The 57,671-nt window shown below is 37.3% G+C and carries 55 protein-coding genes, 1 pseudogene and 2 riboswitches (2 of these 58 running past the window's edge); of the genes and pseudogenes, 38 read left to right on the forward strand and 18 right to left on the reverse strand.

Annotated elements, in window-relative coordinates; translation table 11 throughout:
• The 4 genes from C1A05_RS10130 to C1A05_RS10145 all read left to right on the forward strand — a co-directional run.
• Positions 1–620: the 3' portion of a MerR family transcriptional regulator gene (locus tag C1A05_RS10130; protein WP_102028105.1), read on the forward strand. It extends 160 nt beyond the left edge of the window; only the last 620 of its 780 coding nucleotides appear in the window; its start codon lies off the left edge, out of view; the stop codon is at positions 618–620.
• Positions 621–750: 130 nt separating this feature from the next.
• Positions 751–1,986: a dicarboxylate/amino acid:cation symporter gene (locus C1A05_RS10135; protein WP_102028106.1), complete on the forward strand. Its 1,236-nt coding sequence runs from the start codon at positions 751–753 to the stop codon at positions 1,984–1,986.
• Between the two features lie 393 nt (positions 1,987–2,379).
• Complete coding sequence (locus C1A05_RS10140; RefSeq protein WP_102028107.1) at positions 2,380–2,628, forward strand: hypothetical protein; 249 nt, start codon at positions 2,380–2,382, stop codon at positions 2,626–2,628.
• Between the two features lie 215 nt (positions 2,629–2,843).
• A complete protein-coding gene (locus C1A05_RS10145) occupies positions 2,844–3,128 on the forward strand; it encodes a DUF1292 domain-containing protein (RefSeq protein ID WP_102028108.1) in 285 nt (94 codons plus the stop codon).
• A gap of 331 nt (positions 3,129–3,459) precedes the next feature.
• Here the strand turns inward: C1A05_RS10145 and C1A05_RS10150 are convergent, their stop codons facing one another.
• The 3 genes from C1A05_RS10150 to C1A05_RS10160 are packed head-to-tail and all read right to left on the reverse strand — an operon-like array spanning position 3,460 to position 6,371.
• Entirely contained in the window at positions 3,460–4,428 is a 969-nt protein-coding gene (locus C1A05_RS10150) for a FecCD family ABC transporter permease (RefSeq protein ID WP_102028182.1), read from the reverse strand.
• 10 nt (positions 4,429–4,438) lie between these two features.
• The gene (locus C1A05_RS10155) at positions 4,439–5,440 is read right to left on the reverse strand and encodes a FecCD family ABC transporter permease (RefSeq protein WP_102028109.1); all 1,002 of its coding nucleotides are present in this window, start codon (positions 5,438–5,440) and stop codon (positions 4,439–4,441) included.
• A 19-nt stretch (positions 5,441–5,459) separates the two neighbouring features.
• Positions 5,460–6,371 (reverse strand): iron-hydroxamate ABC transporter substrate-binding protein, encoded by a 912-nt coding sequence (locus tag C1A05_RS10160; protein ID WP_102028110.1) that lies wholly within the window; start codon positions 6,369–6,371, stop codon positions 5,460–5,462.
• Positions 6,372–6,539: 168 nt separating this feature from the next.
• On the opposite strand from C1A05_RS10160, the gene C1A05_RS10165 reads away from it, so the two are divergent.
• The 6 genes from C1A05_RS10165 to C1A05_RS10190 all read left to right on the forward strand — a co-directional run bounded on the left by C1A05_RS10165 (position 6,540) and on the right by C1A05_RS10190 (position 14,369).
• The gene (locus tag C1A05_RS10165) at positions 6,540–7,586 is read left to right on the forward strand and encodes an NAD(P)/FAD-dependent oxidoreductase (RefSeq protein WP_200816486.1); all 1,047 of its coding nucleotides are present in this window, start codon (positions 6,540–6,542) and stop codon (positions 7,584–7,586) included.
• A 320-nt stretch (positions 7,587–7,906) separates the two neighbouring features.
• The gene (locus tag C1A05_RS10170; protein ID WP_102028112.1) at positions 7,907–9,316 is read left to right on the forward strand and encodes a WG repeat-containing protein; all 1,410 of its coding nucleotides are present in this window, start codon (positions 7,907–7,909) and stop codon (positions 9,314–9,316) included.
• 566 nt (positions 9,317–9,882) lie between these two features.
• On the forward strand, positions 9,883–11,997 hold the full coding sequence (locus tag C1A05_RS10175) for a glycoside hydrolase family 3 protein (protein WP_102028113.1): 2,115 nt from the start codon (positions 9,883–9,885) through the stop codon (positions 11,995–11,997).
• Between the two features lie 39 nt (positions 11,998–12,036).
• Positions 12,037–13,296, forward strand: coding sequence for an exo-beta-N-acetylmuramidase NamZ family protein (locus C1A05_RS10180; protein WP_102028114.1), 1,260 nt, complete (start codon positions 12,037–12,039; stop codon positions 13,294–13,296).
• A 134-nt stretch (positions 13,297–13,430) separates the two neighbouring features.
• Positions 13,431–13,721, forward strand: a complete 291-nt coding sequence (locus C1A05_RS10185) for a HesB/YadR/YfhF family protein (RefSeq protein WP_102028115.1) — start codon at positions 13,431–13,433, stop codon at positions 13,719–13,721.
• 117 nt (positions 13,722–13,838) lie between these two features.
• Entirely contained in the window at positions 13,839–14,369 is a 531-nt protein-coding gene (locus tag C1A05_RS10190; RefSeq protein ID WP_102028116.1) for an HD domain-containing protein, read from the forward strand.
• 85 nt (positions 14,370–14,454) lie between these two features.
• Here C1A05_RS10190 and guaC read toward each other — a convergent pair whose 3' ends face one another.
• The gene (gene guaC / locus C1A05_RS10195) at positions 14,455–15,438 is read right to left on the reverse strand and encodes a GMP reductase (RefSeq protein ID WP_102028117.1); all 984 of its coding nucleotides are present in this window, start codon (positions 15,436–15,438) and stop codon (positions 14,455–14,457) included.
• A 390-nt stretch (positions 15,439–15,828) separates the two neighbouring features.
• On the opposite strand from guaC, the gene C1A05_RS10200 reads away from it, so the two are divergent.
• On the forward strand, positions 15,829–16,629 hold the full coding sequence (locus tag C1A05_RS10200) for a DUF6612 family protein (protein WP_102028118.1): 801 nt from the start codon (positions 15,829–15,831) through the stop codon (positions 16,627–16,629).
• A gap of 174 nt (positions 16,630–16,803) precedes the next feature.
• Complete coding sequence (locus tag C1A05_RS10205; protein ID WP_159462051.1) at positions 16,804–17,067, forward strand: atypical membrane-integrating protein (Mistic protein); 264 nt, start codon at positions 16,804–16,806, stop codon at positions 17,065–17,067.
• A 161-nt stretch (positions 17,068–17,228) separates the two neighbouring features.
• Here C1A05_RS10205 and essA read toward each other — a convergent pair whose 3' ends face one another.
• The 6 genes from essA to C1A05_RS10235 form a co-directional block, all read right to left on the reverse strand.
• The gene (gene essA, locus C1A05_RS10210; protein ID WP_102028120.1) at positions 17,229–17,702 is read right to left on the reverse strand and encodes a type VII secretion protein EssA; all 474 of its coding nucleotides are present in this window, start codon (positions 17,700–17,702) and stop codon (positions 17,229–17,231) included.
• Positions 17,689–20,745, reverse strand: a complete 3,057-nt coding sequence (esaA, locus tag C1A05_RS10215) for a type VII secretion protein EsaA (protein ID WP_102028121.1) — start codon at positions 20,743–20,745, stop codon at positions 17,689–17,691. The genes essA and esaA overlap by 14 nt, the downstream gene beginning before the upstream one ends.
• Positions 20,742–25,190 (reverse strand): type VII secretion protein EssC, encoded by a 4,449-nt coding sequence (gene essC / locus C1A05_RS10220; RefSeq protein WP_234998469.1) that lies wholly within the window; start codon positions 25,188–25,190, stop codon positions 20,742–20,744. The genes esaA and essC overlap by 4 nt, the downstream gene beginning before the upstream one ends.
• Positions 25,191–25,203: 13 nt before the next feature.
• Complete coding sequence (gene essB / locus C1A05_RS10225) at positions 25,204–26,592, reverse strand: type VII secretion protein EssB (protein ID WP_102028122.1); 1,389 nt, start codon at positions 26,590–26,592, stop codon at positions 25,204–25,206.
• Between the two features lie 19 nt (positions 26,593–26,611).
• Positions 26,612–26,851 (reverse strand): EsaB/YukD family protein, encoded by a 240-nt coding sequence (locus C1A05_RS10230; RefSeq protein WP_102028123.1) that lies wholly within the window; start codon positions 26,849–26,851, stop codon positions 26,612–26,614.
• A gap of 195 nt (positions 26,852–27,046) precedes the next feature.
• Positions 27,047–27,340, reverse strand: a complete 294-nt coding sequence (locus C1A05_RS10235) for a WXG100 family type VII secretion target (RefSeq protein ID WP_102028124.1) — start codon at positions 27,338–27,340, stop codon at positions 27,047–27,049.
• A gap of 371 nt (positions 27,341–27,711) precedes the next feature.
• Between C1A05_RS10235 and C1A05_RS10240 the strand changes: the two genes are divergently transcribed.
• From C1A05_RS10240 to C1A05_RS10265, 6 genes are read left to right on the forward strand one after another with little or no spacing between them, the layout of a single operon-like run.
• Positions 27,712–28,095: a YwqH-like family protein gene (locus C1A05_RS10240; RefSeq protein ID WP_102028125.1), complete on the forward strand. Its 384-nt coding sequence runs from the start codon at positions 27,712–27,714 to the stop codon at positions 28,093–28,095.
• Positions 28,096–28,119: 24 nt separating this feature from the next.
• Positions 28,120–28,425: a DUF5344 family protein gene (locus C1A05_RS10245; protein WP_102028126.1), complete on the forward strand. Its 306-nt coding sequence runs from the start codon at positions 28,120–28,122 to the stop codon at positions 28,423–28,425.
• Positions 28,426–28,473: 48 nt separating this feature from the next.
• Positions 28,474–30,090 carry an LXG domain-containing protein gene (locus C1A05_RS10250; protein ID WP_102028127.1) on the forward strand — a complete coding sequence of 539 codons (1,617 nt, stop codon included), beginning with the start codon at positions 28,474–28,476 and terminating at the stop codon, positions 30,088–30,090.
• Positions 30,091–30,104: 14 nt separating this feature from the next.
• A complete protein-coding gene (locus C1A05_RS10255; RefSeq protein ID WP_145997310.1) occupies positions 30,105–30,743 on the forward strand; it encodes a hypothetical protein in 639 nt (212 codons plus the stop codon).
• A 44-nt stretch (positions 30,744–30,787) separates the two neighbouring features.
• On the forward strand, positions 30,788–31,579 hold the full coding sequence (locus C1A05_RS10260; protein ID WP_102028129.1) for a hypothetical protein: 792 nt from the start codon (positions 30,788–30,790) through the stop codon (positions 31,577–31,579).
• 55 nt (positions 31,580–31,634) lie between these two features.
• A complete protein-coding gene (locus C1A05_RS10265) occupies positions 31,635–32,009 on the forward strand; it encodes a hypothetical protein (protein WP_102028130.1) in 375 nt (124 codons plus the stop codon).
• Between the two features lie 1,118 nt (positions 32,010–33,127).
• Here C1A05_RS10265 and C1A05_RS10270 read toward each other — a convergent pair.
• The gene (locus C1A05_RS10270; protein ID WP_102028131.1) at positions 33,128–33,322 is read right to left on the reverse strand and encodes a hypothetical protein; all 195 of its coding nucleotides are present in this window, start codon (positions 33,320–33,322) and stop codon (positions 33,128–33,130) included.
• A gap of 113 nt (positions 33,323–33,435) precedes the next feature.
• On the reverse strand, positions 33,436–33,882 hold the full coding sequence (locus C1A05_RS10275) for an RrF2 family transcriptional regulator (protein WP_102028132.1): 447 nt from the start codon (positions 33,880–33,882) through the stop codon (positions 33,436–33,438).
• Between the two features lie 153 nt (positions 33,883–34,035).
• On the opposite strand from C1A05_RS10275, the gene hmpA reads away from it, so the two are divergent.
• From hmpA to C1A05_RS10310, 7 genes are all read left to right on the forward strand, one after another.
• Positions 34,036–35,268 carry an NO-inducible flavohemoprotein gene (hmpA, locus tag C1A05_RS10280; RefSeq protein WP_102028133.1) on the forward strand — a complete coding sequence of 411 codons (1,233 nt, stop codon included), beginning with the start codon at positions 34,036–34,038 and terminating at the stop codon, positions 35,266–35,268.
• 164 nt (positions 35,269–35,432) lie between these two features.
• A complete protein-coding gene (locus C1A05_RS10285; RefSeq protein WP_102028134.1) occupies positions 35,433–36,392 on the forward strand; it encodes an MBL fold metallo-hydrolase in 960 nt (319 codons plus the stop codon).
• 205 nt (positions 36,393–36,597) lie between these two features.
• Positions 36,598–37,395, forward strand: coding sequence for a DUF2935 domain-containing protein (locus C1A05_RS10290; protein ID WP_102028135.1), 798 nt, complete (start codon positions 36,598–36,600; stop codon positions 37,393–37,395).
• A gap of 392 nt (positions 37,396–37,787) precedes the next feature.
• The gene (locus tag C1A05_RS10295; RefSeq protein ID WP_102028136.1) at positions 37,788–39,494 is read left to right on the forward strand and encodes a methyl-accepting chemotaxis protein; all 1,707 of its coding nucleotides are present in this window, start codon (positions 37,788–37,790) and stop codon (positions 39,492–39,494) included.
• 105 nt (positions 39,495–39,599) lie between these two features.
• Positions 39,600–39,686, forward strand: a riboswitch (cyclic di-GMP riboswitch).
• Positions 39,687–39,796: 110 nt separating this feature from the next.
• The gene (locus C1A05_RS10300; protein WP_102028137.1) at positions 39,797–40,258 is read left to right on the forward strand and encodes a chemotaxis protein CheX; all 462 of its coding nucleotides are present in this window, start codon (positions 39,797–39,799) and stop codon (positions 40,256–40,258) included.
• Between the two features lie 21 nt (positions 40,259–40,279).
• Positions 40,280–40,738: a chemotaxis protein CheW gene (locus C1A05_RS10305; protein ID WP_102028138.1), complete on the forward strand. Its 459-nt coding sequence runs from the start codon at positions 40,280–40,282 to the stop codon at positions 40,736–40,738.
• A gap of 73 nt (positions 40,739–40,811) precedes the next feature.
• On the forward strand, positions 40,812–42,500 hold the full coding sequence (locus C1A05_RS10310; RefSeq protein WP_102028139.1) for a methyl-accepting chemotaxis protein: 1,689 nt from the start codon (positions 40,812–40,814) through the stop codon (positions 42,498–42,500).
• A 40-nt stretch (positions 42,501–42,540) separates the two neighbouring features.
• On the opposite strand, the gene C1A05_RS10315 is transcribed toward C1A05_RS10310, so the two are convergent.
• The 3 genes from C1A05_RS10315 to C1A05_RS10325 all read right to left on the reverse strand — a co-directional run bounded on the left by C1A05_RS10315 (position 42,541) and on the right by C1A05_RS10325 (position 45,019).
• On the reverse strand, positions 42,541–44,013 hold the full coding sequence (locus C1A05_RS10315) for a sodium:solute symporter family protein (protein ID WP_102028140.1): 1,473 nt from the start codon (positions 44,011–44,013) through the stop codon (positions 42,541–42,543).
• A gap of 1 nt (position 44,014) precedes the next feature.
• Positions 44,015–44,197 (reverse strand): hypothetical protein, encoded by a 183-nt coding sequence (locus tag C1A05_RS10320; RefSeq protein WP_102028183.1) that lies wholly within the window; start codon positions 44,195–44,197, stop codon positions 44,015–44,017.
• A gap of 132 nt (positions 44,198–44,329) precedes the next feature.
• Positions 44,330–45,019: a diphthine--ammonia ligase gene (locus tag C1A05_RS10325; protein WP_159462052.1), complete on the reverse strand. Its 690-nt coding sequence runs from the start codon at positions 45,017–45,019 to the stop codon at positions 44,330–44,332.
• 130 nt (positions 45,020–45,149) lie between these two features.
• Between C1A05_RS10325 and C1A05_RS10330 the strand changes: the two genes are divergently transcribed.
• From C1A05_RS10330 to thiE, 11 genes are all read left to right on the forward strand, one after another.
• Positions 45,150–45,575 carry an OsmC family protein gene (locus C1A05_RS10330; protein WP_102028142.1) on the forward strand — a complete coding sequence of 142 codons (426 nt, stop codon included), beginning with the start codon at positions 45,150–45,152 and terminating at the stop codon, positions 45,573–45,575.
• 60 nt (positions 45,576–45,635) lie between these two features.
• Positions 45,636–46,355: a 5-formyltetrahydrofolate cyclo-ligase gene (locus C1A05_RS10335; RefSeq protein WP_102028143.1), complete on the forward strand. Its 720-nt coding sequence runs from the start codon at positions 45,636–45,638 to the stop codon at positions 46,353–46,355.
• Between the two features lie 99 nt (positions 46,356–46,454).
• Complete coding sequence (locus tag C1A05_RS18040; protein ID WP_159462053.1) at positions 46,455–46,601, forward strand: hypothetical protein; 147 nt, start codon at positions 46,455–46,457, stop codon at positions 46,599–46,601.
• 8 nt (positions 46,602–46,609) lie between these two features.
• Positions 46,610–46,774, forward strand: coding sequence for a hypothetical protein (locus tag C1A05_RS10340; protein WP_102028144.1), 165 nt, complete (start codon positions 46,610–46,612; stop codon positions 46,772–46,774).
• A gap of 230 nt (positions 46,775–47,004) precedes the next feature.
• Entirely contained in the window at positions 47,005–47,310 is a 306-nt protein-coding gene (locus C1A05_RS10345) for a DUF4212 domain-containing protein (RefSeq protein WP_102028145.1), read from the forward strand.
• The gene (locus C1A05_RS10350) at positions 47,307–48,992 is read left to right on the forward strand and encodes a sodium:solute symporter family protein (protein WP_102028146.1); all 1,686 of its coding nucleotides are present in this window, start codon (positions 47,307–47,309) and stop codon (positions 48,990–48,992) included. The genes C1A05_RS10345 and C1A05_RS10350 overlap by 4 nt, the downstream gene beginning before the upstream one ends.
• Before the next feature lie 104 nt (positions 48,993–49,096).
• Positions 49,097–49,525 carry a hypothetical protein gene (locus tag C1A05_RS10355; RefSeq protein ID WP_102028147.1) on the forward strand — a complete coding sequence of 143 codons (429 nt, stop codon included), beginning with the start codon at positions 49,097–49,099 and terminating at the stop codon, positions 49,523–49,525.
• 27 nt (positions 49,526–49,552) lie between these two features.
• Entirely contained in the window at positions 49,553–51,145 is a 1,593-nt protein-coding gene (locus C1A05_RS10360; RefSeq protein WP_102028148.1) for a long-chain-fatty-acid--CoA ligase, read from the forward strand.
• Between the two features lie 277 nt (positions 51,146–51,422).
• Positions 51,423–51,534: riboswitch (TPP riboswitch) on the forward strand.
• A 123-nt stretch (positions 51,535–51,657) separates the two neighbouring features.
• The gene (gene thiM, locus C1A05_RS10365; protein WP_102028149.1) at positions 51,658–52,464 is read left to right on the forward strand and encodes a hydroxyethylthiazole kinase; all 807 of its coding nucleotides are present in this window, start codon (positions 51,658–51,660) and stop codon (positions 52,462–52,464) included.
• A gap of 4 nt (positions 52,465–52,468) precedes the next feature.
• Positions 52,469–53,281 (forward strand): bifunctional hydroxymethylpyrimidine kinase/phosphomethylpyrimidine kinase, encoded by an 813-nt coding sequence (gene thiD, locus C1A05_RS10370; protein WP_102028150.1) that lies wholly within the window; start codon positions 52,469–52,471, stop codon positions 53,279–53,281.
• Positions 53,278–53,919, forward strand: coding sequence for a thiamine phosphate synthase (gene thiE / locus C1A05_RS10375; RefSeq protein WP_102028151.1), 642 nt, complete (start codon positions 53,278–53,280; stop codon positions 53,917–53,919). Before thiD ends, thiE begins: the two co-directional genes overlap by 4 nt.
• 41 nt (positions 53,920–53,960) lie before the next feature.
• Here the strand turns inward: thiE and C1A05_RS10380 are convergent.
• From C1A05_RS10380 to C1A05_RS10390, 3 genes and pseudogenes are all read right to left on the reverse strand, one after another.
• Positions 53,961–54,332, reverse strand: a pseudogene (locus tag C1A05_RS10380) (HAD hydrolase-like protein); the annotation flags it as partial.
• Between the two features lie 52 nt (positions 54,333–54,384).
• Complete coding sequence (locus C1A05_RS10385; protein ID WP_306373257.1) at positions 54,385–54,792, reverse strand: GyrI-like domain-containing protein; 408 nt, start codon at positions 54,790–54,792, stop codon at positions 54,385–54,387.
• Positions 54,793–54,907: 115 nt separating this feature from the next.
• Positions 54,908–55,618 (reverse strand): NAD-dependent protein deacylase, encoded by a 711-nt coding sequence (locus C1A05_RS10390; protein WP_102028153.1) that lies wholly within the window; start codon positions 55,616–55,618, stop codon positions 54,908–54,910.
• Positions 55,619–55,747: 129 nt separating this feature from the next.
• Between C1A05_RS10390 and C1A05_RS10395 the strand changes: the two genes are divergently transcribed.
• Positions 55,748–56,125: a RidA family protein gene (locus C1A05_RS10395; RefSeq protein ID WP_102028184.1), complete on the forward strand. Its 378-nt coding sequence runs from the start codon at positions 55,748–55,750 to the stop codon at positions 56,123–56,125.
• A gap of 1,217 nt (positions 56,126–57,342) precedes the next feature.
• Positions 57,343–57,671, forward strand: the beginning of a protein-coding gene (locus tag C1A05_RS10405) for a VOC family protein (RefSeq protein WP_102028155.1). It continues 442 nt past the right edge of the window; 329 of the gene's 771 nt are visible here — the first part of the coding sequence; its start codon is at positions 57,343–57,345; the stop codon falls past the right edge of the window.

Here is a 57,671-nt window from a genome sequence, read left to right on the forward strand (position 1 = left end):
AAAAAATAATAACGCTTAAATTTTTAGGCTATCAACTCGACAAAATGAAAAGTCTACTATTGGAATCGAATTTCACTGTGGATTTAAATGAAACGTTGAATCTACATATGAAAATGCTAGAAGAAGAAAAGGTAAAAATCGAAGAATCCATTACTGCAATAAAACGAGTTACAAGAATACTAGAACAAGAAGGGGAGGTGGATAGTAATGTATTGATTAGTGTCATTAATGGTTTACAGACACAAGATATACAACAAGAATGGATGGAAAAGCACAATCTGACAAAGGTAGCAGATGAATTAGCTACTAAATCAGAGGAAGATATAATTGCTCTCGATCAATCTTTTATTCAAATGTCGAAGCAATTAAAGAAACTATATGGTCGTCCTGTCGATGATCCGGAAGTACAACAATTAGTTGCAACATATCTTGAGGAGTCATTTGCATTTTTAGGGGAAGATCTAATGCAAGAGCTAGGAAATATGGATATAGAAGAGATGGATATACAAGAATTAGAGGAAATGGCACCTTCTCCTTTTACAGAAGAAGAGGAAAAATGGCTAAATGAAGCGATGGAATATTATATGAAGCAAGTAGAAATGGATGCTGAAAATACGTAATGCTCATTTTGGGATAATATCTCTTCCTTTTGGAAAATAATGAAAAATTTCTTTGAAAACTAGCAGGAATGAACCTATATTTAACCGAATATTTATAATTATCAGTTTATTTTACAAAAGGAGGGATACAATGTCTTTAACGAAAAAAATACTTCTTGGTATGGGATTAGGTATTCTTGTAGGTTTGTTCTTTAATCTTGCATTGCCTGATTTCTTTGATGAGGTAAATTCTTACTTATTTGTTCCTTTAGGTACAATCTTTTTAAATTTAATTAAAATGCTTGTTGTACCAATTGTTCTTGTTTCACTTATTTTAGGAACTGCAGGGATTAGCGATCCTAAAAAATTAGGGCGCATGGGATTGAAAACGATATCATTTTTTCTTGCTACAACTGCATTTGCTATTATTATTGCCATGGGTACCTCGTTAATTGTCCAACCAGGGTCAGGTAATTACTCATTAGCTGGAGCTGAATATGAAGGTACTGAAGCCCCGCCTGTTATGGACACACTTCTAAATATTATTCCTACAAATGCTATTGATTCGATGGTGCAAGGAAATATGCTTCAAATCATTTTCTTTTCCATTCTAATTGGGTTCGCACTCGCACGACTAGGCAGTAAAGTTCAGGGGTTAACACGACTTGTAGAACAGGCAAATGAAGTATTAATGTTCCTTGTGAATTTTATTATGAAAATTGCTCCATATGGGGCGTTTGGATTGATTGCAACAGCTGTTGGGAGTCAAGGGTATGATGCGTTTTCAGCAATGCTAAAATATATGCTCGTTGTGCTATTTGTTTTATTACTCCAAGTTATAGTAGTGTATGGCTCTGCTTTAACAACGTTAGGGAAAATGAGTCCGATTAAATTTTTAAAAGGATTCTCCCCAGCCATGATTGTTGCCTTTAGTACATCTAGTAGTAGTGCAACATTACCTGTGTCTATGAGAGCTGCGCAAGATAATTTAGGTGTTTCTAAACCTGTTAGTGGCTTTGTCCAGCCTTTAGGGGCAACGATAAACATGGATGGAACAGCTATTATGCAAGGGGTTGCGACAGTCTTTATTGCACAGGTAGCAGGAGTGGACTTAACGATAGGTCAAATGTTAACCGTACTTCTCACCGCAACGCTTGCTAGTATTGGAACTGCTGGTGTTCCAGGTGTCGGATTGATTATGTTATCCATGGTATTAACATCAGTTGGCTTACCTGTTGAAGCAATTGCGTTAATACTTGGTGTGGACCGCTTGTTGGATATGTGTAGAACAGCAACCAATATTACCGGAGATGCTGTTTGTGCGGTAATTGTTGATCGTACAGAAGGGGTATCTGAAGAAGCGGAAGCCCAGCAAGAAAGTGCATAAAATAACACGAAAGAGCGTAAACAATTTTGTTTTACGCTCTTTTTTTCTGTGCCTACCAATACCACCAATGATGCCAAGGTCTCCGGTGATGATAGTATCCATGATGAAACCATGGTCTATGATATCGAGGTCTTCTACGTGGGTACCCATACCAAGGTCCAAATCCCATAAAATCCCTCCTTTCCAATTGCTATATATTACTAAGTGATCTACAATGTTGAGCTTGTCTAAAGCTTGAATAATCAGATTGCCTACTATTTTGGATTCAATAGATAAAGTTTACTAGATAAAAAAATTTCCTAAAATTAGGTACCTACCTATCCACATTTTCATTAAGGGCATACGTTTATTAATGTAGGAAGAAATCCAATTAGTATGGAGGGGAAACATAACATGAATAAAGAGAATGTAACATTTCATTTACCGGATACAGTGGACGAAAGGATTATAAGAAGACCGTTTGGATATGGTAGACCATTTGGATTTGGAAGACCTTTCTATGGTGGATATGGTTTTGGTGCACCGTTTGTTGGTGGTGTATTAGGTGGTCTATTAGGAAGTGCATTATACCCGCCATATGGGTATGGATACCCATATCCATATTATGGAGGATATGGATACCCATTTTTCCCATATTATTAAAAAAGAATAAAGTCAATAAATGTTTAGGAAACCGCATAGAATCTCGTTACTCTAACCTGATTCAGCGGTTTTGTTTTTGTGTACCTTTCTATCTTTATATTTAGGAAGTATTTATAAAAAAATTTCCTGAACTATTGGATATTTGTGGATTCTCATGGTATGATTTCAGTTCCAAATGGAAAGATAAAAATGAGGTTACATAAGGAGGTCTTGCTATGGATGAAATAAAAGTTGGGGAAATCTTCACCATAAGTGATGAAGCAGAGGAAGAACAACAAGTCGAAGTATTAGCGAAAGTTACATTACAAGGAACAGATTATATTGCGGTTAGCTTTTTAGAAGATTTGGAAGAGGAAAATCAAGATGAAATTGACATCTTTTTCTTAAAGGTAGATGAAGATGGCGATCTTTCTGCTATTGAATCAGATGAAGAATTTGATAAGGTATCAGAAGCATTTGACGCCATATTAGAAGAAGACGAAGAAGATAACGAGGCATAATAAAAGAACCAGCTATTCATCTTTCTAAGGATGAATAGCTGGTTTTCTATGTTCTAAAGGGGAGGTAGTATTAGATATTCTTTATTGGTTAAGGTTAGTAAACGTATCTTTATGTTATTTTTGTGTACAGTTCCGATTAACATGTTCATTTTTTACTAGGACTTTTTAACTCGTTTCCTTTTGACTGAGGGGTTTTCAATCAAATTGTAACGAATACGTAGATTCTATAAATAAGCTTATGTTCACCGTCCTTTCCTCTATCTTTTCTCCGTACAACCTTATCTTAACGTTGGAATGTGTCAGGCATATGTCAGCTCATTATTTTTTCGAATTACTTTTTAATTAATAAATAGATAAAGTATGGTGCACCGATAAAAGCAGCTACTATTCCAGCTGGTATCGTACTAGATTCCAACAGTATTCTTCCGATTGTGTCTGCTAGTATTAATAAAGTAGCGCCAACAAGTAGTGCTAGTGGTAAAAAGTGTTTATGGATTGGACCAACTAACCCTTTCGCGATGTGGGGTGCCATTAATCCAATAAAGCTAATACCGCCAGTAATGGAAACGGCAGCAGCAGCTAGTGCAACAGCGATAAAAATAAATAGTAGCCTGTCTCGATTAATTTGAACTCCTAGCCCACGAGCAACAGGTTCACTCATTGCAATAATATCTAATGTATTTGTTTTAAAGTAAAGCATTGGTAAAGATAGAATAAGCCATGGGAGGATCGCGTATACAAACGGCCAATCTGTACCCCAAATATTTCCAGCAAGCCATTGAGAGATAAACTCTACTTCATGGCGCTCCGCAGAGGATACTAAAATCATCATAAGACCGGATAAAGCAGAAGCGAATCCGACGCCGATTAATACAAGCTTCACTGGTACAATCCCTTTTCCTTTTTGATAAGAAAAAAAATAAATGCACACGGCTGTTAGCATAGCACTAATAAAGGCGATCAAAGGTAATACGTAGGCATAATGCTGGATTTCTGTTTTTACAAATAAGTAAAAAACCGTAATACCAACACCAGCACCTGCATTTATTCCGATAATCCCTGGGTCAGCTAGGTCGTTTCGTGTAATTGTTTGTAAAAGAGACCCTGCAATAGCTAGAGCCATTCCAGAGAACGCTAGGACAAGAACACGTGGTAAGCGAACAGTAAATAGGACAAATTCTTCTTTAAAGGTGCCTTGCCCAAGCAAAGTTGGTACAATGCGTCCGATAGATACGGATGAGTTACCAACAGATATACTAAACGTCAATACAACGAGAAAGAGTAGAATGGAGATGATCATCCATTTATGTTTACTCAAATTGTCGTCCTCCTTTTCGAACTAAAATTAAGAAGAACGGCAATCCAATTAACGATATTAATGCAACCACTGGAGTCTCAAATGGTGCATAAATAGTCCGACCAATGAGGTCTGCGCAAACCATGAACAATCCGCCAATTACGATACTCATCGGTAATATAAAACGATAGTCTGAACCTACTAACGCTCGCACCATATGCGGAATCATTAAACCTAAAAATGCTAGATTTCCAACTAGCGCTACACTAGAGCCAGCTAGGATGACGACGAGAACCATTAATATGATTTTTAACAAACTCGTTTTTTGACCGAGTCCAACTGCAACATCCTCATTTAAGCTTAAAACGGTTAATTTTCCACTTAAAAAAAGACTAGTGGTTAATCCAATTAGGATAAAGGGTACAACAAATAAGGAGGACCAAGTTGTACCAATCAATCCTCCAGATGTCCACATGGATACATCCTTAGAAATGTGAAATAAGATACCAATTCCATCAGCTAGTGCTTGTAAAAAGGCGGTTACAGCAGCTCCTGCTAATACAAGCTTAAGTGGAGATAGACCACCTTGCGTCGCCGTACTTATGAGAAACACAATAGCCATTCCTATCCCTGCTCCAATGAAACAGGCAATAATTAATTGCAGATAGCTGGAAGAAGGTAGCAGAGCTAACGTAATGGCAAGGGCAGCATTAGCCCCTGCTGTTATTCCTAACAACCCCGGGTCTGCTAGTGGATTTCGGGTTATCCCTTGCATAATGGCACCAGCTACTGCTAGAGCACTTCCAACAAAAAAAGCTGCAAGGACACGGGGAAAACGTATTTCTCGAAGCTCCGAGTAATACGTCCCACCATTCTTCGCCCAGATTGCGTTCCACACATCTTGTACGGAAGTGGAAGCAGCTCCAAAACGAATCGCAAAGGACATACTTAGCAATAGAAACACAACAGCGGTAATTAATTTTATTGGAAAAGGTATGGAACGGATAAAATTCATGTGAAACGCATCCTATCTATTACTTGTTCCCCAAAAATTTTTCTTTAAAGAATTCTAGTTGGTACTCTAGGGATGATGCATCATTAAAGTAGAAGGCTTTTGCATTAGCCTCAAATACCGTTCCATTTTGAACAGCTTCAATCTCGTTATACCAATCAGCCTCTAGGAAAGAAGTGTCTTGATCCTCCGTTAAACTTAAAATAACGTAATCACCAACATAGTCTCCTAACACTTCCTGAGATATAGCAAAGTATCCTGGTTCTAGTGCAACGTCAGCAACTGCATCTGGCATCTTTAAGCCCATTTCTTGATACAAAATTTCTGTTCCACGGCCCCAGTTATCCCCAAATAAATAAAATTGTTTTTCAAAGTTTTCGATAACGGTTACTGTAGCGTCTTCTCCGATTTTTTCCTTTATCTCTTCCCCTAAAGCTTTCGCACGAGCTTGAAAGTCTTCTACCCATGCTTTTGCTTCTTCTTCTTTGTTCACGACCTTGCCAATTTCAATGTGTTGCTGTAAGTAATTATTTTTCCCGTATGTGAACAGAACAGTGGGGGCAATTTTTTGTAGTGTGTCTGCATTCTCAATATTGTTTAAACCAATAATTAAATCTGGATTTAATTCGATAATCTTTTCAATATCTTCATTTGTTACAACCTCTGCATCTTTAAGCTCTGATTCAAAGTTCGGGTTCATGGCTGACCAGGAGTCGACACCGACAATGTTCACACCTAACTTAATTAGATCCCCTGCATAGGATGATAATACGACGACACGTTCAGGGTTTGCAGGAACTTCAACTGGACCAGTTTCAGATTCGTATGTAATCGTATCTCCTGAAGGTTCTTCTTTTGTTGATCCTTCATTATTGCTACAAGCGGTGAAAATGAATACAACGAATAGAAATATAGAGACAATTATTTTTTTCATTTTAATGCACTCCTTTATTTATAAGTTTCTCCTAAAAAGGTAAATCTTCTCTTTCCAAAAATTATGAACTATGATATTATCATTGAAAATGAGAATCATTATCAATACCTATATTAGATAGTTGAAATTTTTATGTCAATAACTTTTTTTAAAAATGGGGGGATTGTTGTGGAGGGATGCTATGATGTTACGATTATTGGTGGTGGACCTGCAGGTTTATTTTCGGCCTTTTATAGCGGGCTACGTAACGTAAAAACGAAAATTATCGAATACCAACCGAAATTAGGCGGGAAGGTGCTTCTTTATCCAGATAAACTAATTTGGGATGTTGGTGGTCAACCACCAGTAATTGGGGAAACCTTTGCCAAACAAATAGTAGAACAAGGGATGACCTTCAACCCTACCGTTTGTACAAATACGAAAGTAGATTTCATAGAAAAAGTAGAGAATCATTTTTGTATTACGACTAGTAAAGGGGATAAGCATTACTCAAAAACAATAATTATGGCCTGTGGTGGAGGGATTATTAATCCAAAACGATTGGAATTGAAGGAAGCTCGTAAATATGAACAAAAAAACCTCCATTATACCGTTTCTTCTATTAAACAGTTTGCCAATAAAGTTGTACTAATCTCTGGTGGTGGAGATGCAGCAATCGATTGGGCTGTAGGGTTATTGCCAATTGCAAAAAAAATCATGGTTGTCTATCGAAAGGAACAATTATCTGCTCATGAAGCATACGTGGTAAAGGTACAACAAAGCGATGCATCGATTTTGTACAATACAACGATTAAAGGATTTATTGAAAATTGTGATGATCAAACGATAAAAAAAGTAGTCCTACAAAATACGAAAACGGGTGAAATACATGATCAAGAAGTTGACCATGTCATTGTTAGCCATGGATACAATTTGGAGGATTCCTTTAAATGGGCCCAAAACATAGCATTAGATAAACAGGATGATTACTTTTTTAAAGGGAATGCCTTTGGTTGTACATCAGAGCAAGGAATCTTTGCAGCTGGTGATATCCTATCCTATCAGGGTAAAATAAATCTATTAGCCGGTGCATTTCATGATGCGGTAAATGCAGTGAATAGTGTAAAGAGATATTTAGAGCCAAATTCGAATCAGGTCGCAATGGTTTCCTCTCATAACGATGCCTTTGAGGAGCGGAATGCTTCGATTATGAAAAACATGTTTAAAGAGGTATAAACTATCCATTTGATGTGGAAATCTAATGGCAATGTGAGAAAATTCCTCCTGTATATAAAAAGGTGAAGCTTGGCTTATGGAACTCTAAATTGCGAGCTATTTTTACAAATAAAAACATATTACGAACTTAGTCCTAATTTATTTCAAAATTATTCCTTTCTTTATTAAATAAATTCTGAGGAAAGCCGATATAGTAGATGAGTATTTTTACAAATAACAGGTGAGTGCAGTGGTGAAATAGTATAATAGCTTTATTTCACCTTGTTAAAAAGGAGAGGAATGTTCTGAGAAGCGCAATTGGTAGTAGCTTATTCGTAGTCATGATGTTGTTATTAATAGGATGTTCTGATGAAAATGTTCAATCAAAAGCTGATTCCTCACAAAAAGAGGAAACAGTTCAATTTGAAATTGAAAAGGAACGTATTAAAGGGGAAGAGGAAGTTGAGGAAAGAACGGAGCCGAATAATCAAGCTTTAATTCCTGTCAGTACAGATGATGTGGAGTATCGATATGTGAATGAGCTAGGAGAAACGGTAATTGAAGGGCCGTTTAGTTATGCTAATTCTTTTTCAGAGGGATTCGCTTCTGTATACGATGATGATGGTAATGGGTATTTTATTGACCAATCCGGTGAGAAGCAATTTGAATTTGATTATGTGGATGTAGGAGACTTCCATGATGGCTTAGCTGGTTTTTCAGAACAAGTAAAGGAAGGCGATTATAATCTTCGGTACGGATTTATCGACACCGATGGGGACATTGCCATTAATCCTACTTATATAAATGTAACGAATTTTTCTGAAGGGAAAGCTTTAGGTATATATCCTAATACAAATGGAGCTTGGGAATTACATTTAATAGATAAGAATGGCACAACAACTGTATTAAAGGATGTTCCAGTTGAGAATGTAGATGGTATGACAACCTTTGATCAAGGTGTTGCAATGGTTTACACATCATCAGAAAGCTTTACGAAAGACTTGTATTTAATTGATTTAAAAGGAAATGTGAAGCATATTCAAAAATATGAGGATATTGGAATTCTTTCTGAAGGATTAATACCGGTATTATACGTAAATGAAGCATATGGTCCTGTTTGGGGATTTATCGATGGATCTGGGAAAGAAGTAATTCCGCCAATCTATAAATCTACTAACTATTTTTCAGAGGGCATCGTAGCTGTACAACCTTGGGATCAACAACCTTCTAATGATACCCCTGGGCAATGGGTGCTTATTGATCGTAATGGCGAGCTTGTAGTTGATAATTCCTTCGATGAGATTGGTATCTTCCGTAATGGGTTAGCGGCTGTAAAGGTGGATGATCTTTGGGGTTATATAGATACAAAAGGCGAGATGGTCATTGAACCTCAGTTTAGCTTTGGATTTCCATTTGTAGACGGTTTAGCAGCGGTTTTATTAGGGGATAAGAAAGCATACATAAATAAAGATGGGCAATATGTTATTTCTCCATCAGTTGGGGATAATACAGGCTCTGAACTAGGTGAACAGCAAGCAACAGATAGACTGTGGGAATTTTTAGCTGATGAAGGTATAAATAAAGAGAGTGACTATATTATAGAAGGAAGTACGAAAACAGAAGAGGGTGTCTATGAATTTGAATTATATGGACCTGAAGTGATAGATGATCCTGATACTGGTACAAGTCACCGAAACTACTTCGGAAGATATGGTGTGGACCCAGATGGTCGTGTGTATAAGTACCAATAAAAATGAATCTTTGAGGACAAGATGGAACGATTCCATTTTGTCCTCTTTTAATGCTTTGGTTCATTTTAATTCTGTGGCAACGTTTGTTGTTATTGAAAGGTGCGTCTCAAGTGTTCTAGCACCTTTGTTTGTTTTAGAAGTAGTTAAAAATTTGTTGCTTTTTCGATTTTCCCTATGAAATATTTCTTCAAATCCACTTAAATTTCGAGTTGTTTTTATGCTAAATGGATATATCCACCTAGGGGAATTCCTCTAAGTCACCCGAATCTTTAGGTGGAAAGTGTGATAGACATCAAAAGCTTATCCATTTACTATGAAATCAAATAGTAAGCGCTTTACTAATAGTCTTGTACCAATTCGATTCTATTACCCTACTTTCATTACTTTTTACATAAAAGTAATTTTCCCACTATTCCTCAACTCCTGTTTTTTAACACATTCATACTCCGTTGTTATGAGCTCAAGTTTTCTCTATTAACAATAGCCAGTAAAGGAGATGGTTGTTTTCGAGAATTGTTTGTAAGGTAGTTTGATTCGCTATATCAAAAAAGATTGGGGGAGAAATAATGCGAAAAATTAGTATGCTTTCTATCATTTCGGTTGTTCTCATATGTTCTCAATTCCTTATGGGAGGTTCGTTTAAACTCGTGAGTGCAGAGAAAAGTACCACGAAATCAGACTTAATTATTTATCAAAATGTCCCACAAGTAGAAGTGGAGGTAAATAACAATTCTATCGAGTTGAAAGCTCTTCATACCTATGAAGATGGACATTTTACACTTGCAACCTCCAACCATTTAGAGTGGAACTCTACAAATCAGAACGTTGCAACCGTTGATGAGAAGGGAAACGTGTTGTTCACAGGACAAAATGGAAGAACATTTATTACAGTTTCGGATGGGATTTATGAAGATCGAATTGCATTAGACTATAAGGTGGATCCAAAAGAAGCAAGGGAATCTACAGGGAAACCGAAAAGTAAACCACAAGTAGTAAAGCAAAAAGGAGATCGTTACCATATTATTGAAAATACAGTCTCACATATGACGCTAGAAGAAAAAATTGGCCAAATGCTTATGCCAGACTTTCGTACTTGGAACGGAGAAAATGTTACGGAAATGCTTCCAGAAATCGAGCAGCTTATTGAAGAGTATCACTTAGGTGGTGTTATTTTATTTAGAGAAAATGTGGTTACAACCGAACAGACAGCAGAGCTTGTGTCGGATTACCAAGCGGCAGCTGAAAAATATGGATTACTTCTTACGATTGATCAGGAAGGTGGTATTGTAACAAGACTACAATCTGGAACAGACATGCCAGGTAACATGGCATTAGGTGCAACTCGCTCTGAGGATGTTACATATCAGGTTGCAAAAGCCATTGGCGAAGAGCTAGAAGCACTTGGAATCAATATGAATCTAGCTCCTGTATTAGATGTAAACAACAATCCAGATAATCCGGTAATTGGAGTCCGCTCATTTGGTAGTGATCCAGCTTTAGTCGGTGAATTGGGTGTGGCATATTTAGAAGGGCTTCAAAGTACTGGAGTTGCAGCAACAGCAAAACACTTTCCTGGACATGGTGACACTGCGGTGGATTCTCACTTAGGCTTACCAGAAGTGCCTCATGACAAAGATCGTTTGTTAGAAGTAGAGCTTTATCCATTTCAACAAGCTATGAACGCAGGCGTTGATGCTGTCATGACAGCCCATGTAACCTTTCCGAAGATTGATGACACGAAAGTAATCTCCAAAAAGGATGGTTCTGAAATTGCACTGCCAGCGACCTTATCAGAGAAGGTGTTAACGGATTTGATGCGAGAAGAAATGCAATATAATGGGGTAATCATTACAGACGCAATGAACATGAACGCAATTACCGATCATTTTGGACCAGTTGATGCCGCAATTCGAGCGGTTAAAGCAGGTACAGATATTGTTCTTATGCCAGTAGGTTTAGAGGAGGTTGCTTCCGGGTTATTAGAAGCTGTTCAATCCGGAGAAATTACAGAATCCCGAATAGAACAGTCGGTTGAGCGTATTTTAACCCTCAAAGTAAAGCGGGGCATTTTTAAAGAAGAAACACCAACACCTATCGATGAAAAAATCGCAAATGCACAAGAGGTTGTCGGTTCTCAGGATCATAAAAGAATAGAAGCTACAGCTGCTCATCAATCGATAACACTTGTGAAAAATGATGACGCCCTTCCGTTAAATGTAGCGGAGAATGAAAAGATTGTTGTTATAGGTGGGACCTATGGAGATAGCCTGGCCAATGCAATTACGGAAAAGCATGCCAATACAGACTATATAAGTACAACAGGCCCATTAACAGATAGCCAATTAACTCAATTAGACGATGCGAAAGCTGTCATTATTGGTACCTACACATACAATGTTTCCGGACGTGCGGAGACTAGTGAACAAATGCAAATGGTACATCAAGTAATGGAATATAGTGAAGCACCGGTAATTGGGATCGGTATCCGTAACCCATATGACATCATGGCTTATCCAACCATAGATGCTTATTTAGCTCAATATGGATTTAGAGAAGCGAGCTTCGAAGCAACAGCAAATACACTCTTTGGGCACAACATTCCGACCGGTACATTGCCTGTTTCCATACCAAATGCTGCAGGAGGAACGCTATACGAATTTGGTCATGGATTACATTATTAAAAATGCTTTGTTAAGACCTTAATATAGAGGAGGGATTAGATGAAAAAAGGATTTGTTATGTTGTTAACAGCTGTTTTGGTGTTATGGTCCTTAACTGGTGTTGTCGCAACAGGTAATGGCAACGGAAATCAATATGGTCATGAAAAAGGAAAAGGAAATCCCCATAAGTTTAAGCTCGGTGTTGAAGTGCTGCTTGAAGAGCGAAAGGATTTAATTGAAGGAAAGCGAGTAGGACTAATTACCAATCCAACTGGTGTAGACCAGGAACTAAATAGTATCGTTGACCTTTTATATAACGATGAGGATGTGGAATTAACGGCTCTATATGGACCAGAGCACGGAGTTCGTGGAAGTGCACAGGCAGGAGAATATGTTGAATACTACATGGATGAAGAAACGGGTCTTCCAGTGTATAGTTTATATGGAGAAACGAGAAAACCGACTCCAGAAATGCTGGAAGATGTAGACGTCTTATTGTTTGACATTCAAGATGTAGGAAGTCGTTTCTATACGTATATTTACACGATGGCATATGCTATGGAGGCAGCACAAGAAAATAATATTGAGTTTATTGTATTAGACCGCCCGAACCCAATCGGTGGCGAAAAAGTAGAAGGCCCAGTATTAGATCCGGAATATGCGTCCTTTGTTGGAAATTATCCAATTCCTTTACGACATGGTATGACAGTAGGGGAGCTTGCAAAATTATTTAACGAGGAATTCGGGATTGGCGCAGATTTAACCGTTGTAGAAATGAATGGCTGGGAACGAGATATGTATTACGATGAAACACCGCTAGATTTTGTCATGCCATCTCCAAACATGCCTACATTGGAGACAGCTATGGTATATCCTGGTGCAGCTTTAATGGAGGGAACGAACGTATCAGAAGGAAGAGGTACGACTAAACCGTTTGAATTAATTGGTGCACCGTTTATCAATAGTACACAGCTAGCTGAGGAATTGAATGCTTTACAGTTACCGGGAGTCATGTTTAGAGCAGCATCCTTTACTCCGCTATTTTCCAAGCATAGCGGAAATTTATCCAATGGTATTGAAATACATGTAACAGATCGAGATGCTTATTTACCGGTGGAAACAGGATTGCACATTGTGAAAACCATCTATGATTTATATCCTGAGGATGTTACCTTCCGTGACTTTTTCCATAATTTAATCGGGAATGGCTGGGTACTAGAAGCGATACAAAATGGTCAATCCGTTGAAGAAATAAAAGCACAATGGCAAGATGAACTAGATGCATTTAAGGATGTCCGTGCAAACTACTTGTTATATTAATACAATTAAATGCTCAATCTCATAATGGGATTGAGCATTTTTCATTGTATGTTCACTTTTTTGTGGTATGTTGGGATTTAGGATAACTTATACTAAAACTGTACTAAAGGACATATATAAAATGAGGTGTAACAATGAAGTTTAATGTGAGCAACGATGCAGCTAAATGGTTTATTGAGGAATTTGATTTAGAAAAAGGGGATTATGTCCAAATATCTGCCAAGCTTTATGGAGGAATTCCTACTGTATTTCCAAGCTATTTTTTAGGCATTACAGTTGGGAATGAGGGAGATATTGCCTATCAGGATGAAAAAGAGGGAATTACTTTTTACATAAATAATACGAATGCATGGTTATTGGAAAATCATCGTATTGAAGTAGAATTGGATGGGGAGGATGTTGATTTTAAGTTTATAGAAGACTAGTAGGAGACGAGCTTGCTGTATCGTATGGCTAGCCTTTTTACCAAATTCGTTGATTACGGAATATAATAATGATAGTATATGGATATTTAACGAAAAATGGGCAAAGGGGACGATTAGATGAGAAAGGTTTCCTTACAAGATATTTACGAGCATCCCATTACACAGAAGTATGTTAGACGTTCTGGGATGGCTCATGCTATTTCGGTAGCGTATCATGCATTTCATCTTGCAAAAGAATATGAAGTGAATCCAGATTGGGCAGCAAAGGCTGGCTTTTTGCATGACATTGGCCATTATGAATGGTATACAGGTGGAGAATGGGACTATGATCAATATCGGGAATATGACATTCATCCGATAAAAGGAGCAGAAAGAGCTCATAAATTGCTCATCCGTTTAGGAGAGGATAAGCTTGCTGCGAAAGAAATTTCCCATGCCATTCTATTTCATACAGAATCAGCGTTGCCTAAAGGAAATGTGGAGTTAAATGCCATGCAAAAGGTTGTGCATCTCGCAGATGAAAAGGATAAACAACCTGGTGATGAGCACCACTACCGTAATATTGATCAGGAAAAAGAACGATTCCTAGTGAAACGTTTAGATGAAAAAATTGAACAGGCTTTGGCTCGAGAAATAGAGCCGAAATAATAGCCTTCGTCAACAATCAAATGCTATCTTATTGATAAATAAAGAGCAAACACTAATTAAAGTGGTTGCTCATATAAGTAGGAAATTAATATACTTTATCTCCATTAAAAATGGAGTTTTTAACAACTACGTAATCGACATTGCGGATGGCGTTTAATTTGTTACCACCTGCGTATGAGATAGAAGATTGTAGGTCTTGCTCCATTTCTGTTAAAGTGTCTTGTAGCTTTCCTTTATATTCGACAAACATTTTTTTACCTTCAACGTTACGCTTTTCTCCTTTTTGGAATTCAGAAGCCGATCCAAAATACTCTTTATAGAGCTTTCCATCATGCTCAACTGTTTCTCCAGGAGATTCTTCATGCCCTGCGAATAAGGAACCAATCATAACCATAGAAGCTCCGAAACGAATGGATTTTGCTATGTCTCCGTGTGTGCGGATTCCACCGTCTGCAATAATTGGTTTACTCGCAGCTTTTGCGCACCAGCGTAGTGCTGCTAATTGCCACCCACCAGTACCAAAACCAGTTTTTATTTTCGTAATACATACTTTTCCTGGTCCAATTCCAACTTTTGTTGCATCTGCACCAGCATTTTCTAATTCGCGGACAGCTTCAGGAGTACCAACGTTTCCTGCAATGACAAAGCTGTTTGGCAAATGCTTCTTAATATGCTGAATCATATTTATAACCGCATTGGAATGTCCATGCGCAATATCAATCGTGATGAATTCTGGAGATAGATTCGCTGCTGCAACTTCCTCTACAAATTGATATTCTTCTTCTTTTACTCCGACACTGATAGAAGCATAAAGCCCTCTAGCGTTCATATCTTTAATAAATTCAATTCGTGTTTCTGGATTAAAACGATGCATTATATAAAAGTAATTATTTTCAGCTAATGTAATGGCAATTTTTTCGTCGATAATTGTCTGCATATTGGCAGGCACTACAGGTAATTTAAATGTGTGTCCCCCTAAAGTTACAGTAGTATCGCATTCTGAGCGGCTGTTTACCACACATTTTGCAGGAATTAATTGAATATCTTCGTAATCAAACACGTTCTCCATATATTTCACCCCTAAAGACGAATATTTTTCATTTTATTTATAATAATTGTTCGACCATTAGTAATTTACCCTATTTTTAATGTAATGTCAAAGGTTTTTCTTAAAATAAGGACAAATTTCCGTACAATGCAAAGTGGTTTATAATTATTTGTAGGTGTTTTGGTTGATTTTGCATTGCTTTTTCTATGAGAAATGTATTATAAAAACAGTTAATAACGATTATACAGAGAAGATATAAAGCTTTCGTTCGGGAAAGAGTGCGTTTTCGTTGCTATATTTGTATAGGAAATTAGCAATAGGAAAAATTAGGGAAAACGTCCTATTCCTTTATTGAAACGAAACGAGGGTGGTTTCGTATATAAACTATCAACAAAATTAGGAGGAAATAAAATGAAGAAATGGTTTGGCTCGATTCTCATACTACTGTTTACCCTTACCTTAGCTGCTTGTGGAAGTGAGAATGCAGATGTTAATGAAATATACAAAAATGCAGTGGAAGCAGCGGAGGATATGAAAAGTGCAGAATTTGTAATCGACTTAACGCAGGATATGAAACTAGCTTCGCAAGGTATGGAAATGACGATGGATAGCAAGATGGAGGGATCAATGATAGTAGAACCTATGGCAATGCATCAAAAAGGAACAATGAATGTAATGATGGCAGGAGAATCAATGGAAATGGATATGGAAATGTATATGGTGGATGATGAAGTTTACATGTATGATTCCGAATCAGCTGCATGGATGAAAATGGATGCCGGAATGGTTCCGCAAATAACTGGAGAACAACCAGATGTGAATGAGCAGTTAGAGATGATGGAACCATATATTGAAGATTTTAAGCAAGAGGAGAAAGACGGTAACTATGTATTACGTTTTACGGCTGATGGAGATGGGGTAAAAGAATTAACGAAAGAGCTTATGAGTCAATATATGAACCAAGATGTTACCGCACAACTTGGAGATATTACAGAGGTTTTGGATAATACAGAAATAAGCGATGTCAGTATTTCCATGTATATTGATAAAGAGTCCTATCAGTTAAGAAAATATGATATGGATATGGATATGAAAATGAATATTGAAGGTGAAGAACTCGAATTAGCTCAACAAGCTACAATGGAATATACAAGTATAAATAAAGTAGAGAAAATAGAAGTGCCGCAAGAAGTAAAAGATTCAAGTATGTAAAGGGGTAAAGTACTAAAACGAATTCATTTAACAAGCCGGAAACAGAATTGTTCTGTTTCCGGCTTGTTCTACATTACATTGCATATCAGGGGAGAGTGAAGCGTTTTTACAGCTGTGGTCTCATTTCGATTAATTCATCTATCTATTGGTTAACCTAAATATGGGTGATCAATGATGAAGGCAAGCGATTTGGAACGAAAAAAATTTGATAAAGCATTAGATGTTATTATTGAATTGTTTAATAATCTGGAAAATGATGAACCAATTATCAATTTTAAGGATGATGTATGGATTACCATACAAAAGGCGAAAAAAAAGTATGGCGATGAAATGGTCGATGAGAAACTAAATACAATTGTTATGGAGACACTCTCTTGGCTTGAATTAGAGGATGTTGTGTTGGAGGAAGAGGAAGAAGCTACTGAAGAAGAAGAGTAAACGGTACATCTGGAAAACTTCTCTATCCTATGTCTTTATGGAATGCCATAACAGTTATAAGGCCTAAAGGTAAATTTCCTGGGCTATCTTCGGCCGAGCTTATGTTAGAGATTATCATTAAAATAGAAAAGAGCGTTAGTCTAGGAGACTAACGCTCACTTTTATGGCTGATCCTGAATACTATCTCTTAATTTCGGAATAATCCAGAAAAACATAAATCCAATTACAATTGCAGTGAAAAACCATAAGAAATGCTTTACTTCTAATACACTACCGTCATAGTATACCCGTTCTCTCTGAGCATAATGATTACTCGCAACTTCTTCATCAAAGAGACCGATTTGTTGTGCTTGTGTTGTAATCGAATTTGTTTTGGTGCCAACGGAAGTGAATAGCTGGCTTTGGATGATTTCACTTTTGCTTGTGTCATTTGGGATAAAGGTTAAATTCTTTTGTTCTTCTGGTAATTCCTGTTTGATTGCAGCCTGATTTTGTTCCCGAAAGGAATTTGTATTGATTTCTATTTTCTTTTCCTCGTAAATATGTGGTTGAACAGGATCGGGTTCCTCTGCATGTATCGTAATTTGTTGAAAGGTTAGAAGGGAGAAAAGCATTAGAATACTAAGACGCTTCATCTTCCTCCACCTCTTCCATATTTTTCTTACGTTTAAAATGTTGTTTGCTATATACGAGTGCAGATGCTATCAAAGTTACGACAAGTAAGATTAATAGCACGAGATAATAGTTCCCGTCTGTGTTATAAAGTAAGGACATATATACATTCGATACTGGGTTTGTAAAATTGAAATTCGTTACAATGATGTTGATTAGTGGTGACACAAAGAATATAATGACACCTACACTTACTAACCAACCTGTAAACGGTCCGAATGTAAAGCCTGCACGCACCACGTTAGATGCTGCAAACAATAATAGGATGGTAAAAATGGACCATTTAAGCGATTGTGCGTCGTCTAAGGTATAGATATTCAAACCGTATAGACTAATAATTAATCCTACTGCAACATTCATTAAAATATACAATGCACCTTGAATCATAAATGGCACTGTATTGTAATAACTACTTAAGAAACCAATGAGCAAGCCACTTACTAGAATGATAATGAACAAGACTACTGGTGGTGTTTGTGGCGGTGCTTCTTCTTCCTCAGACAATACTTGACCATTTGCTTGACCTTGCACTTGAACCGGGTTTGATAAGTAATCGTAAACATATGGATTACTTTGATCGTCTACAAACGTATTACTTAAAACCTCATAGACGTCATCACGTACCTTTTCGGTTGAATCCACGTTTGTTGCCCAGTTGCTATTTAACTGATTGGAGCGTTGCTGAACCGTACTTACTCTTTCTTGAAGCTCCTCGGTGTAGCTTGTTACATTGTTTTGACTCTCCTCAATTGAAGTAAGGGTATCCGATAGATTTTCCAAGCTACTAACCGTATTTTGTTGCATTTGGAAGATCATCTCCCCATTTAACTGCTGTAGGGCAGGGGATTCTTCCCATTCAAATACGTCAGCGTTTACTTCTTGTAATGCGGTTGTGATTTCTTCTCCTTGAATTAACATTGATTTTAGGTCTTTTGTAATGCTTTCATTTTCACCTATGACAGTAGTCTCATATGTCTCTAAAAAGCCTAATGTATTAACAATTAAGTCTGCATAATCTTCATTCATTGTATCAATACTTTCTAAGATGGCATTATGGAAGCCAGATTCCTTCTCCGTTAAAGCAAAGAGTGTATCAATAGATGTTTGGAGTTCGTTGTCTTCCATTAATGTTTCCAAAATTTTATCACTTGGCTTATTCCATAAATCTAATAAGGACTGATACGTCGAAAGGTTTCTTGCGTAAGAGATTAATACAGGAATATCATAGTTTGAAATTTCTTGTTTGAATAATTTATCAAACTTCTCCTTTGCGCCTTCAGGCAATGTATCGTTCTTTATAATCTTTTGTTCTAAAGAATTAAATTGTTCACTTACTAAGGATAGTACCGTACCATATTGAGTTTCCCATTCATTTGCATACTCGTTCCACAATATCTCATAGTTATTTACAGTATCTCCAGCAGATTTAATTTCTAAAAATAGGTTATTTAGAATAGTACCTACTTTATCCCAATTTGGTGGTGGTTCAGTTCCATCATTTTCAGTTTGTTGTACGTTACTTTGCTCAGTGGAATTAATAGTAGTTAATGTTTCAGTTTCATATCCCCCTGTAGTACCTGATTCACCACTTTGATTACCTCCTTCTTCTTGATTTGGTGATATTTCCTGATCACATGGACTGTCTATATCTTCAGTAATCTCTAACGGATATAAAATATCAAGTAACTCTTGAAGACTACAAATGTTGTCTTCCATATTTTTAAGAAACTCCTTATCCATCTCGTCAGGCTTTTCTGGTTTAACAAATTCAATAGGTGTGGGTTCTTCTTCTGAATTATTTGAAGAAGTTGCTAGTTGATCACCATCTCCATCATCCTCACCGCCGCCTTCTGGTGGTGGATCGGTTTCCTCTTCACCATCAAGTATTTCCCAATCAGCTTCAATACTCTCTTCTAAAGTTGATAAAATAGTATATAATTCGTTCTCTTTATATAGTTCAATCATTTGTAATTGAATGTCTTCCAATTTTGCCTTCTGATTATTTAAATGTTCCTCACCAGTTCTCCAAGTTTGCCAATCTTTTAGTTGGCCATTCATTGTTTTAATTTGCTCTATAAACTCTTCGTCATCGTCTTTTTCGTATTCAGGTATAGTTAATTTATCAATTTTTGTAAGAACTGATTTCGTAGCAGCATTCATGGTCGTTTCAAAGGACTCAATTCCTGCCCCAATTGCTTCCTGATTCATCACCTGTGCCTCTTCCAACAACGCCTTCTGCTCCTGCTGCATTTCGATGTAGTCCTCTAAGGAATCTAGAAAACTAGATAATCGTTCCTCTGCTTGGAGGGAGGCTTCGAGATTTCCTTCCGCAGTTTCATCTGTTTGCTGCAATTGATTTAGAATGGACTCCAAATTATTCCGTTGCGCTTCAATTTGATTCGCTAGCTCTTGAGAGGAAGGGGTGTAAAAGGAATACATTTCCTCTTGGAACGCAATTTCTTTTTCTAAAATCGTGTCGAATTGCTTCCGTATGTGCTCTACCTCTTGAGAGACATAATTCCAGTAAATGGTTGTCATTTCCTTATTTACCGTATTCCGGACATTAGCGAATTCTCGTTGGACTCGCTCATGATTTTTGGCCTCCATATTTGGTCGGATTGAATACTGCAGGGATGCCTTAGTTGGAACCTCTTCCTTAAAAGTCATAACGTTTTGAGAAAAATCTGATGGGATATATAAAACCCCATCATAGGTTTCATTCTGTAAACCACTTTCGGCAGTGGAGCGATTTACAACTGTCCATTTAAACCCTTCCCGATTGCTTAGCAAGGCTGCAACCTCTTGACCGAGATTAATTTGTTGATCATTGTTTTCTGCGCCAGTATCTTCATTAACAATTGCGATGCTTCTCACTTTTGGATCTGCCGCTTCCTCTACTACTACAGTAGGCTGACTATCCACATAGTTGAGCAACAAAAGGGGAATTAAGAGTACAACCATCATTTTCCCAATTAGCTGTAACGTACTTTTGGTCTCTTTTTTCACGTAATCACCACCCTTTTCCTAACGAATTGCGGTATTTGTATTTTTGTTTCTTTCCCATTTTCCACAATGTAGCCATATCCAGGTTGAATTTCAGGCTCATTTCTTGTGTATGGAAGGGTAAAGAGGTTTTGATCCATTTTTTTCATTAATAAAATTGCTTGCCTAATTTGTTTCACCTCATTGGAAAACGGATCAAATCCTTTTGTATATTCATTGGCATTTCCAGCTACAATCAGATGGAATCCCAAATGAGTATTGTTTTTCATAAATTTTGATAAGCCATCTTGGATTAAGCTATCGGTGTTCTGTAAAAAGTTACCGAAACCGTCAATAACGAAATATATCGGTGGGAACGTTATTGCTTGATTGGACCTTTGTTGTAAATATTCCTGATATTTTTGCTCGCGTATTTGAAATTCTTGTTTCATCTCCTCCATCCAACTGGAGATGTGCTCCTTCGAATTCATATAGCGAATGTTATCTTCTTGCGCATAATCTACTAGCCCGCGATCAACGGTATCAAAGATTGCTAGATTTTTTATGGATTGCTCAAGCAACGTATTGATCACTATTTTTAATACATTGGTTTTCCCTTTTTGTGCCTGCCCAACGATTAAGCAATGTTTATTCTTAGCCATATCGAGATAAACTGGTTGAACTCGATCTTCATCTAAGCCGATAGGGAGAAATCCTGCTTTTTTAGCCACGACATAATGCTTATAAAAGGATGTTTCATTAAGCTCAGTTGGCAGCATAGGAATGGCCTTAGGTTTGATTGTGCCTGTGTCATGATACTTAATTTCCTCAATCGTAGCTTTTACGTTATCCAACACTTCCATGTCATTTGCTCCCTCTGCAGGAAGACAAATATGAGCTAAATAGGAAGAATCCTTTTGAATATAAGCTCGACCTGGAATTGCTTCTAATTCGTATTGTGTACGACCAAGTAGGGTGGTTTTCTCCGATGCATCCATTAAGTAATGAACGATTTTTGTTTTAAGGTTATTCATCAAAGCTTGACGTATTGCGTTAGCCCTAGTAGCTGTTAAAATCATATAAATACCAAGAGATTGCCCATCTCTCGCAATTTGAATAAAACGATTTTCAATCTCCTGCATCTCTTCTTTGATCAAATCAAAGTTATCTATGGTGACAAAGAAGAGGGGTAGCTTTTGTTGTGCAATGGCGTTGTACAGTTTAATATTACTTACCTCGAAATCTCGGAATAATTCTCTACGCCGTTCCATTTCCTCTTGAATAAACGCTAAAAACTTCTCAATTTTACGCTGGTCATCAGAGCGGAAATAATCCCCAATATGAGGAAGCTGGCGTAAAGGTAATAAAGCGCCATTTCCAAAATCAAAAATATAAAAATGAACATCATCAGAGCTTTTTTGTTGAGCAAAGCCTAATAATAAGGTCATTAAGGTCATCGATTTTCCGTAACCTGAAGAACCGAAAACGCCAACATTTCCGTCCTCTGTAATCTTGTAATAATAGTCTGATTGTAATTGTTTTTCTGGTTCATCTGTTATTCCAATATGAACGGAGCTTGCGTCATCCTTTTCTGTTTTTCTCTTTGTAAAACGTAGAGGTAACGGTGGCAACCATGGGCTAGATAGTTTCTCGATATGTAGCTCATGTTGAACCCGTACAATTTCTTCAGCGATTGCTTCTATTTCTGTCTTTTTATCTACCTTGGTCTTATTACGCTTCGTTGAGACATCGGAAAGTGGTACAAGACCTAGGTCCGTGACTAGTGATACAGAATCCTCAGCACCAAAGGAATCCTTCTGGTAAGGAGCACCACTCCATGCTGATTGGAATAATTGATACAGTTCGTTGTTTCCAACTTGTAAGTATCCACGTCCGGTAATGGTTAATTTTGCTGCATCCGCATTTTTTAATATCTCTTTACTGTCATTTGCATCTTGTACTTTTAGTGAGATTCGGAATCGGGCATTACTCCAGATTTGATCATCAATGATTCCACCTGGTTTTTGGGTAGCCAATATTAAATGGATTCCTAAGCTTCTACCAATACGAGCAGCACTAACAAGCTCTTTTATAAAATCCGGTTCCTCATTTTTTAGCTCTGCAAATTCGTCCGAAATAATGAACAAATGAGGCATCGGTTGGTCTGCCTTTTGGCTCCGATATAGGTCAGTATAGTCATTGATATGATTGACTTCGTACTGATCGAACAATCGTTGTCTTCGTTTTAATTCACTTTTGATGGAAGCTAATGCTCGGGCACTGAAGTTTTTGCTTCCTTCAATGTTCGTAATTGTTCCAAGTAGATGCGGAATGTGCTTGAAGGCTTGTGCCATTCCGCCGCCCTTATAGTCAATTAACAAAAAGGCTACTTCATATGGATGAAAATGAACCGCTAACGATAGAATATAAGTCTGTAATAGCTCACTTTTACCGGAGCCAGTTGTCCCTGCTAGTAGTCCATGAGGCCCGTGCGCCTTCTCGTGTAGGTTCAGCTCAACGAGGTCGTCTTTTCCTTTTAAGCCAATGGGTACAGCAAGTGACTTGGAAGACTGATTTTGACTCCAACGCTCTGGTATGCCTAGCTGCTCTACTTTGTTTACATGGAACATTTCTAAATAAGACACCGTTTTCGGAATGGAATTACTCATGCCTAATTGATGCTCTAAAGAAAATAGTAATCTAGCAAATCGTTCATTCTCCTTCGTTTGAAAAGCATCAAGTTTAAACGGTAGATGTACGGCCTTTTGGTCTTGTATTAAAATGTCACCTTCTTGAGCGTTAATGTAACGAATCAGTGTATGAATATTGTCTGATAAGCTTTCCTTCGTATCGGCTGCAAAAATAGTCGAAATACCAAGATGAGCAAATTCTCCTTCTAAATATTCCAAAATGAGATGCTCAGATATAAGCTGTCGATTCGTCACAATAAAAATAAAGTGTGGTGCATATACTTTCTGTTCTTTTTTATTATCTTGCTCCTCTAAATCCCTTTGCTTAATCATTTCATAGATGGATGTAAGGAACTGATCCCGTGTTTGTTCATTGTAAATAAAGCCACGTCCATGAAAGTGTGGCAAACGGAAGTGGGGGAGCCATTTCATCCATTCCCAATCTGCATACTCTTCTTCGTCAAAAATCGCAATAAATCGCACATCATGATAGCTATGGTAAAAGGCTAACTGACCGACCATTTGGTGAATTTCGCGTTTCACGACAGAATATTTCCCGATTAATCCTACCGCACCACTTGCAACATCTATGGTTAGAGGTGCCTTTCGAATGCTGCTATACACCTCTACCATTTGCTGTGCCTTTTCGAGTAGATCATCCATCTCTTGGTTAGACATATCGCGACTATGTACGGATACATCGTAGCTAGATGGTATCGTTGCCCGACCAACTCGTATATGTAAGAAATCCTCACTCTTTAGCGTTCTTTCCCAAATACGATTGTTAATTTGAAAGGTTAAATATTTCAAACGTTCAAAGGTGGGAAACTGGTATTGTAAAACTTCTAATTGTTTGTTTGATAACGCTGTTAGTTCCTCTCGCTTATCTTCCAAGTACTTCGTATACAATCGCTTTCGCTTTTCTTTTTTTCGTTTGGTGTTTTTCTTTTCTTTAAAATATTGAACAGAGGAGGTAATAATGGTTGTTGTAAACATTACGAGAGAAATTATGATAAAAATACCCCTTGGAATCACAATCGCTACAAAACCCATTACGAGTAACATAACTAATGGTGGTAAGATAATGAGCCATAACGTCCGATTGTTATCATCGCTTTCCGGTGAAGGAAAGGTAAAGGATACTTTGTCATCTGGAAGCTCATAATACATTCTTGGTGTTCTTCGATAGTATGGATATTTCTGCTTCATTTCCGAGGTTGGTTCTGTAAACTTCGGTAGAGGGATAACATCTGTATCACTCGTAATGGATAAAACATCCTCTTCTTTTAACACAACCTCTAGATAGGGATGGAAGATTTCATCGCCTAAGGATAATGCTGTTTTTTCTTTTAGTTGGTGGCCATTTACATAAACATTCTCTTCTTGAGGGATAACCTCCCAAAACGTATCTCTTCGCTGAAGGATAAATGCCGTATCCTGATGCTCTGACACAGCGGGAATAGGAATTTCGAACTGATTTCCTATATAATATTGTCTTTCTATCCTTTTTTCTGAACGAAGGATAAACTCAATCGGTTGTTCTTGCGTTTCAATAGAAACAGAGTTGTTTTCCTGCAATTCTCCAATATGTTGATCATTAACATAAAAATGAAAAGGGCCACCAGACTGCCTCACTAGGTTTATTTCAGGCTGTATTACGATAGATTGAATGGTGATCGTATGCTCCATGCTATTTCCAATGGAGATCCGATTTTGCTCTTCATCGAGGGACAATTTTTGATAAACCCCTTGATAAAATATCCAAAGCTGTTGTTGCACATTTCACACCCCCTTAGCTCTCTTGCTCTGTTGTTTGATCAGAAGTTTGTTCCGTTTGTCCTGTGTTATCTGTGCCATTTACATCCGTTTGTGATGTTGGATCTTCTTGTTGCTGTGAAGTCTCTTCGTTTGTTGGTATTTCCTCTTCTTGTTGGCTCGCATCCTGATTTTGACTGCCATCATGTTCAGTAGCTTCTTCTTGATCTGTTTGTTCTTCTTCGTCTACTTCTGCCTCAGCTGCTTCCTGTTCCTCTTTTTGCTCTTGTAAGTAGTCATCAATTTCCCGTTGAATTTCTTCTAATTGATTTTCTTTTTCTTCACCGCTTAGGTCATCATCTGCTTTTATTTCTTCACGATGCTTTAACAAACCGAACACAATTAAATCTCGATCCTCTAAATCCCGAGCAAGGTCAATTGCATCTTCATTCATTCCGCGACCAATATATATCCAATATAAAAAGTATCGTTCATCTGATTGCAATGTAACGGTATTTTGCACATTGGTACGTTGTTCTTCCGTTAGAGATTCGTTTACGATATAGGATGATGCTAATTGATATTTAACGATATAAGGCATATCTTCTGGGTCATATCCATCCAATCGACTCACTACGGAGCTATATTTCCCTTGTAAGAAATGATCTCCACTCTCGACATACGCCTGTAATTCTGGCTGCTTGAAAAAGGCAGCATACACGGTATAGACAATAGCAGGTATTAATAATATAAGGAGTGAAAGAGACATATATCGCCCTAGTTTCCACTTTCTTTTCGGTAGTTCGATATATTCTTTTGCTTTCTTTTCTTCTTTGTTGATGTTTTTCTCAATTAGACTTTCTAAATTTTCATAGGATGTAACCGACATAATTTTCTTTGCTATTACGGATAACTCTAATGTAGATGAATGATGTAAATAGGATTCAAATGAATGCTTAGGATCAATAAGAGACGCTATGGTTGCTTTTAATTCTTCCCGTGTACGTTCTTCGTCTTTTTCATAAGGTGGTATACTTTCCATTACGCCATAATGTAGAAAGTGTGGGATTAGTCCCTTATCATATAAAATATTGCTAGGACAAATGACAGGATGTAGACGATTTAAGTGGTGTTGTTTTACTTTTTGTACTAACTGATAAGCAAATGTCCATCGCCAAATAATGCTTTTCGTATGGAGATTTTGTACGAATTGATAGGAAGAGGGAGGTGATAGTGTAAGTACGACCTCGTCTTCCGTAACGGTTAGTTGTTTATTCAATTCAGGATTTATACTTTTTAATAAGTCAATCTCAAGCTCATCACGCATTTTGAGCTTTGCTTTGTGAAAAACAATAGAAATGGTTTCACCAACCGTTACCTTTGCTTCGGTAACTTTTTCTAAATAGGTTAATGTTTCTTCTGACAACGTCTTGAACCCCCCTCGACTATAAGATCTCCAGTTTGTCGCCTGTTGTAATACCACAATCCTTTAATATTTCAGTCCCTTTGCAAACATGCTTTTTATTTTGTTGGCGAATCCAATATCCTTCCCGTGGAGCTACCGAAATTTTTTTTGTTTGCCATACAATGTCTACTAGCTTTTTCACGGTATATTGGTCGGATAAACGTAATTCTATTGGTGGTTCGTGGTAGTTCTTTAAATCCACTGTAATTTGTATGTACATAGTTTGTACTCACCCTGCTTATTTAATAGATTTATAGATTTGGAGCATGCATAAGCTTGAATAGAAGGCTTTTGTCTATCCTACTTTTACATTACGACAAAAGCCGGAAACCCTATAAATGCTCTCCCATTTCTATGAAAAAAAATAGCACCAGCAGATTTATGCGGCGCTATGAGAAACTCTCTTAATGGATCATTAACCGCGGATTTGCCCCGCTATTTGCTGATCTGTCTCTTCTAGTGTATTTGCAGTTTGTTGTAGTTGCATGTGAACGTCATTAAGAAGCTCAGACATCTTTTGGAAAGAAGGTCGTAATTCTTCGTACTGGCCAATAAATGCCTCACTTGAACTACCTTCCCAAATTTGTGCTAGATGGTCACGCATGCCATCTAAACGTACAATCATTTCGGATACATTGGAGCTTTCGTTGTTATACTGTCTTGCAACGTCACGTAATTCAGCTGGACTAAGACGAATGTTTCCTGCCATACAATCCCTCCTTGAATTAAATTCAAATTTATTGTAATCATTCGGGAGCAATTAATCAAAGCTATTTCAGAATATTTTAAAAAATGCATCATAAGTCTTATTACATAAAAAATAGACTAGATATTTAGATATACAATAATTGGTAATTAATGGGTAAAACATAGTAAAAATTCTATAATTTGGAAATTGTGGATTTACCGAGTATTTGTATTGACTTATAATAAATGCAAAATCTTAAAATGCCAGTAGACTGACTTCTTCACGAAAAGTGGAGAGCACTAAATTTCGATAAGCTTATGCTTCGTAAGTTTATTCCTTTATGTAAACCTCTTTTTAAGAATGGAATTGGAAGAAGGAAATGAGGTGAGAGCGTGTCCGATTATTTAATAAACTCCCTTTATGAAGACATCTCAGATTTAAGAAGACGTATCCGTAATAATGAAGAAGATATAATTCGTTTAAATCAGGCAAAGTCGGAAATAACGAATGAAGAAGCGGAATTAGCAACGCAAAAGAACAAGGTACATGATCCAGCTTTACATGTAGATACTTGGGCTGGTAAATATGCAGATCAATTTGAGACGATACGAGACAGTATCGATTCAACCATTGCTTCAGCTATGTTAGATAAATCAGAAGCATTTATTAGTCGGATTGAAACGGAAGTAAGTAGATTACAAGAATTAAATGAAAATTATCGGGATACCATTTCAGATAAATATGCTTTAATTGCAAATTTAAGAGATACGGATTGAGAATAATTTAAGGATGGTGATACAGTGGCGGATATTCGAATCAATCAAAGCGAAGTAGAGCCCGTTTTTAAAAGTGTTCAAGCGAAGACAAGTGAATGGGATACTACTTCTCCTAACGTGCAATTCTCCAATTCAAGCTTAGATGCCCTACAAAAAATCCTACAAATTGAAGAAAATTACTACCAAATCATTAATCAATATAAAGAAACGTTATTAAAAGTAGAACAAGATGCTTGGTCCAATATAGAAGCACTTATTCAAACAGAGCAGGAATTATCAGGTCAAATTAGTAGTGGTGGCGGAGGAGGCCAAATACATGCTATTAAATAGAAAACAAATGGCTTGTATGTATCACCTTGTAACCAAAGGAGATAAGAGATGAAAGTTTTAAAGGTGGCTGAAGTTGTTCAAGGAATGGATCGGATTATAAAGAAGAAGGAGCAAGAAAAAGAGCATATCCTTCTACTTAGGGATGAATTAAATAAAGTAATTGATTTAGACAATGCTTTAGATGGTGAAGGTGGCGTTGCAATACGGGAGCATTTTATGACGCTCCATTTTCCTGTCATTATATTATTGAATTTATTTTTAGAAGAGTATATTGATCTGTTAAAAAAGTATAAGCAAGAAATAGAAGCGTTTGAGAATGACAACGGCTTTATTCGGGAAGACTTTTTAAATGGGGAAATAAAGAATAGTCTGAATAACTTAGAAAATAATATTTTTGATATTACTGCAGCCATAAACAAAAGCTATGGCTCTGTAAGTGATTTAGTGGGGTATGACTATATTTCAACCTCTACGTTTAACTTCCATGTAACCGATGCCCATCAGTTAATGGAGAACGTATTATCCGACTTAACCGAAATAGATTCAACCAATAGCTCTAGTTTGTCGAATCCTGAGGAAAAGCTGTCTGAATTAGGTCAATTAACTGGCAAAATTAAAACATGGACATCAAACGGAATCTATCTTACAGAAGAACAAATTCAAGAAGTAGAAGCTTACTTTTTAGAGTCTGATGTCATTGAGGATATGATCGATGAAGCAATGAAGCTATCTGCTGAGCAAGGAGATTCCACAATTGTAGGGGCTATTGCTACATGGATATCGAATTTAGGAAAAGTAGATGGTGCCTATAAAATTGCAAAAGGTGCTTTAGCCGCATCCATTTTATCTACAAAAATGCTAGAGCTTGTACCAGATGGAAAGGGTAATTTCACTGTCGTTGCATCACAAGCCTGGAAGCAAGGGACAAATGGTAAATACAGTTCTACGTTAGCTGGCACAATCTATGACCTATTGAAAAAGGGATCACAAAATGCACCGAATCCAATTAAGCATTACCTATCAAAATATGGGAATGCCCCTAGTGGTCTATTAAAAGAATTGATTGGGCTGAATAGTCGAACAACAAAGATTAGCTTTGGTACGATTGCGAACAAATATACAAACGTACTTGTCTTAGAAAAAGATGCACTAAAAGACTATCGAATGAATGTAGATCTTAAAGCAACAGGGGATAAGGTTGCCGATGTGAAAAAATTTGGTGACTTTGCTAGACGAGTACCTTACGCTGGAATTATTTTTTCCGTTGGGGTGAATTCATCAGAATACTACAGTGATGCAAATGCCCATTTGAGCTTTGAAGAAAAGACGGGAAGATTTGTTGCTGGATTGGCTATCGATGGAGGAATCGCGGGACTTACTACTGGTTTTGCAGCACTAGGTACATTAGTTGCTCCTGGACCAGGGACGATTATTGGTGGAGTTATTGGAGCAGGAATTGGGATTGTAGGCTCCTGGATTATGGAAGACACGATAAAAGATATAGGAGAAGATGTTGGACGTTGGGTTGGCAACACCATTGATGATGTTTCAGATTGGGCCGAAGACGTCGGAAATACCGTTAATGATATTGTTTCAGGAGTAGGAGAAACGGTGGATGATATCACTTCGGGAATAGGAGATTTTGTATCTGGTATATTTAATTAGAAATGGGGATGTTTATGCAGAAACTTTCGACGAAGGATGAAAAACATATAGGAACAGGGAAGGCGTTCTCTATTTTTCACGGGTTCCGTTTCTTTTTAAAAATGAATGTTTTTTTGGTCATCGCAATCGGCATGTTTCTCATGAATCAAAAGCATTGGGGAACAGAATCTACTGGAGATATGTATGCTTTTATTCTATTTGCTGAAGCAATGATTTTCCTATTTTCATTGGTTGCTTGCTTCCATCAACCTAATGTTCGAGATATAGAAAGAAAGATAGAAATTGCTGAATTGCTTGGTCTAATCCTTGCATTAGGAATTTCGACACTATTTTTTACAATTTGCTTTCAAACAGTAGCTCCTTTTCCGAGTAGCACTATCTTTGGCATCTTAGCAACAAATATACTTGTAGGCTTTTATTCGATTCTATTTCCAAAGGTCACCATCTATATTTACGAAGCCAATGTAGTGCGAGAACATAAATCTTTAACCAGCTATCTTTTTAAATATATTGCAATTTTATTTTCAGGATTAACTTATCAAGTATTAGTAGTTTTACAAAGGCTTCCGTTTTTAGTTAATCGACTGTTCATCATCGTATATACGGCAGTTATTATTCTGCTACTTTTTACAACGGGAAGGCTATTCGAATAGGCGATTGATGGATTGTGGCAGATTTCAGGGGGAGACGTGATTACATGTTAAAAACCAAGCACATTAAGCTAACAACAAATGAAATGGCATCTGCCTTGGCACTTTGTGGCTATGATCAAATTGCCAGTCAGATGATCAATGAACAAAAACTGATCCAAAGAAAATCAGAATTTGAACGTTTTATCGAGCAAGCAGAGTTTGGTCTAAAAAGAAAAGGCTATTGGGATGATCTTACAAAATCGAAGCTATCAAAAGGTTTGGAAGATCTACTCCATTTACTAATACAATCGATTAACAAAGTTCGGTGCATTAACATAAAAAACCGACAAGTTTTAATGATTCACTCTCTAAACGACAAAACAAGTTTGATTCAGCAGGTGAAAGGCAAAGAGCACAGATTTACCTTTCATGAAAAAGAAGTAGGCTATCATGAAATCCTTGCAAACCACTTTGAAGTAGAAATCACAAATAAAACAGTAAATCAACAATATCAAACAATTGAAATGGATGAAGATGTATTTAACGAGTTTCACCATATGGAGAGAAACACATTAAGGAAGATGATAGAGGATCAACAATTTGCACCAACATTAAGAGAATTTTTAAGGGCATTTGTGGATAATAATCAGGAATTTAATAACGTTGGCTTTATGTACTCAGAGTATGTAAAAGACACCTCTGAGTTTGAACAAATTATTTTTTTTGTTCCCGGTGACGATGTAATTTGGCATTTAGATTACGAAATGGTGAACAAGAATAAGTTATTTATACATCCCGTCCAAGTAAATGCTTATTTAACGACAATAAATGAAGAGTTCATTCACTTTCTTGAATAAAGTAGTGGTGGTGTTCCACTGCTTTTTCTATATAATGGAATAAGGAGGTGATGTTTTGTTAACCATTTCGAGATGGATTGTTGGTCTTATTTTCCTTGTTGCAGGAATTAATGGTTATGTTGTTCTTTTTGGATGGAATCCATTCATTGAAACGAGTCCCGAAGCGATGGCAATATTTGAATTTGATTATTTATTAATTATTGAAAAGACACTCGAAATCATATGTGGCATTCTATTACTCACCAATCAATTTGTCCCACTAGCAATTGCTGTTCTGTCACCAATAATCGCAAATATTTTCCTACTACACCTATTCCTAGATCCGTCCTTACTATTATTAGCAATCTTACTTCTCGTTTTACATACGTACCTGTTATTTTCCTATCGGTATAGCTTTTTAAGTTTGTTGGATCGAAAACCGAATATATAGAGATGAAAGGCATCGCTTATGATGTCTTTTTTTTGTGGAATGGGGATGGAGGGCGGAGCTTGGAACATGGAGCCTGGATTGTGGGACATAATGGGATGGAGTTGGTTGATAAAGGGCAGGAGTTGAACCATAAAGCGGCAATTGTGGAACAAAACATAGTGCGTGGTTGATAACTCGGGTCAGGTGGAACATAAGGCTTGGATTGTGGGACATAAGAGGGTGGAGTTGGTTGATAAAGGGCAGGAGATGAAACATAAAGCGGCAATTGTGGAACAAAACATAGTGCGTGGTTGATAACTCGGGTCAGGTGGAACATAAGGCTTGGATTGTGGGACATAAAGGGATGGAGTTGGTTAATAAAGGGCAGGAGTTGAACCATAAAACGGCAATTGTGGAACAAAACAGAGTGCGTGGTTGATAACTCGGGTCAGGTGGAACATAAGGCTTGGATTGTGGAACATAAGAGGGTGGAGTTGGTTGATAAAGGGCAGGAGTTGAAACATAAAGCGGCAATTGTGGAACAAAACATAGTGCCTGGTTGATAACTCGGGTCAGGTGGAACATAAGGCTTGGATTGTGGGACATAAGATGGTGGAGTTGGTTGATAAAGTACAGGATATGAAACATAAAGCGGCATTATTGGAACAAAACATAGTGCGTGGTTGATAACTCGGGTCAGGTGGAACATAAGGCTTGGATTGTGGGACATAAGATGGAGGAGTTGGTTGATAAAGTGCAGGAGATGAAACATAAAGCGGCAATTGTGGAACAAAACAAAGTGCCTGGTTGATAACTCGGGTCAGGTGGAACATAAGGCTTGGATTGTGGGACATAAGATGGAGGAGTTGGTTGATAAAGTACAGGAGATGAAACATAAAGCGGCATTATTGGAACAAAAACCAGTCCACAGATCCTATCGCTCATCAGTTGGAACATAAATCCAGGATTGTATCACATAACAAGCTCAAGTTGGTTAATAAAAGCGCACTTGTGAATCACAAAGTAGGAAAAGTGAAACATAAAAACCACACTGGTTACCAAACTGCAAGAGTTGAACCATAAAAACCAAGAAAAAACCTGCATTCTGAAAGTTTATCAGGATACAGGTTAAAGTTGGACTATAAATTATTATTATTATTGTTGTTGTTGTTGTTGCGGTTGCGATTGCGATTGTTGTTATTGTTGTTGTTTAGGTCTGCTGCAAATTCATTTTCATTCGCAAACTCTACGTTATTATACTCGTTATTGTTGTTATTGTTGTTGTTGTTGTTGCGATTGTTATTACGATTGTTGTTTCTGTTGTTGTTAGCCATGTCAACATTCTCCTTTTTTTCATTTTTTTTGAAGTAACTTTTTACTTCAAAAGTATTTTGTCCTTTTTTAAAAAAAATTAATCGAACAAATTACAATTTAATTTATGAAAGGGTTAATGTTGTAGCTGAATTCCCATCATGGCTCTCAATTCTTCTCGGTTAACAACGAGGTCTTCAATTGTATATTCTTCTAATACTTTAAAAAAGGCGTGCATCGCTTTGCCTAATGTATGTTTTAGCTTACAGGCAGGAGATATGATGCAATGGTTCGTGTCCTTATCAAAGCATTCTAATAAGGTAAAATCATTTTCAAGTTGTCGAACTAATATTCCTACATTCATTTCGCTAGGTGGCTTCGCAAGATGAATTCCGCCGTTTCGCCCTCGGATTGACTCCAGCAGTTCCATTTTTGTTAAATTAAAAACAATTTTTCTTAAATGATGCTCCGAAATGTTAAACGTATCGGAAATATCACTGATACTCGAAAGCTTACCCTTTTCTTGAGAAGCGCAATATATTAAAACACGTAACGCGTAATCAGTATATTTTTTTAGTTGCATGAAATCAGAACTCCTTGTTTAGTCATTCACAATATTGTAACACATAATTGCTTTTAACTGTTGATACGGTGCAAATCTAAGTATTAAAATAAAGATGTATTCAAAATACATCTTTTAATAGTTGAGTTTTAGACCAAAAGGGGAGTGCATACATTGACAACAGCTACAGTACTAGATCAACAAACAAAAGAGATAATTAAAGCTACGGTACCTATTTTAGAAGAGCGTGGGGCTGAGATTACGAAGCATTTTTATGCACGTATGTTTGAAAATCATCCAGAACTAAAAAATATTTTTAACCAAACGAACCAACGCAAAGGGGATCAATCTAAAGCTTTGGCAAATACCGTATATGCTGCAGCCCTTCATATCGATAATTTAGAGGCAATTTTACCAGCAGTAAAACCAATCACACATAAGCATAAAAGTTTAAATATAAAACCAGAACATTATCCAATAGTGGGAGAAAATTTACTTGCTGCTATTCGCGAGGTTCTTGGTGAAGAAGTTGCTACAGACGACGTAATCAATGCTTGGGAAAAAGCGTATGGGGTCATTGCAAGTGTATTTATTGGTATAGAAAAAGAAATGTATGAGGAGACAGAAGCGAAGCCAGGCGGTTGGACTGGGTATCGTAATTTTAAAGTTGTGAAGAAGGTTAAGGAAAGTGATGTCATTACATCCTTCAATTTAGAGCCTGCGGACAACAATCTGTTTCCGGCATATCAACCTGGCCAATACATTACCGTAAAGGCAGATATTGAAGGCGAACCGTATACACATCAACGTCAATATAGTTTATCTTGTGCACCAAACGAAGGCTATTATCGCATTAGTGTAAAACGAGAGGATGCGATTGGAGATCATCCTGCTGGGGTTGTTTCCAACTATTTGCATAACCAAGTGGAAGTAGGTAGTATTTTACCGATTAGTGCGCCTGCAGGGGATTTTGTCCTAGACATGAGCGATACAAGACCACTTATATTATTAAGTGGTGGTGTTGGACTAACACCTATGATGAGCATGCTGGAAACAGTTATTAAAGAACAACCAGAACGTGAAGTTTACTTCATCCATGCAGCTAGAGCGAGTAAGTATCATGCAATGGCAGATCGTGTTCAAGAAATCTCTGCTGAATATGAAAATGTTAAATCTTATGTTATATACGAAAGTCCAACTCCAGAAGATGAAGGAAATTATGACTTAAAGGGTTACATTAATAAAGAATGGTTAGAGCAAGTGGTTCCTACGAATGATTCCGCATTTTACTTCTGTGGACCTAAAGGATTTATGAGTGCCATTTATAAATTGTTGAAGGAGCAAGGTGTACGTGAGAAAGATATTCTTTTTGAAATCTTTGGGCCTACAACAGATATAACAAAATAAAGATGTGTAAGCCAGTTCCCTTTCCCTAGGTGAACTGGTTTTTTAATGCAGATGCTTCCCGTAGTAGGAATTCCTTGAACGTATTTATTCAACGGATAAAAAGGGATATAACAAGAAGAATCGAATAGTATTAGTAGAAAAGCTTGTGTAATGAGGTGAAGGGAATGTCTAATATAACAGAGCTCGGGCATGATATAACACTAATTGATTTGTATGATTTAGGAATGAAGGAGAGAACAGGCTCATATGTCATTCGAGCAGAGGAGCTAACGATTGTAGAGACGAGTGCAAGTCCTTCGATTCCCCACTTGGTAGCGGGCCTAAAACAGCTGAATATCGATCCAAATGATGTCAAGCATATCATTGTTACGCATATACACCTAGATCATGCTGGTGGAGTGGGGGCTTTTCTTGACCATTGTCCGAATGCGAATGTCTATGTTCATCCAAAGGGGCGGCGACATTTAGCGAATCCATCTCATTTAATCGCGGGGGCAAGAGCAGTATATGGGGAGGCGTTTGATGAATTATTTAACCCTATATTGCCAGTTCCAGAGGAGCGACTAATTGTAAAAGAAGATGGTGAAACTCTGCAAATAGGAGAAAATCGTACATTAACCTTTTATGATACACCTGGACATGCAAAGCACCATTTTTCAATACATGACTCAAGAAGTAATGGTATTTTTACGGGTGATACGATTGGGATTTTATATCCATTGGTCATACATAATAAAGCCTTTGTACTTCCAACCACTTCTCCTAATCACTTTGACCCGGATGCTATGCTTCAATCGATGGAGCGAATCCGAAATTTAAAGGTAGGTGCAATCTATTTCGGCCATTATGGCATGACCGATAACCCCGTAATCGTATATGATCAAATGGAATATTGGCTACCGCGATTTGTGGAAGTAGGGAAATCTGTAATGGAGGAACATCCTGATGCTGATTTTAAAGTTCAGTCACAACAAGTATCTGATCAGTTAATTACGAAAGTTCGTACATATTTATCCAATCAAGGTATTGATAAGGAAGATGACATATATTCGTATCTCCTTCTAGATATGCAAGTATGTGCAATGGGGATTGTGGATTATTTGCGAAAAAAGAACATAAAATAGGAAGCAAAGTAGTTCCGTTTTGTGGTACAAATTGTACAACTAATGGAACTACTTTTTTATGGAATATCATGATTTTGTAATCCCAATTGTATGATGAATTGGTAATTATTTTTACTTTTATATTAAAATTATAACGATTATGAATTGCTTCTAAATATTTACATACATTTAAATGAAGGGAAACGAATGAATTAGGAGGGGAATAATGGTTAATCCGATTGTTAGTAGATCTTTGGAAGAAATTCAGTTTTGGTCGAGAATCATGAAAGAACATGCTTTATTTTTAAGCTTGGGATTTACCCACGAACAAACACAATTAATTTCAGAAGCCCATCAATTCATTTATCACTTTGAAAGAATAGAGGAAAAGTTAACAAGATTTGATGTAAACTCGGACATACGTCAAGTCCAAGCTTTTAACAACGAGGTTTATCAAGCTGCTGTTGGGATTTGGAACTACAAGAGAAAAGTATTAGGACTAACTTTACGCTGTGAAATCCAATCGAATAACTACCCATTACTAGTTGACCATATCAGTAGAGAGGCTGCCTATTTTGCCAACCGATTAAAGGAACTCCATGCAGGAAAACTTGCCCCTGAACCCGATTCCATCATTCAAGAAAATGTATTCTTCCTAAAGATTATGGCGGACCATGCTAAATTTATTGGTCACCTTTTAGATCCATCTGAAAGAAAGCTAGTAAATCAAGCAAGAGAATTTAGCCATGATTTTGATCAATTGGTTTTTCAAGCAATTGATTTGGATTCCATGCGCCCACAATCCGAAACGTCACCTATACTGAATCAATTTTTAGAACAAAACAGAGTTTCAGTGGCATCTTTAAGGGATTTTAAGAAAACAGCAAGAGAGTTAATCGAAGCTTGTCGTATTAAGAGCAACATTCATCCACTTTTGGCAGATCATACATTTAGAGAAGCGGAAAGATTTTTGGAAATTATAGACTTATTTGATTCCCATCTTTCTAAAACTACTAGTAACTAAAAGTGAATCCGCAAATTTATCTAATTCTTCTTACTATATAGAAACCACCATAATACAAGAGAATGAGCAGCAATGCTACAAGTCAACGCTCCTTTTATAATGCATTTTATTGTAAGTACTCTACTAAAATAGGAAAATAACCTCCGTTTTTCTAAAATGGAGGTTATTTTTTTGAGCGGATTAGTCCACTGAAACCGATTGATATGGATCCATGTTCAACCCCAATTTTCTGCCGAGTGCCTCCGATCTATTTCTATATTTTCGCAAAATTTAAATATTAACGTTTATTCTAAACAATGTGGTTGAACAGACGATATTGAACATGTATATTATATAATTTTTCATATTCCAATGATATGGAAATAGTAGCAGTCAGCAAAGGGGAAAAGAGAATGAAAAAGTTTAGCACTCGAAACTTACGAATTGGCCTAAAATATGGAGTAATCCAGGTCATTGTAATTTTGTTATTTACCATTTCTTCTGCTCTCGCAATATATTCTATATTTAAAATTGGCGATGACGTAGATGCACTAGAAAGACGTGGCGACAGAGCGATTCAAGTAACGGAAATGGGTTCCATTATGAGAGAGAAAAGTGTCCTAATTTTCCAATATGTCCAATCGCCTTCTCAAGAAATATTGGACGAATTTGAACAGCAGAGAGAAAAGTTTAACACGCTAGAAGCAGAATTGAAAAAAAAGATCGATACCGAGGAACAATTAAATCTTTTTGAAGATATTAAGATGAACGATCAGTCTATGAATAGTTTATTCGTTGATAGTATCGTTCCATTAGTACAACAAGGTGTTACTTCATCAGTAGATAGCTTCTTGGAATTAACGGATTCCTATCGAACAGAGACAGTGAATTATCTAGATGAGCTTCGTGCTATTGTAAATGGCGAACGAGGAGAAGCAATTCAAGATGTAAATGACAGTCAAGCAACAACTGTGATTACTCAAGCAATTGCGGTTGGTATTTCAATTGTGGTTAGTACAGCTTTACTTCTAATTGTAAGTAGAAAAATTATGGTTCATTTTAAGAAGCTTGTGCACACAAGTAATGAAATTGCAAATGGTAATCTTGGAGTGGAAAAAATCGATTACGAAGGAAAAGATGAGATTGGACAATTAGCAGAATCGATTAATTCTATGTCCGATCGCTTAAGAGAGGTTGTTTTCCAAATTTCCAATGTTTCTGAAACAGTAAGTGCGCAAAGTGAAGAACTAACCCAATCTTCCAATGAAGTACGTGCAGGTTCGGAACAAATTGCCGTTACCATGCAGGAGTTATCTGCTGGTTCGGAGTCACAAGCGAATAACGCAAGTGATCTTTCAAGCACCATGGGTACGTTCACAGAAAAAGTGCAGGAAGCAAATACTCATGGAGAGGAAATTCTTACTGCGTCTGAATACGTTCTATCGTTAACAGATGATGGAAGTAAATTAATGCAAGATTCCATTAAGCAAATGTCTACAATCGATCATATTGTGGAAGAAGCAGTAGATAAGGTACAAGGACTTGCGGAGCAATCGAAACAAATTTCGAAATTAGTTGTTGTAATCCGTGATGTTGCAGAACAAACCAATTTATTAGCTCTAAATGCAGCCATCGAAGCAGCAAGAGCAGGGGAACAAGGTCGTGGATTTGCTGTAGTTGCGGATGAAGTACGAAAACTAGCAGAGCAAGTATCAAACTCTGTTTCGGATATTACTAGTATTGTAGGTAATATTCAAAACGAAACAGAAGGAGTTGTATCTTCTTTACAAAATGGCTATACCGAAGTAGAAAAAGGTACAGGCCAAATTGAGAAGACTGGCACAACCTTTGAGTATATTACAGCAGCTGTGCAGGAAATGGCATACAGCATTAAGGATGTAACAACCAACTTATCTCAAATTTCTGCTCAAAGCCAAGAAATGAATGCATCTATTGAGGAAATTGCTTCTATTTCAGAAGAATCTGCGGCGGGAGTGGAGCAAACTTCTGCATCTGCTCAGCAAACAAGTAGTTCTATGGAAGAAGTTGCATCCAGCTCTGAGGAGTTAGCAAAATTAGCTGAACAATTAAATGGGTTGGTAAGGCAGTTTAAACTTTAACAATTATTTCACTTTTCCATACGAATTATTTCCCGAGATAAAAAGAACATATTGACCTAGGACTTTTCTTGTATTAGTATTTTTATACAACCGTCAAAAGTCCTATATTGATAAAGGCAAACTTTCCGAAAGGTTAGGACGCAAAGCCAAGGATCTAAGGGATTTATTACCTATGATAGCCTAGCTACCGATTCTATTAAGTAAGAGAATGGCTATTCTATTTTTTAAGAATAGTCATTTTTTTTCTTTTCAAAAGAGACAAAGGTGTACCGAGGATAAAAAAGATAAAAGGGAGAGTCAAGATGACAACAACAGTAAAAAGCAACGCAGAGATTATTACAACTATGTTAAACGGCGTCTATGTATCCATAAACAATGTACTTCCATTAGAGATTCATTTAGAGAAACCAACTAGACAAGACAAACATTTAGATATCGAATTTGGTGTGTTAATAGGCTTTACAGGGGATGTAAAAGGAAAACTAGTAATAGGTAGTAGAAAGAATGTATTTGGAACGATAGCGGAAAAAATGTACGGAATGCCGTTGGAAGGGGAAATGTTGTCCTCGTTTAGTGGGGAATTAGGCAATATGATCGCTGGTGGTCTTGCAACCTATAATTCTGAAAAAGGAATTGAATCAGACATTACATATCCTACCGTTATGGATGGAAAAACTACTTTATCTGGATATAGTAAAGCACTTAGAATTCCAACTTCAATCGAATCTGTTGGGGATATTATGATTTATTTGTTGTTAGATTGATAACGATATGGAGTGTTTGACATGGACAATATGGAGAAAATTCTTGTATTTGAACTAAATAACGAACGTTATGGTGTTTCTATAAAAAATGTTCTTTCCATTGAAAAAGTAGAACAATTTACAAATATTCCTAACAGCTCAAGCTTTATTAAAGGAATCATTAGCTTAAGAGGAGTAATTACACCAGTAATAGACTTGAAGGAACGGTTGCATTTAGGGGAAATTGAGAAAACAGATTTAACGAGACTTTTAATTGTTACCTTGAATGACATGCAAATCGGTTTATTAGTTGAATCGGCTACAGATGTAATAGACATTCCTACGTCTATCATTGATTCAACACCGATCATGTTTAGTGGAACTTCTAACAGCTTAATACATGGTGTTGCAAAACTTGAGGATGAATTGCTTGTTTTATTAGATTTGGAGAATATTTTTCAATTTCACGAGCTGGGAGAAGTTGAATCGTTAGTGGATTGAGAGTTTTAGGTGAAAATATGAGCTTATACGTTTATATATATATTAATTACAAAATACTATTGGGGTGTGCATCATGTTTAAAGTCAAAAAATTGAGTACAAAAATATTATTGAGTTTTTCCGTTGTCATTCTGCTAATTTTAGCCTTAGGAGCTGTGACCTTTTTTTCAATAAATAAAATCAATCATGATACGGAAGATATTGTAGAAGAAGAATTACCGCTCCTAATTGCAGACGAACAATTATCCTTTAATATAGCACAGCGTATTGCTTTAACTAGAGGATATGTCTTATATGGAGACCCGGATTTTAAACAACGTTTTGAAGATTATTCTGAACAAAGTAAAGAGATCGAAAAGGAAATCCTATCATTAAATAGTAGCGATAAAGTTAAGGAGTTAATTAATAAAAGTGTTGAATGGGAACAGATTGTATTAGAGGATGTTTTTGCTGAGTATGACTCAGGAAATGCAGCGGTAGCGAAACAAAACTTAAGTTTGACAGTTCAACCAATTGCTCGAGAAATAATGGATGGGTTTGAGGAATTAGTACAGACAAGAGAAGATGGTATTAAGAAAGATGGAAATGCTATTTTAGAGAGTGGTAATGTTTTAAAATATGTAATTCTGGCTGTGTCTGGGCTTGTCATTGTTTTAGGAATTGCAGTAGCATTGTTTACTGCACGAATGATTACAAAGCCGATACGAACCGTAATGCATCGAATGAATGCGGTGGCTGATGGTGATTTAAGTAATGAACCACTTGTAACCAAAGCTCTAGATGAAACTGGGCAGCTTGTTGAAGCTACAAATGAAATGAGCATTAAAGTGAGTTCGTTGTTGCAACAAATTAGTCAAGTCTCGGAGACAGTTAGTGCTCAAAGTGAGGAATTAACACAATCGGCAAATGAAGTGAAAGCGGGAGCAGAACAGATTGCAACTACAATGCAGGAATTGTCAGCGGGTTCCGAATCTCAAGCAAATAACGCTAGTGATCTATCAGAAACAATGATCACATTTACAACGAAGGTGCAAGAAGCAAACGTAAATGGTGAAGAAATTTATACAGCGTCCAATGAAGTTTTAGCTTTAACGGATGATGGAAGTAAGCTTATGAATCAGTCAGTTAACCAAATGGCAATGATTGATTCCATTGTTCAAGATTCTGTAGAAAAAGTATTTGGTTTAGCACAACAATCAAAGGAAATTTCAAAACTAGTAGAAGTAATTCAAGATGTTGCCGAACAAACAAATTTATTAGCGTTAAATGCAGCAATTGAAGCAGCACGTGCAGGGGAGCAGGGACGTGGATTTGCTGTAGTGGCAGATGAAGTTCGCAAGCTAGCCGAACAAGTATCGATATCCGTAAATGATATAACAGGTATTGTTTCAAATATTCAGAAGGAAACCGATATGGTGGTTACATCACTAAAAAGTGGCTATGAAGAAGTTGAAAAAGGGACAGGACAAATAAGAACAACTGGTGAGACTTTTGACCGAATTACGATCTCAGTAAAAGATATGGCAAACAATATAAAAACAATAACAACTCATTTATCACATATTGCTTCTGGAAGTGAGGAAATGAATGCTTCCATAGAAGAAATTGCGTCTATATCAGAAGAATCAGCAGCTGGTGTTGAGCAAACATCCGCCTCTGCTCAGCAGACAAGCAGCTCAATGGAAGAAGTTGCATCAAGCTCAGATGAATTAGCAAAACTAGCAGAGGAATTAAATGGACTAATTAGACAATTTAAACTTTAATATTAAAAAAAACCCGTCATCTCAAAATGACGGGTTTTCATTATTTCGCTTTTTTCTGTAATTCCCTTTTAATATAACCTAAAAATTCGTTCGCCTTTTCTTCTGGGGCTTTGGTAAGCAAGCTTACGATAATAAAGAGAAAAGTAGAAATCATAATTCCCCAAAGACCGGATGCAAGTCCGAATGGCTTGATGGCAAATAGCTCTAATACAATAACGACAAGACCTGCAACAACTACGCTTAAGATAACTCCGGTAGCAGTACCTCTCTTCCAGAAAAACGTCCCGATTATTGCAGGAACGGTCACAAGTAGGCCGGCGGAAGATGCAACCGATAATACCGCAATTAGGTTTAGTTCTAGTTGAGCAAAAAGATAGGCTAATATTGCGATGACGGGTATAACAAATTTTCCGACCTTTAATTGCGCTTTATCTTGAGCATCTTTTTTTAAGTTTCCATAAACATCACGCGCAAACATAGAGGATAATGTTAATAATATGGAATCAATTGTTGAAATGGCAGCTGCCATAATCCCAACCATTACAATTACTCCTAAAATCGGTGGAACTAAGTCCGATGACAGTAGTGTTGGAGTAGCGAGGTCAGCTGTTTGTAAATCTGGGAATTGTAATTTTGCCGAAAATCCCCAAATAACAGATACGAGTGTATAGATAAATCCAAAGATTAAAAATCCCATTAACATCGTACGTAAGCTTTTCATAGACGAAGGCATGTACAAACGTTGACTAACCTGTGGATTGGAAATACTAAAGAAAAACCATGGAATGGTTAAACCTAAAAAGGTGAAAAAGCTAAAAAATCCATTACCAGGAACAGTTAATAGGTCGGAATGCTGTGTCTCAATCGAATGGAAAAATCCATCAAACCCACCTAATTGATGTATTATGATAACAACTACAATAGTAGAGGTTATTACCATAAACAAAGCTTGCAACGAATCGGTCCAAGCTACAGAACGAATACCTGCAATGTAGGAAAAAATAATGGCAAGAACAGTAGCGATGACAACACCGGTTGTAAAAGGAATGGCATTGTTTGTAATGCCTTGTAGTAAATAACCTACACCAGATAATTGGACAGCACTATATGGAATTAAAAAAAGACAGCTAGTTATAGATACAATGACAGCTACGGATTTATTGTTATAACGGTCTCCAAGCATTTCGGATGGTGTCACATAACCATATTTTTTTCCTACTAACCAATACCTCGGGCCGAAAAATGCCACTAACGAAACACCCATTAAATAAATTAATTCAAACCCTAATGCTCCAACCCCACCATTATAGGTCAGGCCAGCTAACCCAACTAACATAAATGCACTATAGGTAGTAGCACTATAGCTTAATGCAGAAACAAAACCATTTAATTTACGATCGCCTAAAAAATAGCTGTTCATATTATTTTGCTTGCCACTTCTAGAAAGATAAGCAACAAATAAAGCGATTACAATATAGACGGCAATCGCCCACCATACATATGTAGTACTCATGTTATTTACCCCAATTCTTTGTTAAAAAATAATTGATGAATATTATGATTACGGTAAGGATTGTCCAAAAAAAGAAACTACCGTACCAAGCAGCAACATCTGTTAGTAGTGTATAAGGGATGATATAAGCTAATAAAACGATTACAAAAATCCCAAGTGCCCACTTCCATTCGTTTGCCTTCAACATTATCACCCCCGACCAAAGAATTCTCTCTATTTAACCTTGCTCATGAAACGCCATATTTATTATAAGTGATAGAGTAAAATTTTTTAATATAAATTTTGTTTTGAACTGTCATGTTTAGAAGTATTAGCCTTAATTTGGTAGTAGATCTACGAAGTGAAAGCGATCTTCCTTTGTGTAAACGTCTTTCGTAATGGTTTTCTCAGCAGAAATGGTAAAGGGTATCGATTCACGAAATAATGGGCCATTGTAAACAAATGTGTGGAACTCACCATTTTCTCCACAAGGATCCACGTTGGCTGGTAGTTCAGTTAAAAACGTTTGATTTAACTTTTTTCCTACAAAGCTCGGATCAAGTTGTGTGGAATCAACGCAGGACAGAACAGCTTGAAACCCCAGCTGTAAAAATTCTTCTATAAGATCGTATGGATTTTCGTTCCAAAGAGGAAATACAGGCTGGAGAGAAGTGTCTTTAAGCGAATTCTCTCGATATTCTTTGATGTCTTTTAGGTGGATATCACCAAACATGATATGTGTAACACCATCCTCCATTAGCTTACGGTTAGCATCCTTCATGATTTTCTCATATTCCTTGATTGAACAATTTTTTGGGATAAATACCTTGCGAAGAGGAATTCCTAACGATTTTGCTTGCTGTTCTAAAAGTACTTCTCTGACGCCGTGAATACTTGTTCGATGATAACCTTCTGTAATGGTTGTGAGGAGAGAGTCCACCTCCCAATTATTGGACTGGAGTATTCGATATAATCCTAAAGTACAGTCTTTCCCTCCACTGAAAGATATTGTTATACGATTTGTCAATATGATCACCTCTGCTTTATCTTATAATCTAGAAACACATTTGTCTTGTACTTTTTAAGTAATAAAAGTTGTTAAAAAGTAGAGCTTAAGAGAAAATAAGAGAAATACAAAAATAGGAAAGGTGATACGCATGGAATTTACAGTAAAGTGGAATGAAAAAATGGCATTTTCCGGCCTAACTCCTTCTGGTCACGAGGTGAAAATGGATGCTTCGGCGGAAGTCGGAGGAGAAAATACTGGAGCCCGTCCAACAGAACTATTATTAAATGCGGTAGCTGGATGTACAGGAATTGATATAATCTCCATATTAAAGAAAATGCGATTAAACCCAACCTCATTTCAAATGGATGTAAAAGGAGAGCGAGCAGGCGATCATCCAAAGCGCTTCACAACAATACATATCCATTACGCATTAGATGGGGAATTGCCAGAGGACAAAGTAGTAAGAGCAATCCAATTATCCAAAGATAAATATTGTTCCGTTTCCCATTCCTTAAACGCAGAAATAACCGTAAGCTATAGCATAAACGGAGTGGAAGGTGAGCAGAGCTTGTAGGGGGTGCCTGTCACTCCCCGATATTTGTCGAAATATGTAAGATAGAGTAAGGAGAGAGAGATGGAAACAAAAGAAGAAATTAGACAATATGTTTGGAACTATTTAACGGAGAACAAGCTTGGGCGATTTCCGTTCCCATTAACGAAACGAATTCCAAATTTTAAGGGAGCAGAGAAGGCGGCTCATTTTGTTACTGCCATGCCTGAATATAAGAATGCAAAAACAATCAAGGTCAATCCAGATGCTCCTCAATTGCCTATTCGAGCTCAAATTCTAAGAGATGGTAAAACATTGCTCGTACCAACTCCAAGACTAAGAGCAGGCTTCATCATGGTGAAACCGGAGTGGGTTCCTCCGGGAGAAGAAAGAAAAGCAGCAAGTCTTACTCATATTAAGTCCTATGGAAAAGAAATTTCTTTACCAGATATGCCGAGAATTGATTTGTTCTTTGTAGGTTCCGTTGCCCTGCATCGTGATGGGAGAAGAATTGGTAAAGGGGAAGGGTATGCGGATCGAGAGTATGCAATCATTCGTGAACTAGGTAATCCAGATGTCCCTGTAATTGGCACGGTTCATAGCGCTCAGGTAGTTGATGTTGATGTACCTAAAGACGCGTTTGATTTGGTGGTGGATTGGATTGCAACAGAGGAAGAGCTTATTCAAACGAACACCCCTTATAAAAAGCCTAACGGGATTAAGTGGGAGCTTGTTACGGAGCAAGAAATGGAAGAAATGCCTGTACTAAGAGATGTTTGGGAGATAACGAAAGGCCAAAAATAAGCTGTCGATTGGGGATAGCTTATTTTTTTGTGAAAACACTGACAATTTAAATGCGAGTTCTTTACAATGAAAGATAGATTTAGAAAAGAGGTGATCACTTTGGTTAGACCGAAAGTTATTTTGAACGTGTTTTCTTCTGTAGATGGAAAAATTACAACAGCACCAAACCGTAATGTAAGTGAGTGGACAAAGGGCTTTCGTACAATTGGCCTGGTATTAATGGAGCTTTTTTGCGAGCGGGGTTAATAGATGAAATGAGTATTGTGATTGCACCACTAGTTATTGGGGGGACGAATACACCGAGTTTATTTGACTGTGGGGATTTACAATCATTAGATCAAGCGGTGAAGTTGACGTACATAACGAGCAAATCGGTAGGGAACGGTTCTATTTGGATGCATTATAAGGTGAATTCATAAACTTGCGGTTGCGGTAAGACTTTTGGTCTTACCGCTTTTTATATAGGTTCGACATATTGCGACAAAACTCGGGGAGTGACAGGCACCATAAAAACAACATTTTTAGAATAATTATTATTGAACCTTAATAGTTATAAGTATCGAAAAAGGACAGGGGGTGTTTGGTGGTAGGAGGGTGTGTTTATGTTGTATGTCGTTAATTTCGCTTTACACTTAGAGGAGGTGTCATCATGAGTAATGACCAAGTAAACGAAAAACAAAAACAATATTGGAAAAAGAATCTTCGTCTAATTTTGTCGTTACTGGCAGTTTGGTTTTTGGTTTCTTTATTTGCAGGTGTTATTTTAGCAAAACCATTAAGTAACGTTTCCTTTTTTGAATTACCGTTATCCTTTTGGTTTGCACATCAGGGCTCTATCATCGTCTTTGTCATTTTAATCTTTATTTATGCTATCCGAATGGATCGATTGGATAAAGAATTCGGTGCCGAGGAAGTCATTTTAACAGAAAAGGATGAAAAGGGGGATGAGTCATGACCGTTGAAGCATTAACACTCACCCTTGTTGTCATTACATTTGGTATATACATTTACATTGGTTGGTGGGCCAAGGTTAAAGATACGAGCAATTTCTTCGTTGCAGGTAATGAAATTCCAGCTATGGCTAATGGTGCAGCAATTGCAGCCGACTGGATGTCAGCGGCTTCCTTCTTATCTATGGCAGGTCTTATTTCCTTCTTAGGCTATGATGGTACAATCTATTTAATGGGATGGACCGGTGGATATGTATTACTTGCTTTATTACTAGCTCCGTATCTACGAAAATTTGGACGATATACTGTACCGGATTTTATTGGTGATCGTTATTACTCCAATAAAACAAGAGCAGTAGCTGCTATTGCGACCCTATTTATTTCCTTAACCTACGTTGCCGGACAGATGCGCGGGGTCGGGATTGTTTTTAGTCGATATTTACAAGTAGATATTGTTGTTGGGGTCTTAATTGGAATGGCAATTGTAGCCTTCTTCGCTGTATTAGGTGGTATGAAAGGTATTACATGGACTCAAGTTATTCAATACTTCGTTTTAATCATCGCATTCATAATTCCTGCAGTTGCAATCTCACTACAATTAACAGGTAATCCAGTTCCTCAGTTAGCATTTACCTTCTCCGATATTGCAGAGAGTCTAAGTCAGCTACAAGTCGATTTAGGCATGACAGAATTTCTAGAACCATTTACGAATATGACTGGTCTCAATGTATTTCTAGTAACATTAACGTTAATGATTGGTACAGCAGGCTTGCCACATGTAATTGTTCGTTTCTACACAGTAAAAGATGTACGATCCGCAAGATGGTCGGCCGGATGGGCTTTGATTTTCATTGCTTTACTATACTTAACTGCTCCAGTAATTGGGGTGTTCGCAAAATATAACTTAATCGATACATTAAATGAAACAGATATTACAGAAGCACGTGATATAAGCTGGGTAAGCAAATGGGAAGAAACAGGTTTATTGACGTTAGATGATAAAAATGGTGATGGAACATTGAACTTCATGAATGAAAATTCACCAGATAATGAGGTAATGATCGATAAGGACATTATTGTGCTCTCTACCCCAGAGGTTGCTGAACTTGCTCCAATCGTTATTGCTCTTGTTGCTGCTGGTGGATTAGCTGCCGCATTATCAACAGCATCTGGTTTATTGCTTGCCATGTCGAGTGCTGTTTCTCACGATTTATATTATCGAATCTTTAGACCTGATGCGACAGAGAAACAACGCCTAGCAGTAGGTCGAATTATGATCTTCTTAGCTGTCATACTGGCAGGATACTTCGGAATTAACCCTCCTGGATTCGTAGGAGAAGTAGTAGCCTTTGCCTTTGGTCTAGCGGCTGCGAGTCTATTCCCAGCCATTTTACTAGGTATCTTTGATAAACGAATGAACCGCCAAGGTGCTACATGGGGAATAATTGTCGGGCTTGTATTTACGTTAACGATGATTCTTCTCATGCGCTCTGTACAAGTATTTGGTACGGAAACACAAGTACTGGAAAACTTCTTAGGGGTTGATGCATTAGGTATTGGCGCTGTAGGTGCTCTCTTCAACTTTATCATTGCATTTGTAGTGTCTCGAATGACCTCTCCGCCACCAGAAGAAATTTCACAAATGGTAGAGGATATTCGTCTACCAAATATTACGAAGAAAGAGTAAGCATACATTCTCCTTCTCCCCAATAGGTTTGGGGAGAAGGATTTAGCTATTTTTCTAACTTAGAAATGAAACATCAGGATGCTTAGATTGGAGGAGGAAATGAAATGCTAGTAGAACTAATTTTACTTGGTATTTTAGTAGGTTTATATATTTTGCATCCTTATTTAAATCTGTTTGCTATAAAAAAAGTTGTTGGCATTACCTTGTTCGTAGAAATATTTTATTTAATCGGTCACTACATGTCTAATTGGCCGTTTCCAACTCCACAAGTCATTCTCCAATTTGTAATTGTAGTCGGATCAGGTGTGGCGCTCGGAGCTATTTTTTCTAAGCTTTGGCCATTACCTAATAAAAAGGGATTTGAACGTATATTTCGTACCTTTTTAATCGTTGTGCCTTCCTTAGGACTAGGTATTGGAATGCAGCTGCTCCTTCAAGGTCAATTTGCATCACAAGCGCTCTATTTAATATTTGCCCTTGCCGCTTGGTTAGGTTCGGGTCACTTTATAAGAACCGAAAGTGTAAATGCTTAAAATGGATAGGAAAGGAGAATCGCAAGCATGATTACCCCATTAACTCCGCTAGACTGGAAGCGTAGAGCGATCAAATATTATCCCAACAAAATAGCAGTTGTGGATGAAGAGAAGGAATTTACGTATCAACAGTTTGGTGAACGTATAGATCAACTTTCAAAAGCCTTACGAAAAGCAGGAATTCAAGAAGGAGACCATGTTGCCGTAATGCTGCCAAACACCCATTATATGCTGGAATGCTTTTATGGAATCGCCCAAATCGGTGCAGCAATGGTTCCATTAAACTACCGCTTGGCCGCTCATGATTTGGAATACATTATTAATCACAGTGACGCAAAATTACTTATTGTGGATGCACAGTTTACCAATCCAATTGAAGAAATTTCGGATAAATTAACGAAAATAAATAAATATGTGGTGGTAGCAGTAGATGATCAAGAAACCTCGTTACAAAGCGAAGACTATGAAGCATTTATTGAAAATACCTCGGAAGTACCTTTACCGGAAGTTGAAATCGATGAAAATCAATTGTTAACGGTCAACTATACAAGTGGTACTACATCAAAGCCAAAAGGTGTCATGTTAACCCATCGTGCAAATTATTTGAATGCAGCAAACTTCATGTATCACTTAAATGTTGTGCATGACGATGTTTATTTGCATACATTACCGATGTTCCATGCCAATGGCTGGGGAGGAGTTTGGGCGATTACGGCAGCAGGAGCGACCCATGTCTGCTTACGTAAAGTAGATCCACCAGTTATTCTAGACTTATTTGAAAAGAAAAATATAACCATGCTTTGTGGAGCACCAACCGTTGTAAATATGCTAATCAATGAACCGAAAGCAAAAGAAGTAAAAGTGACGACCAATCCAAGGATGGCAACAGCTGGTGCGCCCCCAGCAGCAGCATTAATTCAAAAAGCACAAGATATTTTAGGATTAAATATGATTCATGTTTATGGTTTAACGGAAACATCGCCATTTATTCTTTATTGTGAATGGAAAAAGGAGCTTGAGGATAAATCTTCTGAGGAACAAGCAACCATCAAAGCACGACAAGGAATCGAGCTAGCATTTAATGGCGAAACAAAGGTAATACGTAATGACGGGTCGGAAGTAGAATGGAATGGAGAAGAACTTGGTGAAATTATTACGCGTGGTAATGTAGTAATGAATGGCTATTATAAAAATCCGGAAAAAACAGCAGAGGCAATTAAAGATGGTTGGTTCTATACAGGGGACTTAGCAGTAACGCATCCAGATGGCTATATTGAAATCCGTGATCGCGCAAAAGACTTAATCATTTCGGGAGGAGAAAACATCTCATCAACAGAGGTTGAAGGAGTTTTATATAAACATCCTGCTGTACTGGAAGTTGCAGTTATCGCGATTCCAGACGAGAAGTGGGGAGAGGTACCGAAAGCAATTATTGTGTTACAGCCAGGATCACAAATAACTGAGGAAGAAATCATTGGGTATTGTCGTAATACCATGGCACACTTTAAAGCACCAAAGGCAGTGGAGTTTGTAGAATCCTTGCCAAAAACAGCAACAGGGAAACTCCAAAAATACCGATTAAGAGAAATGCATTGGGATGGTCCAAAAAGAGTTAATTAAGGCTTGTTGAAGGAATAATCGCTTATATAGATGAATTACTCGCTGTTTTTATTGAAAAATCAAGCTCTCTTAGAGGAAAAAGTAAACTTTTCAATTAAAAAGATTCCTTTATCGGAGAATCTCCTCTACCAAAAGGGGAAAACTAGCAGGCAATTAGGAAATATCGGGGAATGTACAGGGAATATATGCGATTTTTGTAAGATTTCAATAATGTTTCGGACAATCCTTGCTTTTATACCCGTTTCCTCATACAATTAAAGAGAACTAAATATTTTGATAATTCTACTAGGGGAGCCTGTATGCCAGGCTGAGAAAAAAGCGATCGAGCTTTTTGACCCTCAGGACCTGATCTGGATCATGCCAGCGTAGGGAAGTAGTGTGTACTTTGTATGCTACGACTAGGTCCTTTTCTCGGATCTAGTCTTTTTTACTTGGCGAGTAATTCCGTAGGCTCTCTAGAATACAGGATCCCAAATCGTGGTTCTGTAGTGGAATTCAAAAAAAGGGAGGATATGAATATGTTTGAACTTCTTACAACATTAAGGGATAAAAGTCCCCTCGTTCACAACATTACAAATGTGGTAGTAACAAATTTTACAGCAAATGGCTTATATGCATTAGGTGCTTCTCCAGTGATGGCTTATGCAAAAGAAGAAGTGGAGGACATGGCAAAAATAGCGGGAGCGGTGGTTCTTAATATCGGAACTTTATCCAAGGGTGAAGTCGAAGCTATGATTCTAGCAGGAAATGCAGCGAATAAAGCAGACACTCCAGTTATATTTGATCCAGTTGGTGCTGGAGCTACACCTTTTCGAACTCAAATGGCACAAAAAATACTAGAAGAGGTGAAGGTAACGGTTATTCGAGGGAATGCCGGTGAGATTGCGAGTGTTGCAGGCGAAAAGTTAAAGGTGAAAGGTGTAGACGGAGGCGTGGTTGAAGGGGACACACAAGCAATGGCTGAAAAAGTAGCCCGTATCTATCAATGTACGGTTGCAGTAACAGGTGAAGTGGACATCGTTACGAATGGACATGAAACAAATTTCATACATAATGGTCACCCTTTTCAAACGTTAGTAACCGGAGTTGGCTGCCTATTGTCTTCTGTTGTAGGAGCGTTTTGTGCTATTGAAAAAAATCCACTAACTGCTGCAACGGCTGCATTAGCCGTATATGGTGTAGCAGCAGAGAAGGCAGCAAAGGAAAGTGTAGAAAAAGGCCCTGGAAGCTTTCAAATAGAATTTTTAAATCAACTTTATCAAGTTCAAGAGTTGGATGAAACACTAGCTAACATAACGCAGCGTATTAAGGAGGATTGAGAAGATGACGGTATACAAAGCATTGACCATTGCAGGATCAGATAGCGGTGGAGGCGCAGGTATTCAAGCAGATTTAAAAACATTTCAAGAAAGAAAAGCCTTCGGTATGTCTGTTGTAACTGCAGTAACTGCACAAAATACGCTAGGTGTACAAGGAGTTTATCCTATTCCGACAATAGGGGTTATCGAACAAATCAACGCCGTCACCGAAGATATTGGAGCTGATGCAGTGAAAACAGGAATGTTATTCTCGAGTGACATTATTAAGGCAGTTAGTGACAGGATTTCCTACTATGGGATGCGAAATATAGTTGTGGATCCTGTCATGGTTGCAAAAGGTGGGGCTACATTATTGCAGGAAGAAGCAATAAATGCCTTGAAAGAAAAGCTAATACCATTGGCAACGGTAGTCACACCCAATATCCCAGAAGCGGAAATGATTGTTGGTTTTCCCATTCATAGTCTCGATGACCGAAAAGAAGCGGCAATGTCTATTGTGAAGCTAGGTGCCAGGTCCGTTTTGATGAAGGGTGGCCATTTGGAAGGGGATAGAGTAGTGGATCTTTATTATGATGGGTCGACTTTGGAAGAATTCGTTTCGCCCCGTATCCACACAAAACATACACATGGCACAGGATGTACCCTGTCTGCAGCTATTACAGCGGAGTTAGCGAAAGGAAAAAGCGTGAAGGACGCCGTTCAAATTGGGAAGGATTTTATCCATGCTGCTATTGAAAAGGAACTTGGTATTGGACATGGACATGGACCAACGAATCACTGGGCATATAACGAACAGGTACGGAGTGAAGTCAAATGAGAGATAAATTAGCGCTTTATTTTATTCTGGGAAGCACGAACACAGACAAAAATCTGGAAACGATCTTACAAGACGCTATAGATGGAGGAATTACGCTTTTTCAGTTTCGGGAAAAAGGATTGGGGGCTAAAATAGGAGAGGAGAAACATGAACTGGCTAAACTATTGCAACAGATTTGCCGTAACGCCAAAATTCCATTTATAGTGAACGACGATGTTGAATTGGCGCTCGAGCTTGATGCAGATGGTATTCACGTTGGGCAAGAGGACGAGGATGCGCAATTGGTACGGAAAAAGATAGGAAGTGATAAAATTCTTGGGGTTTCTGCTCATTCAGTGGAAGATGTGTGTCGAGCAATGGAGGCTGGTGCAGATTATATAGGGTTAGGTCCAATTTTTCCAACCACATCAAAAGCGGATGCAAAGGAAGTCCAAGGTGTTAAAGTTTTGAAACAAATACGAAAACAAGGCATAGACATTCCAATAGTTGCAATCGGTGGAATTACAGAACATAATGCAAGGGACGTAATTTTAGCAGGTGCTGATGGTATATCTGTCATTTCCGCTATAGCCAGTGCTTCAGATGTAAAAAACGCAACAGCGAGGTTAAAAGGAATGGTTATGCATGGTGTGAAATAAATAGTAATTCATTTGGTGGGTTAGCAAATAATCCACCTGCTTATTTTAGCTTTTTGTCTTTGTGTTGAGCCGATTGTAATAATTGCAACTTTCATCTGCTTCTTAAAGCTATTTATGATGTTTATCGTATGTTGATCTATAGAAAAACATTGTGGAAAATTCGTATTCCAAAGTTCTTGGATATCATTAAGAGATAATCGATAGGTTGGTGGGAATTCATTAAAAAAGGACTCAAAAACGATTGTTTTGTCATTATTTCCATAGCTTCTTTTATCGTATTCTTTGAATCTTTGTTACAGGAGGCGTTTTGCCGAATCGGCTACACCTACATAGCACTTCTTTAAAATTCGTAAAAACATTTTTTCTACAGCCTGATCCCGATTAAGTAAAGTATCGTCTAAGTCAAATAGCATGGCTTTATAAGTACTCAATAAAATTCACTGCCTTTCTATTATTAAGAAGAATTTATTTAACAGCTATGTGAATTTCCATTTGACCGTTAGGGTAGTATTTTTCAAAATCAAATGTGTAAGCTCTTGCTAAATCCCGTTTCTCTTCGCGTTCCCATATCTCCTTCCAGGTGTTAAATATCCCGAAGTTATCGGATGTGTCTACTTCAAAAATTTCATATTTATTTATGCTCGGAATTTTTATCGTGGATGCATTGTTATTACTTTCTATAGCTACGCTTAATGTGTAGTCCCCTTTATAATCACTCTCGTAATCATAGTAAAGACCATACGTAACCTCTTTATGATTTTTTAAAGCACTTCCTGCATCTTTCCACATATCATCAATCTTCTGCATGATAGCTTTATCTTTAAAATTATTCGTTCTTACACTGTTAATAATAGTTAGTTCCAATAGATTCACTCCTCTCATGATTAATTACTTTATTCTATAAAATACAAATTTCACCTTCTGTAACAATTAAAAAAGAATATTAGATCCAAAAGGAAAAGAAGAAAAAAATAGCTTGGATTAACCATCATCCAAGCTTCACATCGAGTTCCTGTAACAGTTCACCTATTTTTTTATTCTGAATAACGAGGTCGGCAAAACGATTAAAATCGGTTGGTTCTTGATTAACAATTACAAGCTTTGCACCATTTTCTTTTGCGATTAATGGAAAATTGTTTGCTGGAGTGACTGTTAACGAGGAACCTAGTACGATAAAAAGCTCTGCACGTTCGGATTCTGTTAACGCCATTTCAAAAGCATCCTCTGGCAGCGATTCACCAAATAAAACAATAGATGGACGTAATACGCCCCCGCAATCACAATAATATGCATTGTTCACATATTCCTCACTACTATACACTTTGCCGCAGGCTTGGCAATGGAGCTTTTGTAAGGTTCCATGAAGTTCTGCAACCCTCTTAGAACCAGCTTGTTGATGAAACCCGTCTACATTTTGCGTAATAATCGACTTCATTCTTCCTTGTCGTTCCCATTTCGCAAGTATTTCATGTCCCTTATGGGGTTTAAATTCCTTTACTCCGATAACGCGCTCTCGATAAAATTCAATAAATGCTTGAACATCATTGTTTAATGCATCTGTACTAGCGATTTGACTAGGGTCTTTTTGCTTCCATAATCCTTTGGAGGAACGAAAGTCAGGCAACCCACTTTCTGTAGACATACCAGCGCCTGTGAAAACAACCGTATAATTTGAAGCATTCAGCAAAGCATCGAGCATTTCAATCACCTCGGGATTTTTTTATTTCTTTCATTATATAAGGAAAAAGTAAATTGGAAAAATGGGATGGTTTTCTGTTTTATGGTAGAATGGGGAAAATTTCAAAAATTTAAATTGGAGGTAGAAGCTATGCTAAAAGCAATTCAAACCAATCAAGCACCTGCAGCAATCGGCCCTTATTCACAAGCCATTCAAGCAGGAGATTTTGTTTACGTATCAGGTCAAATACCAATTAATCCGTCAACAGGTGAGGTTGTAGAGGGAATTGAAAAACAAACGAAACAAGTGCTAGAAAATATTAAAGCTATTTTGGACGAGGTAGGAGCAGATTTTTCGAAAGCGGTAAAGTTTACGATTTATTTAAACTCCATGAACGACTTTGCAGTAGTTAATGAAATTTATGGTTCCTACTTAACAGAGCCTTATCCTGCCAGAGCAACAGTTGAGGTCAGCCGTCTACCTAAAGATGTACTTGTTGAAATGGATGTGGTTGTCTATACAAAGTAACATTAGATCCTTTTTAATTTATATTAGAAAATACGTACTCGATTCATACGGAGTGTTCCTTTTCATTAACTTTTTTGGTCACTAAGTAGTTGCTTAGTGACCTTTTTATGGCGGTTTTCGTACTCTTTTGCTATTGTTATGAGCTCTGCTTTAGCTCAATCTGGGGAATGCGGTAAGATAGCGCACCTCTATTAGCCTGATTTCATCTCATTCACCGGTTTCCGGATTCATAGCCAATCTCAATGTGACCAGATTTTGCTCATTCACCTGTTTCCGGATTCATAGCCCACTCCTATGTACCCAATTTTTCTTACTTCACCTGTTTCCGGATCATAGAAATCCTATATACCCAATTTTCACTCATACACTCGGTTCCAGAAAAAACTCACCCAAAAAAAATGCTAATCACTCCCCATTTTTCAGCTCCATCCTATAATGGTTCCATTTTCTTATCATAATTTCCAAATAATTTACAAAAGATAATTCTACTACGTTTGAAAGTAGGGGAATGTTTGTGCATATTCTTTTTCTAGTTTCGCTTTTTCTTCTTAATATGAAAAAGAAAACCTGGCGTAATCTGTTTGTTTATTGGCCGAGTATGTTTTACGTTTCTTTTTTTAATTTCTTTTATTATTTTCTCTGTAGTCCGTACCTGTTATGGGATTTTAAATCAAAAATGATCAGCACTAATGCGTTACGTTTTATACATATTGTATTAATCAATCCGATGTTGATTCTTTTGTTTTTATCCAATCTACCGAAAAAGGTAGGTTCACAAATTATTTATTTTATCAAATGGTTCGTTTTTGCTTTTGTATGTGAGATTAGCTGTAAGAAGTTTAATTTAATTTATTTCACTCGTGGATGGCATATGGGCTGGTCGATGATCCTATACATCGAAATGTTTTGGTTAAGTTTACTACATACTAAGCGTCCATCTTTAACATGGAGTTTGTCTGTTCTTATATCTTTTGGAATGTTGCTTGTTTTTAAAGTCCCAATTCAGAAAACGATACCACATAACTTTGTCCGAATACGTAGGTATATTCAAAGTCATAAAAAAATGATCTTAAACACTATCTCTTTCTTCATGGCGCTCTATTTCGTTAGTAGAATGCTTCAAAGACTCCGTATGCAACCAAAGTCATTTTTTTAGAAGGAAAATCCTTCGTCCTCCTTGAATTAGTTAAAAACATCATTCATATAGGGGGCATTATATGTACATGCAAACATCGAAAAAGCCAATCGTTAAGGGGGTAGGTGGAGCAGGAATTAAAGTGAAAAGCTTAAACGAAATGGTAAGATGGTACGGGAGACTTTTAAATATGCCGATATCCACGTTTAATCCGGATATTCCTTTTTATGTTTTTGATATGGATAATCGTGTAAATTTAACTTTAGATGACTATCGAAATATGAAAGGGTTAAAACATTTTCCGATTGCGCAATTTAAAACGGAACATATACAAGAGGCAAAAAAAGTTGTTCAAGCTAGCAAGGTTCCAATTGTATTAGACATTCAACGTCCACATCCAGGCCTAGCCTA

This window comes from Salirhabdus sp. Marseille-P4669 (assembly GCF_900240405.1).
GTDB lineage: Bacteria > Bacillota > Bacilli > Bacillales > Alkalibacillaceae > OEQK01.

What these genes read in the sequence shown, in the direction of transcription:
- C1A05_RS10135 (WP_102028106.1), top strand. Translation starts at nt 751, where the DNA reads ATGTCTTTAACGAAAAAAATACTTCTTGGTATGGGATTAGGTATTCTT.
- C1A05_RS10140 (WP_102028107.1), top strand. Translation starts at nt 2,380, where the DNA reads ATGAATAAAGAGAATGTAACATTTCATTTACCGGATACAGTGGACGAA.
- C1A05_RS10145 (WP_102028108.1), top strand. Translation starts at nt 2,844, where the DNA reads ATGGATGAAATAAAAGTTGGGGAAATCTTCACCATAAGTGATGAAGCA.
- C1A05_RS10150 (WP_102028182.1), bottom strand. Translation starts at nt 4,428, where the DNA reads ATGATCATCTCCATTCTACTCTTTCTCGTTGTATTGACGTTTAGTATA.
- C1A05_RS10155 (WP_102028109.1), bottom strand. Translation starts at nt 5,440, where the DNA reads ATGAATTTTATCCGTTCCATACCTTTTCCAATAAAATTAATTACCGCT.
- C1A05_RS10160 (WP_102028110.1), bottom strand. Translation starts at nt 6,371, where the DNA reads ATGAAAAAAATAATTGTCTCTATATTTCTATTCGTTGTATTCATTTTC.
- C1A05_RS10170 (WP_102028112.1), top strand. Translation starts at nt 7,907, where the DNA reads ATGATGTTGTTATTAATAGGATGTTCTGATGAAAATGTTCAATCAAAA.
- C1A05_RS10175 (WP_102028113.1), top strand. Translation starts at nt 9,883, where the DNA reads ATGCGAAAAATTAGTATGCTTTCTATCATTTCGGTTGTTCTCATATGT.
- C1A05_RS10180 (WP_102028114.1), top strand. Translation starts at nt 12,037, where the DNA reads ATGAAAAAAGGATTTGTTATGTTGTTAACAGCTGTTTTGGTGTTATGG.
- C1A05_RS10185 (WP_102028115.1), top strand. Translation starts at nt 13,431, where the DNA reads ATGAAGTTTAATGTGAGCAACGATGCAGCTAAATGGTTTATTGAGGAA.
- C1A05_RS10190 (WP_102028116.1), top strand. Translation starts at nt 13,839, where the DNA reads ATGAGAAAGGTTTCCTTACAAGATATTTACGAGCATCCCATTACACAG.
- guaC (WP_102028117.1), bottom strand. Translation starts at nt 15,438, where the DNA reads ATGGAGAACGTGTTTGATTACGAAGATATTCAATTAATTCCTGCAAAA.
- C1A05_RS10200 (WP_102028118.1), top strand. Translation starts at nt 15,829, where the DNA reads ATGAAGAAATGGTTTGGCTCGATTCTCATACTACTGTTTACCCTTACC.
- C1A05_RS10205 (WP_159462051.1), top strand. Translation starts at nt 16,804, where the DNA reads ATGAAGGCAAGCGATTTGGAACGAAAAAAATTTGATAAAGCATTAGAT.
- essA (WP_102028120.1), bottom strand. Translation starts at nt 17,702, where the DNA reads ATGAAGCGTCTTAGTATTCTAATGCTTTTCTCCCTTCTAACCTTTCAA.
- C1A05_RS10230 (WP_102028123.1), bottom strand. Translation starts at nt 26,851, where the DNA reads ATGTACATACAAATTACAGTGGATTTAAAGAACTACCACGAACCACCA.
- C1A05_RS10235 (WP_102028124.1), bottom strand. Translation starts at nt 27,340, where the DNA reads ATGGCAGGAAACATTCGTCTTAGTCCAGCTGAATTACGTGACGTTGCA.
- C1A05_RS10250 (WP_102028127.1), top strand. Translation starts at nt 28,474, where the DNA reads ATGAAAGTTTTAAAGGTGGCTGAAGTTGTTCAAGGAATGGATCGGATT.
- C1A05_RS10255 (WP_145997310.1), top strand. Translation starts at nt 30,105, where the DNA reads ATGCAGAAACTTTCGACGAAGGATGAAAAACATATAGGAACAGGGAAG.
- C1A05_RS10260 (WP_102028129.1), top strand. Translation starts at nt 30,788, where the DNA reads ATGTTAAAAACCAAGCACATTAAGCTAACAACAAATGAAATGGCATCT.
- C1A05_RS10270 (WP_102028131.1), bottom strand. Translation starts at nt 33,322, where the DNA reads ATGGCTAACAACAACAGAAACAACAATCGTAATAACAATCGCAACAAC.
- C1A05_RS10275 (WP_102028132.1), bottom strand. Translation starts at nt 33,882, where the DNA reads ATGCAACTAAAAAAATATACTGATTACGCGTTACGTGTTTTAATATAT.
- C1A05_RS10285 (WP_102028134.1), top strand. Translation starts at nt 35,433, where the DNA reads ATGTCTAATATAACAGAGCTCGGGCATGATATAACACTAATTGATTTG.
- C1A05_RS10290 (WP_102028135.1), top strand. Translation starts at nt 36,598, where the DNA reads ATGGTTAATCCGATTGTTAGTAGATCTTTGGAAGAAATTCAGTTTTGG.
- C1A05_RS10295 (WP_102028136.1), top strand. Translation starts at nt 37,788, where the DNA reads ATGAAAAAGTTTAGCACTCGAAACTTACGAATTGGCCTAAAATATGGA.
- C1A05_RS10300 (WP_102028137.1), top strand. Translation starts at nt 39,797, where the DNA reads ATGACAACAACAGTAAAAAGCAACGCAGAGATTATTACAACTATGTTA.
- C1A05_RS10305 (WP_102028138.1), top strand. Translation starts at nt 40,280, where the DNA reads ATGGACAATATGGAGAAAATTCTTGTATTTGAACTAAATAACGAACGT.
- C1A05_RS10310 (WP_102028139.1), top strand. Translation starts at nt 40,812, where the DNA reads ATGTTTAAAGTCAAAAAATTGAGTACAAAAATATTATTGAGTTTTTCC.
- C1A05_RS10315 (WP_102028140.1), bottom strand. Translation starts at nt 44,013, where the DNA reads ATGAGTACTACATATGTATGGTGGGCGATTGCCGTCTATATTGTAATC.
- C1A05_RS10330 (WP_102028142.1), top strand. Translation starts at nt 45,150, where the DNA reads ATGGAATTTACAGTAAAGTGGAATGAAAAAATGGCATTTTCCGGCCTA.
- C1A05_RS10335 (WP_102028143.1), top strand. Translation starts at nt 45,636, where the DNA reads ATGGAAACAAAAGAAGAAATTAGACAATATGTTTGGAACTATTTAACG.
- C1A05_RS10340 (WP_102028144.1), top strand. Translation starts at nt 46,610, where the DNA reads ATGAGTATTGTGATTGCACCACTAGTTATTGGGGGGACGAATACACCG.
- C1A05_RS10345 (WP_102028145.1), top strand. Translation starts at nt 47,005, where the DNA reads ATGAGTAATGACCAAGTAAACGAAAAACAAAAACAATATTGGAAAAAG.
- C1A05_RS10350 (WP_102028146.1), top strand. Translation starts at nt 47,307, where the DNA reads ATGACCGTTGAAGCATTAACACTCACCCTTGTTGTCATTACATTTGGT.
- C1A05_RS10355 (WP_102028147.1), top strand. Translation starts at nt 49,097, where the DNA reads ATGCTAGTAGAACTAATTTTACTTGGTATTTTAGTAGGTTTATATATT.
- C1A05_RS10360 (WP_102028148.1), top strand. Translation starts at nt 49,553, where the DNA reads ATGATTACCCCATTAACTCCGCTAGACTGGAAGCGTAGAGCGATCAAA.
- thiM (WP_102028149.1), top strand. Translation starts at nt 51,658, where the DNA reads ATGAATATGTTTGAACTTCTTACAACATTAAGGGATAAAAGTCCCCTC.
- thiD (WP_102028150.1), top strand. Translation starts at nt 52,469, where the DNA reads ATGACGGTATACAAAGCATTGACCATTGCAGGATCAGATAGCGGTGGA.
- thiE (WP_102028151.1), top strand. Translation starts at nt 53,278, where the DNA reads ATGAGAGATAAATTAGCGCTTTATTTTATTCTGGGAAGCACGAACACA.
- C1A05_RS10390 (WP_102028153.1), bottom strand. Translation starts at nt 55,618, where the DNA reads ATGCTCGATGCTTTGCTGAATGCTTCAAATTATACGGTTGTTTTCACA.
- C1A05_RS10395 (WP_102028184.1), top strand. Translation starts at nt 55,748, where the DNA reads ATGCTAAAAGCAATTCAAACCAATCAAGCACCTGCAGCAATCGGCCCT.